Below are 55,791 nucleotides of genomic sequence, written 5' to 3'. Positions count from 1 at the left end.
ATGGCACAGTTCATCCGCGACCTGTCCTTTGAGAACGCCGTGGCCCAGAAGGGCGCACCCCAGGGCGAGGTCCAGCCCGAGATCACCGTCCAGGTCAGCCTGGACGCCCGCAAGCGCGGCAGCGACACCCAGTTCGAGGTGATCACCAAGTACCGCGTCACCTCGACCAACAAGGGCGACGGCGCGACGCTGTTCCTGGCAGAGCTGGACTATGGCGGGGTGTTCCAGATCGAGGGCGTGCCGCAGGATCAGCTGCACCCCTTCCTGATGATCGAATGCCCGCGGATGCTGTTCCCCTATGTGCGTCGCATCATCTCGGACATGACCCGCGACGGGGGATTCCCGGCGTTCAACATGGACCCGGTCGATTTCGTGGCGCTGTATCGCCAGGAACTGGCGCGCCGCGCCCAGACCGCGCAGGCGGCACCCGCCGATCAGCGCCTGTCCTGAAGGCCCGATGGCCAAGCCCGCATCGCGTGCCTGGCAGCGGATGCTGTCGGGCCGCAGGCTGGACCTGCTGGACCCGACGCCCTTCGACATTGAGATCGAGGACATCGCCCACGGTCTGGCCTTCGTCGCGCGCTGGAACGGCCAGACGCGCGGCGACTGGCCCTATTCGGTGGCCGAACATTCGCTGCTGGTGGAACAGATCTTCGACGGGCTGAACCCCGGCGGCGATCCCTGTTGGCGGCTGGCGGCCCTGCTGCATGATGCGCCGGAATACGTGATCGGGGACATGATCTCTCCGGTCAAGGCGGCATTGGGGCGGGAATACAGGGCGATGGATGAACGGCTGGCCTCGGCCATCCACCGTCGGTTCGGCCTGCCCGCGACGCTGCCCGTGGCGGTCAAGCGGCGCATCAAGGCCGCCGACCGCGTGTCCGCCCGCCTGGAGGCCGTGACCATCGCAGGCTTTGCCCTGCCCGAGGCGCGGCGTCTTTTCCCCGTCCCCGAGGCGCAGATGCTGCCAGACCTGCAGATCACCCTGCGCCCGCCCGCCCAGACACGGGCCGCGTATCTTGAACAGTTCGCACAGCTGATCGCCCTGATCGACAAGATACGCTGAAACGCAAAAGGGGGCCGCAAAGGCCCCCTGTCGATCACGTCGGCGATGCGTGGATCAGATCAGCAGATCGTCCAGCTCCTTACCGCTTTCCAGGCTTTCCTGCACCCAGCGCGGTTTGCGGCCGCGACCCGTCCAGGTCATCGTCGGGTCCTGCGGGTTGGCGTATTTCGGGGCGACGGTCCCGGACTTGCGCGTCTTGGCGCCGGTCAGCTCGGACAGGTTGAAGCCATGCTCGCGCGCGGCTTCCTCGATGGCCGTCAGGGCTTCGCGCCGCTTGCGGTCCTCATAGGAGTTGATCGCGCGATCCAGCTTAGTCCGCAGGTCGCGCATTTCCTTGAGGGACATGGTGTCGAAATCGATGCTCATTGGTTCCGGTTTCTATATAGGGAATGTTAATCCCCATCCAATATAGACCGTTTTTTTAAACGTTCAATATATTTAAATCGTCACCGTGGTCCGCGTTTTGCCAGAATACGCTGCAATGTCCGGCGATGCATATGCAATCGGCGCGCGGTTTCACTGACATTACGCTCGCATTGCTCATAGACGCGCTGAATATGTTCCCACCGCACGCGATCCGCGGACATCGGGTTTTCCGGTGGCGGCGGCAGCAATTCACCGCTGGAGAGCAATGCGGATGTCACGTCATTCGCGTCGGCAGGCTTTGCCAGATAATCTGTGGCACCCATCTTCACCGCGGCAACGGCCGTGGCGATGGCGCCGTATCCGGTCAGGACGATGATGCGGGCATCGGCGCGCCGTTCACGCAGCGCCTCGACCACGTCAAGGCCGTTCCCGTCCTCCAGACGCAGGTCCACGACCGCATAGGCGGGCGCACGACGTTCGATCAGGCGCATCGCACCGGCCACGGTCAGCGAGGTTTCCGGCTGAAACCCGCGCTTTTCCATCGCGCGCGCCAGGCGGGTCACGAAGATCTCGTCATCGTCGACCAGCAGCAGCGAGGCGTCGGGGCCGATTTGTGCGTTCAACTGATCCATCTGTTGGCCTTTTCACGGAATTTAACGGCAAATGGGAAGTCGCGCGGGCAATATCAAACCCCATGCGACAAACTGCCTTATGCAGAGGCATCGGCATAACAGGCGACGGTCTCGGCAATCTGTTCGGGGGTGGTTTCGCGGGAAAAGAATTCGACCGTCTTTCCGCCGGGCATCACCAGATAGGTATTTGTCATGTGATCGACCAGATAATATTCCTGATCCTCTTCGTCATTCAGCTTGAAGTAATTGCGCCAGCCCTTGTTTACGGCGGCAATCTCCTCGTCGCTGCCGGTCAGGCCGATCATGCGGTCGGAAAACAATTCGGTATAGTCCGCCAGAACCTTGGGGGTGTCGCGGCGGGGATCGACGGTGACAAAGACGGTCTGCACATCCTCTCCGGCCTCAGTCAGCAGGGCCTCGGCCTCGGCGTTGCGGGCGCTGTCCAGAGGGCAGACGTCGGGGCAGAAGGTATAGCCGAAATAGAGAAGCGTCGGCTTGTCGAAGACATCCTGGTCGGTGACACGCTGGCCGTCGTCGCGCGTCAGGGTGAAGGGTGTGCCAAAGGCGTCCATGCCCCCCGCGACGCTGCTGCTGCTGCATTGCGCGAACTGGTCGTCGCCCGGACGCATGGTCAGGAACAGCGCCCCGCCCGCCAGCACGCCGATGGCGGCCGCAGTGCCGATCAGCAGGATTTTCCGGTCCGTCATTGGCGGGCCTCCTTCGCGTGTCAAATGCCCGCATTGATCGTCCATCGGCGCGCGGGTATCAAGATCGGGCAATGTCGCAGCAAGGGTCGACGATGTCCACATCCACAGCCCCCGACGACATCGCCGATCCCGACCTGCACCAGGCCATGTCGCGGCCGATCGACACCCCCAAGGCCGAACCGATCCGCATGCGCACGCTGGTGCTGTTGCGCTGGTTCGCCATCGGCGGGCAGATGGCCGCGGTCATCGTCGCGTGGATGATGGGCATCGGCTTCGTCAAGACGCCGATCATCCTGCTGATCGCGGCATCGATCACCATGAACCTGTGGCTGTTTTTGCGCCCGCACAAACGGACCTCTCCGGGGCGCGCGGTGCGGCAGCTGTCCTTCGACCTGGTCCAGATCTCGACGCTGATGGCGCTGACCGGGGGGATGGCCAATCCCTTCGCGCTGCTGGTGCTGGCGCCGGTCACGATCGCGGCCGCCTCGCTGAACGCGCGGCAGGTGCTGGCCCTGGGGCTGGCCACGGTGGCGCTGATCTCGGTTGCGGCGGTCTTCGGGCTGCCGCTGCGCGATCCGGACGGCCAGATCCTGCGGATGGAGCCGATCCTGGCGGTCGGCCACTGGGTCGCGCTGGTCATCGGCGTGGTGTTCTTTGCGGGTTACGCGCATCGGGTGACGGCGGAACTGTCGGACACCTCGGGCGCGCTGTTCGCGACGCAAATGGCCCTGTCGCGCGAACAGCGTCTGCAGCATCTGGGCGGCGTCGTGGCGGCCGCCGCGCACGAGATGGGCACCCCCCTGGCCACCATAAAGCTGATTGCCGGCGAACTGGCGGACGAGTTGCGCGACCGCCCCGACCTGCATGCCGACGCCATCGCCCTGCGCGACAGCGCTGACCGCTGCGCGGCGATCCTGCGCAGCATGGGGCGCGCGGGCAAGGACGACCTGCACATGCGCGCGGCCCCGCTACGCGCCGTGCTGGAGGACGCCGCCCAGCCCCACATGGACCGCGGCCCCCTGATCGAGATCCATGCCGAAGGCCCGGTGATCCACCGCGATCCGGCCATCATCCACGCGCTGCGCAACCTGATCCAGAACGCCGTCGATTTTGCAGAAAGCCGCGTCGTGATCGAGACCCAGGTGACCCAGGGCGCGCTGGTCGTCACGGTGCGCGACGACGGACCGGGCTATCCGCCGCACCTGCTGTCGCGGATCGGCGACCCCTATCTGACCCGGCGCGCCGAGGCGCAGCGCGGCAGCTACGAAGGGATGGGCCTGGGCCTGTTCATTGCCAAGACCCTTCTGGAACGGTCGGGCGCGCGGCTGACCTTTGCCAATGGCGGGCCGGGTGCCATGGTGTCGGTGCGCTGGCCGCTGGACCGCATCCGCGCCCAGGACCGGATCGCGCTGGCCCACAATCCGACCTTCGACGCCTGAGTTTCTTAACGCCCTGTTAATCAAGCCCGGATTATGGTCCCATCGAACGGAAGGGGGCGTCGGCAGTGGACATTCAGGGTGCAGGTCTTGTGGCGATGGCGGTCCTGTGCGGGACGGCGTCGGTTCTTCTGGCGGTGGCGGTGATCCGGGTCTGGGACCGCCGACAACCGGGCCAAGGCCGCGCGGCACGGGCCGGGCACGCGCTGGACGGCAAGGTGCAGCCAATGGTGTTCCTGTTCCGCGCCGCGCGCCTGGTCGACGCGACCGCGCCGGCCCGCGCGCTGCTGGACCGGATGGGCGCGCCGGATGACGACTGGCTGCGCCTGATGCGCTGGATCGGACCGCGCTTTCCCGACGCGCCCGACCGCCTGCCCATGCTGCCCCGCCTTGGTCGGATCGAGCTGGTGGGCCAGCAGGGGCGGGGCAGCGCGACCCTGCGCCTTGTGGCCGAGGATCTGGGCGACCGGCTGTGGCGCGTCAGCGTCACCGATCCGGGTGCCGAACATGCGGGCATCGTGGTCGATTCGATGTCCCTGCAGGCGATGGAGGAGGAGCTGGACCTGCTGCGCGGCGCGCTGGACCAGACGCCGATGCTGGTCTGGCGCCTGGATGAGGAGGACCGCGTGACCTGGGCCAACGCCGCCTATCTGCGCCGTGCCGAGGCCCGGTCCGACGAGGCGCTTGGTTGGCCCCTGCCCCGCCTGCTGGACGCGCCGCGCCCCGTGCCGGGTGCAGGCACCGCCACCCGCCGCGCCGGACTGGAGGATCAGGGCGCGGTGTCCTGGTACGACTGCCACAGCCACCACATGGGCGACGAGGTGATGATGTTCGCCCTGCCCGCGGACGCCGCCGTGCGCGCTGAACGCAGCCTGCGCGATTTCGTCCAGACCCTGACCAAGACATTCGCCGACCTGCCGATCGGGCTGGCGATCTTTGACCAGGGCCGGAACCTGCAGCTGTTCAACCCGGCGCTGATCGACCTGACGAACCTGCCGACGGGCTTCCTGACCGCGCGGCCGTCGCTGTTCGATTTCCTGGACCAGCTGCGCGAACAGCGCATGGTGCCCGAACCCAAGGACTATCGCAGCTGGCGACAGCACATGGCCAATCTGGAAAGCGCCGCCGCCAACGGCCACCACGTCGAGACATGGTCCCTGCCGGGCGGGCAGACCTATCGCGTCACCGGCCGCCCCCATCCTGACGGCGCGGTGGCCTTCCTGTTCGAGAACATCACGTCTGAAATGTCGCTGACCCGCGAATTCCGGGCAGAGCTGCTGCTGGGCGCGCATGTCCTGGACGGGCTGGAGGACGGGCTGGTGGTCTTTTCGGACGCAGGCCAACTGGTCCTGTCGAACCAGGCCTATCGCAGCTTGTGGGGCGCGCCGCCCGAAAGCCTGGCGGATGCCATCGCCACCTGGGAGGCCGCGGCCCCCGCCGGGCGGGGCCTTGCGGCGCTGCGCGACGCGCTGAACCATGCCGATGCGCCGCGGGCCAGCGGCGCGATGGCCGGCCCCCAGGGCCAGCTGCTGGGCTGGACCGTCACCATCCTGTCGGGCGGGCGGCGGATGCTGCGTTTCGGCATCGCCTCGGGACAGGTGATGTCCCAGGGCCTGCCCCAAGACACGCGCCCCCTGTCCAGCGCGATCGGCGCCGACTGATCAGTAGTCGCGTTCGAAGAACACCCCAAGCGAGCTGCCCCCGTCGCTGCCCACCGATCCCCGCGCCCGCAGCGACTGCGTGATATCCAGGTTCAGGTTGATCGACGACCGCCCCCCCTCGCCCACCGAGACGTCGGTATAGACGTTCTCGGACAGATAGCGTCCGGCACGCAGTTCGATGTTGCCCTCGTCGTCGGTCGTCAGGTCCAGGTCGTCCAGGCCCGCGCTTTCGCGCAGGTTGCTGATGATCCCGTCACCGCCGCGCCCGGCCAGCACCGCGATGGCATTGGCCAGCTGTGCCGCCTGAAGCGGGCTGATGCTGTCCAGCCCCCGCCCGAACAGCAGCTGGGACAGCACCTCCTCCTGCGGCAGTTCCGGAGAGGATTCGAAGCTGATGTCGGGGTCGCGGACCTCTCCGTCGATGATGATGCGGGTGGTGATCTCGTCGCGCTCGGTCTCGGCGACCAGGCGGATGACGGGGATCAGGCTGCCCTGCAGCTCGACCAGACCCTCGGTCAGGTTGAAGCGGCTGCCCAGCAGGTCGACCCGACCGCGGATCAGCTGCAGGTTGCCGATGGGGATCGCGTTGCGGGCGGTGCCCTGGATGCGGAAGCCGCCGCCCAGTTCCGCGTCGATCCCGCGGCCGCGGATGAACACCCGGTTGGGCGCGTTGATGACCAGGTCCAGCGCCGGCGGCCGTCCCGGCGTGGCCGGCGGCCCCGACATGCCCGCGTCGCGCGAGGCCTGGCTGGGATAGGGCTCCAGCCCGGCCTTGGCGCGCGTGGCGCGGACCGGCGGGCGCTGGTTGCCGACATGGGTGATGTCGGGGATCGCCCGTGCACCGCCCAGGCCGGTCGAGGGGATTCGGATCTCGGTCTCACCCAGGTCGATGCGGCCGGACAGGGTCTGGCCGGTCGCGGCCGTTCCGCTGAAGCGGACCTGCCCGTCGATGATCGTCTGGTACAGGTTCGGGTCGCGCAGCACGACCTGCGCCAGCGCGACCGAGATGTCGGTCGCCCCGTTCGTCAGGTCCACCGGCCCGGACAGCGTCACCCGCCCCCCGGCCGAGACATTGGCCGCCCCGTCGATCTGCAGCCGCCCCGACTGGAACCCGGCGGTGACGTCGATCCCGTCCAGCCGCACGCCCAGGCCCGGATCGGCCAGCTGGCCGTTGGTCAGCCGCACCTGTCCCGACACCGCCTGCAGAGACGGGGCGCCCTGGACACGCAGGTTGATCGCCAGCGGGCCCGACACGCTGCGGGTCCGCAGGGTCGTGTTGGCCAGCGCGGAATCCGCGCTGCCATTGACGCCCAGATCGACGGTCGATCCGTCGCGGGCGGCGGTGCCCGCGATGCGCAGGTCGGTGCTGCCCGGCGCGGTGGCGCGCAGGTCGACCGCAAAGGACGGGCCCTCCTCGCGCACGGTTCCCGTCACCGCGACGGCGCCTGGAAACTCGGGGACGATCAGTCCCAGATCGGCCAGCCGCGCGTTCAGGTTGATGCCCGTCTCGGGCGCCCCGTCCGCGGTCACCTGCAGTTGCGGGTTGGTCACGTTCAGCCGCTGGACCGAGATGCCCTGCGCCCCCTGGCTGGCGGCCACATCGAACCGGGTCTGCCCCGCCAGGATCGGATCGATCCGCGGCTGGCCCAGGGACAGGCCGCTGGCGGTTCCGGTGGTCTCGATCCGGCGCGTGGTGCCGTCATCGGTCAGCCGCGCGTCGGCCTGGACCGCGCCGCTGATGCCGTTGCCCAGGAATCGCAGATCGCCCGCGTTCAGCGTGGCCGCGACATCGGTCGCCCCGGCGCCGACCTGGCCCGTGGCATTGGCCGACAGGCGCGGGTTCTCGACCTGCGCGGTGTCGATGGTGAAGATGCCGCCCTGTTCGGTGCCGGTCACGGACAGCCGCGTCTCGCCCGCAAGGGCGCCGTCCACCTGCGCCTGACCGAAGGACAGGTCGCGCCCGGTCCCGGTCACGGCCAGCCTGCGGATGCCGTCGCCGGCCTCGGCAAAGCTGCCCTGCGCCTGCAGGCTGCCGCGCCATCCCGGCCCGAAGGGCGCCAACGACGCGACGTTCACGTCGCCGGTCAGATCAGTGACGCCCGGACCATAGGTCCCCTGCACCACCGCGCGCATCTGGTCATTGGTCAGCCGGCCCTCGGTGATCGTCACGACCCCGTCGCGTTCCGACGCCTGCAGCGCCAGCTGGGTCGTCCCGGTCAGCGCGCCATCCGCCCCCGTCGCGCCCAGGGACAAGTCCTGTCCGCTGCCGGTGACGTCGATCAGCCGTGCGCCATCCTCCTCGCGCAGCGTGGCGCGGGCCTGAAATCCGCCCGCCCAATCGGCGCGGATCGAGGACAGGTCAACGACCGCCACCTGCGCGACGGCGTCCAGCGCGCCCTGGGCAAAGCTGCCCTGCGCATCCGCGCTCAGCTGCGGGTTGGCCAGCCGGAAATCCTCCAGCTGAAAGCCCTGCGCCGTCTGCAGCGCGCTGGCGGTCAGCTCGGTCTGCCCGCTCAGCGCATTGTCCAGCGCCTCGATGCCGATGCGCAGATCCTGGGCCTGCCCGTTCAGGGTCAGGCGGCGCTGGTTCTGCGGTCCGGTGACCTCGGCCGTGGCCTCCAGCGACCCGCCCAGTTCGGGGCCGGCATCCGCCAGCGACGGCATGGACACCTGCGCGCGCAGATTGCTGGAGGTCGAGTTGATCAGGCCCTGCGCGGTCGCGGTCAGGCGGCTGGCGTTGACGCGGAAATCCTCGACCTCAAGTCCCAGCTCGTCGCGGCGCGCCTGCAGCAGGATCGTGGATTCGCCGTCCAGCAGCCGGTCCAGTTGCGGCTGGTCCAGCGCGATGTCGCGACCCGACACGCGCGCGTCGATGTCGAAGCTGCGGTTCAGCAGGACATAATAGCCCTCGACCGTGGCATCCGCGCTGCCGGTCAGCGGCCGGCCCGCGACGCCCGACAGGCGCGTCAGGTCGGTATACCGGGCACCCGCATCCACCGACAGCGTGATGCCGCTGCCCAGGCCCGAGACTAGGAAGTTGCCATCCAGACCGTAATCCGCGCCGCGGACCCGCAGGTTGGTGATGTCGACCGCGTTGCCAGGGGTAAAGTTGAACCCGGTCCGCCCCTCGATCTGCGGGCCCACGGCCTCGGCCAGGGACGCGTCGTCGAAATCCAGATCACGGGCGGCAAAGTCGATGGCGCCGATGACCTCGGACAGGGCCCCCTCGTCCAGGAAGATCTGGCCGCGCCCGGCCAGGTCCAGCGCGCCAAGCGCCACCCCGTCCAGGTTCAGCGCGCCGATGCCACCGTCCAGGCGCCAGCCGTCGCTTTGCGCCGCGTCATAGTCAAAGGTCAGCCGCCCGGAATCCACCGTCGCCCCCTCGCCCGCGAAGGGCAGCGGGACGGGCACCTGCGGGGCGCCCGCGTCGCGGCCCAGCATCACCTGCAGATTGGCCTGCTGGGGCGCGGACTGGTCGTTCGTCGACAGCGACCCGGCAATGCGCAGCGCCTCGGTGCGGATGTCCAGACGCGGAATGTCCAGGCGGCCGGTCTCGGCCCGCCAGCCTTCGGCCAGCAGCTGGGTGTCCTGCCCAAAGAAGGCCCGGTCCTGCGGGCGCAGCAGCGACGCGACATCGCCGCCCAGCTGGAACCGGAATCCGGTGCCGGGGGTGCCGTCGGCGCCGGTCTGGCCGTTGGCGCTGACCTTTCCGGTGATGCGGGGCTGGCCGTTCGTGGCCAGACGGATGTCGGCGGCGAAATCGCGGATCTGGCCCTCGCCGCTGATCTGAGCGGTCAGGGCGGGCTTGTCATAGATGCCGACAAGGTTGGCCAGCAGGCCGTCGGCGGCCTCGTCCAGGCCCAGGTTCAGGCGTAGGATCTGCGTCTCGTTGGCATAGCCCGCGTCCAGCACGAACTGGCCGCGCGGGCCGTCCAGGCGGTCGACGGTCAGCTGGGCCGTGCCCTCGCCCCCCTCAAGGCTGATGCCGCCCGAGATGCTCAGCGCGGCCTCGACCCCGATCACCGGTTCGCCCAGCATCACGCGGTCGGCGCGGATCTGTTCGATGTTCAGCGACACGGGCAGTTCGGGCAGCGCAAAGACCGGCGCCTCGGCCTGCACGGCCGGTTCGTCCGACTGTGGCAGGCGGGGCAGCAGGATCTCGTCGGCGGACAGCTCCGCGATCTCGATCCGGCGGCGCAGCAGGGCGCTGCGGTTCCACTGGATCGCGCCGTTGCGCAGGGTCAGATAGGCGCCGTCCTCGTCCGAGATGCGCAGTTCGGTGAAGGTTGCGCGCGAGGACAGCGCGCCCTGGAACCCCTCGATCACCACCTGGCGCCCCTCTCCGGACAGGTTGCTTTCCAGCAGTCCGGTCAGAAATCCGCGGTCGCTGTCGGCCTCGGCGCTGATCTCGGCGGCGCTTTGGCCCAGCACGGCCATCGGGAACAGGACGACAAAGGCGGTGATCCAGAACTTGCGCATCAGAATGCCTGCCCCAATCCAAGGTAAAGTTGCACGCCGTTTCCGGTGTCGCCGCTGACCGGCCCGGCCACGTCGAACCGCAACGGCCCGATCGGCGTGTCATAGCGCACGCCCAGACCGGCGCCCGCGTGATCGTCGCCCTCGCCGCCGAAGGCGTCGCCCGTCCAGACCTGGCCGTAATCGGCAAAGGCCACGACGCCGATCTTCTCGCGCACCTGGACGCGGAATTCGGCCGTGGCGCTGGCGACCGACAGGCCGCCGGTCTTGATCGGGCCGTCCGGGCCCGCGATCTCCTCAACCCCCAGGGACTGATAGGGATGGCCGCGCACCGTGCCGCCCCCGCCCGAGAAGAACAGATAGTTGCGCGGCGTCGTGGCAAGCTCGCTGCCAAAGACCGATCCGGCCCGCGCCCGGCCCGCCAGGGTGAACCGGTCATCGGCGCCGAACGACCGGAAGGCCCGCCCCTCGGCCAGGGCGCGCATGCCGGAACTGGTATCCTCGAATCCGGCAAAGGGCGTCACCTCGGCGGACAGATAGAAGCCGCGCTTGGCGTTGTTCTGATCCTCGCGGCGGTCCCAGATCACGTCCATCGGCAGGGCCAGGACCTTGAAGTCGGTGCGCCCGTTGGCGTCGAAGACGCGCGAGTACTGGTATTCCAGCGCCGCGTCGGCGGTCAGGCGATCGCTGAAGATGTGGTTCAGACCAAAACCCAACGTCGCCAGGTCCTCGTCGTAATCCTCCTCGCGCATCTGGGCCACCTCGGCCTCGACATAGGCGGTGGTGTCGGGGGTGATCGTAGCGGGGCGTTCCAGACGGATCGTCAGCTCGTCGTCGCGGTCGCTGGTCTCGGATCCGATGTCCTTGATCCGCCCGTCGATGCGCAGACGCTCGCCCCCGCCCAGCAGGTTGCGGTGCATCCAATAGGCCGACACCAGCGCCCCGTCCGTGGTCGAGATCTCGGCGCCGGCCCCGATGCGCCGGGGGGGCTGTTCGACCACGGCCAGGTCCACGTCCAGCGTGTTGCCGGGGCTCAGCGTCTCTGCCTCCTGCAGGGTGATCGCCGAGAACACGCCGGTGCGGCGCAGGCGCTGGCGTACGGTGTCCAGTTCCTGGGGGTCGAAGCGCTCTCCCTCGGGGAAGCCGGCGATCTTGCGCAGGCGGCGTTCGTTCAGGCGCTGGTTGCCGCTGATGGACATGCGCCCGAAGGTGACGGCCGGGCCGGGTGACAGGGCGATGCGGCTGTCGACCTGATCGGCGTCGTGATCGGCCACGATCTGCTGGTCGGCCACATCGGCCTTGGCATGGCCATAGGCGCGCCAGCCGTCCACACCCGCCAGGGCCGTGCTGCGCATGACGCCGGTGCCCGCGATCTCGCCCGTGGCGTATTCGTCCGGGATCTCGGTGCCGGGGGCCATCGGGGCCATCTGGGCGCGCGAGAAGCGGAAGACAGGGCCGGGATCGACGGTCACGACGACACGGGACACCTGGGCGGGCGCGTCCAGGGGCGCCACCTCGGCGGCCTCGACCCCGTCCAGGGTGATGGTCACGGCGCCATCGTAGAACCCCTGATCGTACAGCAGGCCCAGGATGCGGGCGTAATCGCCGCGCGCGGCTGCCAGCACGTCCTGTCCGGTGGTGCGATCCTCGTTCAGCGCGCCGGTCAGCAGCAGCGACTGGCGGATCTGGCGGGTCAGCCCCTCGTCCCCGCCGGCGACCTGCACGTCCAGCGCGACGGGCCCCTCGGATTCGCTGCTGCCGCCGAACAGGCCCGAGAACGGAGAGCTGCTTTGCGCCATCGCGGCACCCGCCACGCCAAGCGCCGTCCCTGCCACCAGGATCGCCCTAAGATATGCCCGCATCGCCTGCCCCGTCTTTTTGCTTGCGGCAATTCAAACAGGATCGACGGGGCGAATCCAGCAATCTTTGGGGATTTTCCCGGATTGGCAGTTAACCTTTGCGGGACCGGCGAAGCCTAGCCCAGGGCCGCCAGGCAGCCGTGCAGCGCCGCCATATCGTCGCGGATCAGAAAGACCGGCGTGTTTTCAGGGATATGGCGCATGTGGCTTTCCGCCAGGAAGGCCGGTTCGAACAGCGCCATCCGGTCGGCGATGCTGCGGCCCACGCTGCCGGCCAGGAACAGCCCCTCCAGCGGCATGAAGCGCAGCGACAGTTCGCGGCACAACAGCCCGACCAGTTCGGCGAACAGGTCATAGGTCGCGACGGCCGCCGGATCCCCCGCCTCGGCGGCGCGGGCGACGTCCTCGCTGCGCATGGGGGCGGTGCCGGTCATCGCGGCGTGCAGGCGCGACAGGCCGCGGCCCGCGAACGTCTCCTCGGTCGAGAAGAAGCCGGCCGCGGCGGCGGTGCCGACGCGGTCCTGAAGGCGGGCCATGATGTTGGCGGGCAGATGGGTGTGCCCCTCCTCGGCCTCGAGGACGGTGATCGCGCCGCCGGGCAGCACGCGCACCGCGCAGACGTTGAAGCCGGTGCCCAGGCCCACGACCAGCGCCTGCCCGTTGCGGGCGCGGGTCACAGGGGCCGCGCGCAGCGTGCCCAGCTGTTCGCCCGCCAGCGACGGGGTGGAATAGCCAAGCGCCGACAGGTCGTTGATCAGCCGCACCTGGTCGGCATCGGTCAGCCGCGCCAGGTTGTCCTCGTCAAAGGACCAGTCGCGGTTGGTCAGCCGCGCGCGTCCGCCGCTGACCGGTCCCGCCACGGCGATGCACATGGACGAGATGTTGGGCTGGTGCTGTTCCGCCATGAACTGGCGCACCACGTCGTCGAAGCTGGCAAAGTCGTCGCCCTTGAAGCGGGTGACCGTGCCGGCGTCGATGGACCCGTTGCGCGCGATCGCCATCCGCGCATTGGTTCCGCCCACATCGCCCAGAAGCATCGCCATGCTGTCACCCCTTCTCAGTTCAGCCGTTCCCCGTCCTTAGGCGAGAAGTACGACACTTTCGAGAGGTCGAATGCCAGCGGAAACGGCTGGCGCGCCCGGACGGCGCTTTCCGCGCGCAGCCGCGCGGTGACCGCCTTGCCGCCCAGATGGGTGACGGCGAAGGTGTCGGCACCCGCCGGTTCGACGATCTCGATCATCACGTCGCCGCCCGCACCCTGCGCGGTTCCGGGCAGATGGGCATTGCCCGTCGCCTCGTGGATGTCCTCGGGGCGCACGCCCAGGACGATCTGGTCGGGCAGGTCGCGGGCCACCGGGTCGGTGATGACCAGCGGCGTGTCGCCGGGGCGGTCGATCTCGATCCGGGTCTGGCCCGCCTCGGACCGGACGCGGGCCGGGATCAGGTTCATCGCCGGGCTGCCCATGAAATCGGCCACGAACATGTTGGCGGGCTTGTTGTAGATCTCGGCCGGGGTGCCGATCTGCTGGATCACGCCGCCCTTCATGACGACGATCTTGGTGGCCAGCGTCATCGCCTCGATCTGGTCATGGGTGACATAGACGATGGATGCGTTCAGGTCCTGGTGCAGCTTCTTGATCTCGGTCCGCATGGACACGCGCAGCTTCGCGTCCAGGTTGGACAGCGGTTCGTCGAACAGGAACAGCGCGGGGTCGCGGACCAGGGCGCGACCCATGGCGACGCGCTGGCGCTGGCCGCCCGACAGCTGGCCCGGCTTGCGGTCCAGCAGCGGTTCGATCTGCAGCTGGCGCGACACCTCGGCCAGCTTGGTGGCCTGGGTCGCCTTGTCGACGCCGCGCACCTTCATGCCGAAGGTGATGTTCTTGGCGACCGACATCGTCGGGTAGAGCGCATAGGACTGGAACACCATCGCGATGTCGCGGTCCTTGGGGCTGACGCCCGTCACGTCGCGGTCGGCGATGCGGATGGCGCCGCCGGTGATCGGCTCCAGCCCCGCGATGCAGTTCAGCAACGTGGACTTGCCGCAGCCCGACGGGCCGACCAGCACCAGGAAGTCGCCCTCGTCGATGCTGATGTTGATGTCGTGCAGAATATGGGTGTCGCCATAGGCTTTCTGCAGGTGGTCGATTTCCAGAATGGGCATGGCTTATCCCTTGACGCTGCCGGCGGTCAGGCCGCGGATGAAGTATTTGCCGGCGACGACATAGACCAGCAGCGTGGGCAGGGCGGCGATGATCGCCGCGGCCATGTCCACGTTGTAGGCTTTGACGCCGGTGGTGGAGTTGACGATGTTGTTCAGGGCGACGGTCACGGGCTGCGACCCGGCCCCGCTGAAGCTGACGCCGAACAGGAAGTCGTTCCAGATCTGCGTGAACTGCCAGATGACCGACACGGTGATGATCGGCAGCGAGATGGGCAGGAAGATCGACCAGAAGATGCGGAAGAACCCTGCCCCGTCGACCTTGGCCGCGCGCACCAGTTCCTGCGGGATGGTGACATAGTAGTTGCGGAAGAACAGAGTGGTGAAGCCCAGGCCATAGATCACGTGGACGAAGATCAGCCCCGGGATGGTGCCCGCAAGACCCATCAGGCCCAGCATCTGCGCCATCGGCAGCAGCACCACCTGGAACGGGATGAAGCAGCCGAACAGGATCGCGGCAAAGAACAGGTTCGCGCCGCGGAACCGCCACTGGGCGAAGACATAGCCGTTCAGCGCGCCGATGATGGTCGAGATCATCACCGCGGGCACGGCCATCAGGACGCTGTTCCAGAAGAACGGGCGCAGGCCCTCGCACTGGGTGCCGGCGCAGGCGGACGACCAGGCCTCGGCCCAGGGGGCGAAGGTGATCTCGCGCGGCAGGGCCAGCAGGCTGCCGGTGCGGATCTCCTCCAAGGATTTCAGCGATGTCGTCAGCATGACGAACAGCGGCATCAGATAGAACAGGGCGAACAGGATCAGGATCCCGTACAGGCCCCACCGCAGCACGGTCTTACTTGTCATGGCGCGGCCTCAATTCGCTGTAGAGATAGGGAACCACGATGGCGAAGATGACCATCATCATGATCATGGCGCTGGACGCCGCCTGCCCCAGGTCGCCGCGCGAGAACGCCATGGCGTACATGTAGGTCGCGGGCAGGTCGGTGGCATAGCCCGGTCCGCCGCCGGTCAGCGCGATGACCAGGTCGAACGCCTTGATCGCCAGGTGCGCCAGCACGATGAAGGCCGACAGGAAGATCGGCGCCATCGTCGGGATGATGATCGCGGAATAGATGCGGTGCGTGGGAATGCCGTCGACCTGGGCCGCACGGATGATCTCGGTGTCGACCGAGCGCAGTCCGGCCAGGAATAGCGCCATCACGAACCCGGATGCCTGCCAGACGGCCGCCAGCACGACGGTATAGATCGCCATTTCGGGCTTGATCAGCCAGTCGAAGGTGAAATTCTCGAACCCCCAGCCGCGGATCGCCTGCTGGATGCCCAGGCCCGGGTTCAGGATCCATTTCCAGGCGGTGCCCGTCACGATCAGCGACAGCGCCATGGGATAGAGATAGATGGTGCGCAGGACGCCCTCGGCCCGGATTTTCTGGTCCAGGAAGATCGCCAGCATCAGCCCGATCGCCATCGAGATGACGATGAACAGGGCGCCGAAGATGAACAGGTTGTTCATCGCCACGTCCCAGCGGGGGGCGTCGAACAGCCGCTGATATTGCGTGATACCGTCCAGTTCATAGCGCGGCATCAGCCGCGAGCGGGTGAAGCTGATCCAGGCCGTCCAGGCGATGAAGCCATAGACAAAGACCAGGATCGCCACGAAGGACGGCGCCAAGACGACCTTGGGCACGTTGCGTTCAAGCCATTCCATTCCGGTAAACCCCCAAAGAAAAACCCCGCGCCCGCGATCCGGGGCGCGGGGTCGTCAGGCCGTGATCACATCGCGTTGGCGACGGCGTCGGCCAGTTGCGCCACGGCGTCGTCCGACGACATGTCGCTGTTGAAATGCGCGGTCACCACGTCGGTGATCGCACCGGCCGGCGCGCCGCGCAGCGCCATGCCATGCGCATAGCTGGGCAGCAGGGAGCCGTTTTCCGCATCCGCGGTCATATCGGCGTTCGACTGCTTGGCGCAGTCGTCGAAGTCGTCCAGCGCCACGTCGGTACGGGCCGGGATCGAGCCCTTGTTCAGGTTGAACGTCTTCTGGAAGTCCGGGCCCATGATCAGGCTGGCCAGAAGGGCCTGGCCCTGCTGCTTGTCCTCGCCGTCCAGCTCGAAGAAGGCGAAGCTGTCGACGTTGTAGAGGAAGCCCTCGCCCGGGGTGGGCGCGCAGACGAAGTCGACGCCCGGCTGCTTGCCGGCGGCCAGGAACTCTCCCTTGGCCCAGTCGCCCATGATCTGGAAGGCGGCCTCGTTGTTCATGACCATGGCCGTGGCCAGGTTCCAGTCACGACCCGAGAAGTTGTCGTCGACAAAGCCGCGGATGGTCCGCATCTGGTCGAAGACCTGCTTCATCGTGTCCGAGGTCAGCGCCTCGGGGTCCAGATCGACCAGCGCCTGCTGATAGAATTCCGGCCCGCCCAGCCCAAGAACGACCGTCTCGAAGATGGTCGCGTCCTGCCAGTTCTGACCGCCATGGGCCAGGGGCGTGATGCCCGCGGCCTGCAGCTTCTCGGCCGCGGCGTTGAACTCTTCCCAGGTCGTGGGCATCTCGATGCCGTTCTCGTCCAGGATCTGCTTGTTGCCCCAGATCCAGTTCACGCGGTGGACGTTCACCGGTGCGGCGCACCACTGGTCCTCGCACTTCATGTGGGCGGCGATCTGCGCGGGCAGCACGTCTGCCCAGCCGTTCTCCTCGGCAACGGTGCCGATGTCGGCCAGGCCGGTCTCCTCGTACCATTCCTGGATCGCGGGGCCCTTCAGCTGCACGGCGGTCGGCGCGTTGCCGGCCAGCACACGGGCGCGCAGCGCGGTCATCGCGGCGTCACCGCCGCCGCCGGCCACGGGCATGTCGGTCCAGGTGCCGCCCTCGGCCGCGAACTGCTCCTGCAGGACGGCGACCGATTTCGCCTCGCCGCCGGACGTCCACCAGTGCAGCACCTCTGCGGTGGGTTCGGCCATCGCCGGCGCAGCCAGCATCACGGCGGTCGAAGCCGCCAGAACGGATTTGATGTTCATGGATCCTCCCAGATCTATCCCGCGCGGATTCGGTGATCCGCGTGTGGGTCGATCATGCCGCAAGCCCAGTCATGTCCGCAACGCAGTGCAGCCATGCGCCCGGCAGTTTTCGCAGCGTTACGTTACAAACTGTTACGTAACCCCTCCCTGCGATGCTAGATCACGGATCGGAGGACCGTTGATGAGCCTGCACCGCCTTCTGTTGGTCGAGGATGACGCCGACATGGCCGCCATGCTGGCCGCCTATCTGCAGCGCCACGGCCTGCACGTGACGCGCGCCGACAGCCGCGCGACCGCGCTGGCCGCGCTGCGTGGCGGCCGGGTGGACCTGATCCTGCTGGACGTGTCCCTGGGCGATGACGACGGCGTGGCGATCTGCGCCGAGATCCGCGAGGCGCAGGACGTGCCCATCATCATGGTCAGCGCCCTGTCCGCCGACCACCAGCGCATGGCCGGCTACGAGGTCGGTGCGGACGACTATATCGCCAAGCCCTTCAACCCCGACCTGCTGCTGGCGCGCATCCGGGCGGTGCTGCGCCGCGCGGGCCGCGCGCCCAGCCTGTCGCACCGCAAGCGCGACAGCGTGCTGCGGTTCGCGGGCTGGCACTATGACGCGCGGCGCGACGAGGTGACCGCCCCCGGCGGCTGGCAGGTCAGCCTGTCGTCGCGCGAAACCGCGCTGCTGCGGGTGTTCCTGGCCAATCCGCTGATCCCCCTGACCCGCGACGAGATTGCCGCCGCGCTGGACGGCGACGAGGCGGCCGAGGGGCGCGCGATCGACATGCTGGTCGGCCGCCTGCGCCAGAAGACCGACCCGGCGCTGATCCGGACCGAACGCGGGCTGGGCTATGTGCTGTCGGCCGAGGTCGCGCGTGACGCTGACTGACCGCCTGTCTCTGCGGGTGGTGGCAAGCCTGTGGGTCGTGCTGGCGATGCTGGCGGGCGGCGGGTCGGTCTGGCTGTGGACCGCCAGCGACGCGGCCTGGGACGCGCATCTGAACCGCGCCTATATCGCCGGTCTGGCGCTGGCCGACAGCCTGGAGGCGGGCAGCGCCCTGCCCCAGGGCCTGTCCCAGGTCCAGCTGCGCGCCGCGCCCGACCTGCCGCCCGGCTGGCGGCAGACGGTGATCACCCTGACCGGCGGCGGCAGGCCCGACCTGTCGCAGGGCGCGCGGCTGTCGGTGCGCATCCAGTCGCCCGACCTGACCTATCCCGCGGCCGAGGTGCAATCCGTCGGCGGCGGCAGCCAGGCCGCGGGCCTGGCCTCGATCACCCGCACCCTGGCGCGGTTCTGCAGTGAGCCGCGCCTGTTCGTCCAGCAGGACACCGGCCCATGGATCCGCGTGGACGGTGCGCCCGTCTGGGGCTGCCAGGCCGCGCCGCCCGACCGCCGCCTTCTGGCCGGGGCGCTGGCCCTGGGGGCGCTGGCCCTGCTGCTGGGCTGGGTGGCGGGGGTCGCGGGGGCGTTCACCGCCTTTGCGGCCGCGCTGCGCGATCACCGCGCCCGCACCGCCGCCCTGCCCGTCGGCGGCGTGATCGAACTGCGCCAGACCGCCGAGGCCGTGAACGCCTATGTCGCCCAGGACCGCGCCGCGCTGGAGAACCGGGCCCTGGTCCTGTCGGGGGTCAGCCACGACCTGGGCACCCCCGCCACCCGTCTGCGCCTGCGCAGCGCGATGATCGAGGATGCCGCCCTGCGCGACCGCCTGGACCGCGACATCGACGAGATGACGACGATGATCGACGGCGTCCTGACCTATACCCGCGCCGAGATCGGGGCCGAACCGTTCCGCCAGCTGTCCCTGACATCCCTGGCCGAGGCGGTCGTGGCCGATTACCAGGACGTGGGCCTGCCCGTGACGCTGCGCCAGTCGTCGCTGCCCCCTGCCCGCGCCGGCACGCTGTTTTCACGAACCACCAGCCGTCCGACGGTGGACAGCCACGCCCTGCTGATGCGCGGCCAGCCCACCGCGCTGCGCCGCGCGTTGTCCAACCTGATCGACAACGCGTTGAAATACGGGCGCGAGGCGCAGGTGCTGACCGGCGGCGACGCGGACGAGGCCTGGATCTCGGTCACCGACCGCGGATCGGTCCTGACCGAGTACGACCTGGCGCGCCTGACCGGGGCCTTTCAGCGCGGAGAGAATGCCGGCACCGCCAGCGGCGTCGGGCTGGGCCTGGCCATCGTGTCGACCATCGCCGCGCAGCATGGCGGACGCCTGGAATTCCACCGCGCGCCGCAGGGGCTGGAGGCCCGCCTGGCACTGGCGCGCAGTTGGGCGTAAGACGGGCCGACGGAACTCTTGCGAACAAAACCGCGTTTTGTTGGGGAATTCGCAAGAAAGGCTATCATCATGACCCGTGCAGACCGCATCACCCGCCTTGGCTGCGCCGGCGTCGTGGCGCTGCTCAGCGTCACGCCGGCGTTGTCGGCCAGCCCCAACCAGCCGGTTCAGGGCTGGAGCGCGATGCAGGGCATCGAGCCTGCCGCCCTGCTGGAGGACATCCAGACCATGCCGGTGTCGGAAATTGCCGTCGACGACCAGCCCTATTGTGCCGATGATGCGGAAATCGCTGCGACGCTGGAACAGGATTTTGCGGAACATCCCGTCGACATGACCGGGGTGCAGGGCACGCAGCTGTGGGGGTCCGATCAGCTGGGGACATGGACACTGGTCGCGCCGCGTGATGATCAGACCAGTTGCATCATCGCCAGCGGCATCGGCTTCAGCGATGACCGCAGCACGCAGGCTTATTTCCAGGTCGCAGGGCTGTAGTCAGCCCACGCGACGCAGGAAGGCCCGTGTGCGGTCGTCCTGCGGATTGCCGAAGATCTGCGCAGGCGGCCCCTGTTCCACGATGCGCCCACCTTCCATGAAGACCACCCTGTCCGCGATTTCGCGGGCAAACTGCATTTCATGGGTGACGATCAGCATGGTCTGGCGTCCGTCGGCGATGCGGCGGATCAGGTCCAGAACCTCGCCCACCCATTCGGGGTCCAACGCGCTGGTCGGTTCGTCGAACAGCATCAGGTCCGCATCCAGCGCCATCGCGCGACCGATGCCGACGCGCTGCTGCTGACCGCCGGACATGGCCGCGGGATAGCTGTCGCCCCGATCCGCCAAGCCGATCTGGGTCAGGATGTCATCCGCCCGCGCCCGCGCCTTGTCGGCGGGCCAGCCGCGCACGGTGGTCAGCCCTTCGGTGATGTTGCCGCGGGCGGTCTTGTTGGCGAACAGCGCATAGTTCTGGAACACGAACCCCGTCCGCCGCCGCAGGCCCAGGATCTGCCCCCTGGTCGCGCGTGCGGCATCGACCGTCACGTCGCCCATGCGGATCGTGCCCTGATCGGGCGTGTCCAGCCAGTTCAGGCAGCGCAGCAGGGTCGATTTCCCTGTCCCGGACGGCCCGATGATCGCCACGCGTTCCCCCGGCTCCAGGCACAGGTCGATGCCGTCCAGGACCGTGTTGTCGCCAAAGCGCTTGACCAGTCCGGTGATCTCGATCTGACAGCTCATCGTGCGACGGCCTTTCCAAGGCTGGATTCCAGCCGGCGCTGGCCGACCGACAGGGTTTCGACGATCACCCAATAGAACAGCGCGACCACCAGGAACGCCTCCAGGTACAGAAAGCTGCCTGCGGCCTCCTTCTGGGCGGCGCCCATCATCTCGGTCACCCCCAGGGTGAAGGCCAGCGAGGTGCTTTTGATCATGTCGATGAAATAGTTCATCAGCGTCGGCGCCGCGGTCCGCGCAGCCTGGGGCAGGATGATCCGGCGCAGAAGCTGTCCCTGGGTCATGCCGATGGAGGCTGCCGCCTCCCACTGGCTGCGGTCGACGCCCAGGATGGCGCCGCGGATGCTCTCGGCCATATAGGCCGAGAAATGCAGCGTCAGGCCGATGATCGCGGCGGTGACGCCGTCGATGCCGGTCATCGCCGGCACGATCTGGGGCAGGCCGAAATAGAACAGGAACAGCTGCACCAGCAGCGGCGTGCCGCGGAAGAAGCTGATGAACACCGCCACGACGCGGTCCAGGACCGGCACGCGCAGCACGCGCACGATGGCCAGCGCCGACCCCAGGGTCAGCGCCGCCACCATCGCGACGATCGCCATGAACAGCGTCAGCGGCACATAGCCGGCGATGACCGGGACCAGGTCCCACATGTAGGCGGTGTCCAGAGGCCGCATGTTACTGCGACACGGGCTGCGTCACGTCGGCATCCAGCCATTTCTGAGAGATCTCGGCCAGGGTGCCGTTCTCCTTCAGGGTGGTGATGGCCGCGTCAACGCGGTCGCGCAGCGCCTGACCGGCTTCGTCGTTGCGGAAGGGCAGGGCGTTCCTGATCTCCGAGAAGGGCTCTCCGGCCAGTTCCAGCGGCAGCGGGCTCTGCGCGATCACCTGGGCCGAGGACACGCGGTCCATGACGAAGGCATCGACCCGGCCCAGCGCCGTGTCCTGTTCGATGTTGCTTTCATAGGTGCGGATGTCGATCTGGTCGGCATTGGGCAGTTCGCGCAGCAACTGTTCGAAGTTCGACCCCAGGTTCACCGCAACGGTCTTGCCGTCCAGGCTGTCCGGCCCCTCGATCGCGGCCGGGTTGCCCTCGCGCGTGACGATCTGGGCGCCGTCATAGACATAGGGCTGGGTGAAGGCGAATGCCGCCTCGCGTTCGGGGGTGATGGTGATCTGGTTGGCGATGGTGTCGATGCGGTTCGATTCCAGCGCGCCGATCAGGCCTGAAAAGGACATCGTGACGAATTCGACCTCGTCGCCGGTCTCTTCGGCAATGGCGTTCAGGAAATCCACCTCGAAGCCCTGCAGTTCATCCGCACGGGTGAAGGTGAAGGGGAAGTAGCCGCCGGACATGCCGACGCGGATCGTGTCGGCCGCGGCGGGCAGGGCGGTGGTCAGGGCAAGGGCGGCGGTCAGGACAAGCGTGCGCACGGGAAATCTCCATAGGTTCTTGGACGTTACCTGCGATCTGGCAATGCGATCCGCAAGCGGGGCGGTGGCAGAAAAGGACAAAGATGCGGCAGGCCGCAGCACCGCGGAACAAGCCCTGCTGGCGCAACGGCGGGCGGGGAACTTCGTTCCATGACGGGTCCGGGGACCGCGATCAAGCGCGCGAAGGCCGCGTCATCGCCTTGATCGTGGCGACATGGGCGGGGTCGGCGGCCAAGGCATCGGTGGCCAGGGCGCGCGCGGCCTCCATCAGGTCGGGCGCGGGCAGGATGCGGTCGACCAGGCCCCAGGCCAGCGCCTCGGGCGCGTCGATCCGGGCGCCGGCCATCAGGATCATCCGCGCCCGCGCAGGCCCCACCAGCGCCACCAGGCGCGCCGGGTCGCTTGGCTGCGGCAGAAAGCCCAGCCGCATCACCGGATAGAAGAACCTTGCATCGGGCACCGCCAGGCGGATGTCGCAGGCCAGCGCCATGCCGAAGGCGCCCCCGGCCAGCGACCCGTTCAGCGCGGCGACGGTCAGGCAGGGCAGGGCGGCCAGCGCGGCGGACAGGTCCTCCCATTCGGGGGCCGTGGCCAGACCCGCGCGGGCCTGGTCCAGGTCCGCGCCGGCCGAAAAGACCCGGCCCGCCCCGGTCAGGATCAGCGCCCGCGCGCCGCTGTCCAGGGCCTGCGCCACACCCGCGCGCAGGTCGCGCAGCATGTCGGCGGTCAGGGCGTTCGCCTTGTCGGGGCGGTCGATCGTCAGCAGGGACAGGCCGTCCCGGTGATGGCTGCGGATCACGACTTGTTCCCTTTCCCTTTCGGCGGCACTGTGTCAGGAATCCCCCCGATTTCAGGTTTGCGAAAGGTATCCGCCATGAACCGTCCCCTTGCAACCTCGGCGCTTGCGCTGATCCTGGGCGCGGGCCCGGCCCTTGCAGACGTCACCCCCGCCGAAGTCTGGCAGAGCCTGCAGGACAGCTATGAACAGATGGGCTATGCGGTCCAGGTCGGGTCCGAGGATGCCTCGGACGAGGCGATCACCCTGACCGACGTGGTCCTGACCGTCGACGGAGAGGCCGATGCCCCGGACATGATCCTGACCCTGCCCGAAATCGTGCTGACCGCGGTCGGCGACGGCACCGTGCGGTCGGTCGTGGGCGGCCAGATGACGCTGGAGAGCAGCGCCGTGCCCGAGGGCGACGACGAGGCCGTGGGCTTTTCCATGACCATGGACGCCCCCGGCAACGAGACGATCAGCTCGGGCACGCCCGAGGCGCTGACCCATGACGTGACCATGCCCACGCTGACCATGTCGGGCCGCGCGCTGGACGACCGGAACGAGGTTCCGCTGACCGCCACGCTGACCGGCGTCACCGGCAGCCAGACCGTCACCACCGCCGCCGACGGCGCCAGCACCCAGACCTTCGAGGGTCGCGCCGATGCGCTGGAGGCGCAGATCACCGCCTCGGGGCCGTCGCTTGCCGCCACAGATGCGCCTGAAACCGCGCCCGACGCCACCGACGCGCCGGAGGCATCCGAGGCGCCCGACGCCCCGGCGGCCACCGCAGAGACCGATGATTTCCAGGCCACGATCACCATCGCCGACTTGAGCATGCAGGGCGACGGCACCAGTCCTGCGGGCGAGGTCAACTTTGGCAGCCAGCCCACGCAGGCGCTGCAGGCGGGCTTTGGCGGCAAGGGCAGCTTTGCGATGGGCGCGACCAGCGGCAGCTTCACCGCCAGCACCCTGACCGCGGATGGCAGCCGCAACGATTCCGAAGGCAGCTTTCAGGCGGCAAGCGGCACGCTGGCCGTCGGCATCTCCAAGGACGGCCTGTCCTACGAGGGGGGGCTGACGGACATGACGACCAACCTGACCGCCACGGGCATGCCCTTCCCGATCGCCTATGGCGCGGCGGAGAACCGGTTCCGGCTGGCCATGCCGATCGTGGCATCCGACCAGGAACAGCCCTTTGCGTTGACCTATGTGCTGGACGGGCTGACTCTGGACGACGCGATCTGGCAGGCGCTGGACCCCGAGGCGGCGCTGCCGCGCGATCCGGCCAGCCTGACCATCGACCTGGAAGGGACGGCCATGCTGACGCAGAACTTCATGGATCCCGACTTTCCGCAGCCGGTGGAGCCCGGTCCGGACGGCGCCGCGCCCATGCCCCTGCAGCCGCGCAGCCTGACCATCAAGGAACTGGCCCTGGACGCCGTGGGCGCCACCGCCGACCTGTCCGGTGCGCTGACCTTCGGCGAGGATCCCAGCCAGCCCCTGGGCAAGATCGAGGGCACGTTCGGCGGCATCAACGGCCTGCTGGACACGCTGGTCGCGATGGGCGTCGTGCCGCAGGAGCAGCTGATGGGTCCGCGCATGATGATGGCGATGTTCGCCCGCCCGGTCGAGGGCAACCCCGACCAGCTGCAGACCGAGATCGAGTTCCGCGAGAATGGCGCGATCTTTGCCAACGGCCAGCAGATCCAGTGATCCGCATCCCTTGACAGCGGGCCGGGGCATCCGTTCCGGCCTGATCCTTTCGCCTGTGAGGCCTGCATGACCGACGCCGCCGATCCCCTTCGCCTTCAGCGCCTGTCCGAGGCGCTGATCGATGCCGCGCGCCGTGCCGGGGCCGACCAGGCCGACGCGCTGGCCGTCGACGGGCGGTCCGTCAGCATCGACATGCGGGCCCGCGCGCTGGAACAGGCCGAACGCGCCGAAGGGCTGGAGATCGGGCTGCGCGTGCTGGTGGGCGGGCGCCAGGCGGCGGTGTCGTCGTCCGACCACCGCGACGCCGCCATCGTCGAGATGGCCGCCCGCGCCGTCGCCATGGCGCGCGAGGCGCCGGTGGACGATCATCTGGGCCTGGCCGATCCCGGCCAGCTGGCGCGCCATCGCGACGCCGCCGGCCTGGAACTGGCCGAGGACGCGCCGGAACCCGAACCCCAGCACCTGCAGGACCTGGCGCAGCGCGCCGAGGCCGCGGCGCTGGACGTGGCGGGGATATCTCAGGTCGAGGCGGCCAATGCCAGCTACAGCCAGCGGCGCATGTGGCTGGCCGCGTCGAACGGGTTTTCGGGCGGCTATGCCCGGACCGGGCATTCGCTGTCGGTCGTCGCGATCACCGGCGAGGGGCTGCGGATGGAGCGCGATTATGCGGGCGAATCCCGCACCTTCGCCGCCGACCTGCCCACCCCCGAGGAGATCGGCGCCCTGGCCGCGGAACGCACGCTGGCCCGCGCAGGCGGGCGCAAGCCGCCGACGGGCGCCTATCCCATCCTTTATGACCGCCGCGTGTCGGCCTCGCTGATCGGCCATCTGCTGTCGGCGGTGAACGGGTCGTCCATCGCGCGCGGGGCCAGCTGGCTGCGGCGCGACCTGGGCCAGCCCGTCCTGCCCGCCGGCATGGACCTGGCCGAGGATCCGCTGCGCCCGCGCTATCCCTCGTCGCGCCCCTTCGATGCCGAGGGACTGCCCACGCGGGCGCGGATGATCGTGGCCGACGGCGTGCTGCAGGGCTGGACGCTGGACCTGGCCACGGCGCGCAAGCTGGGCATGGACAGCACCGCATCGGCGGCGCGGGGGCTGGCCTCCAGCCCGTCCCCCAGCCACAGCAACGTCATCCTGACGCCGGGGCGCGTCAGCCGCCAGGACCTGATCGAACGGATGGGCACCGGCCTGATCGTGACGTCGATGCTGGGGGCGTCGGTGAATGGCACCACGGGCGATTATTCCCGCGGCGCGGCCGGGTTCTGGGTTCAGGACGGCCGCATCGCCTGGCCGGTGAACGAATGCACCATCGCGGGTAACCTGCGCGACATGCTGATGACGCTGGAGGCCGCCGACGACGCCCTGCCGTGGCGCGGAACCGAGGTGCCCAGCCTGCTGGTCCAGGGCATGACCGTTGCCGGGGGCTGAGGCCGACCTGGACCTGCTGACCGCCGCCGCGCGGGACGCGGGGCGGATCGCCCTGCGGTTCTGGCGGCGCGATCCGCAGGCCTGGGACAAGGGCGGTGGCGCGGGCCCGGTGACCGAGGCCGATCTGGCGGTCAACGACGCCCTGCACGCGACCCTGACCGCCGCGCGCCCCGATTACGGCTGGCTGTCCGAGGAATCCGAGGCCGACCCCGCCCGCCTTGACGCCGAACATTGCTTCATCATCGACCCGATCGACGGCACCCGCGCCTTCATCGACGGGCAGGATGGGTTTTCCCATTCGCTGGCCGTGGCACGGGGCGACCGGATCGTGGCCGCGGTTGTCCACCTGCCGGTGCTTGAGCTGACCTATGCCGCCCATGTCGACGGTCCCGCCACGCTGAACGGCGCCCCCATCGCCCCGACCGATGCAGCGATCGAGGGCGCACGGGTGCTGACCTATCGCGCGGTGGCCGATGCGCCGAACTGGCACAGCGGCATGCCCGGATTCCGGCGCGAGTTCCGGTCTTCGCTGGCGTGGCGGCTGTGCCTTGCGGCCGAGGGACGGTTCGACGCGGCGCTGTCGCTGCGCGCGGCGTGGGAATGGGACATCGCCGCCGGGGCGCTGATCGCGGAACGCGCGGGCGCGCGCGTGACCGACCGGCGGGGCCAGCCGATGCGGTTCAACGGCGAGGCCGCGCAGGTGGACGGGCTGATCGTGGCGGGCTCGCGCCTGCACGGCGCGCTGCTGGCCGCGCTGCGCTAGATCAGCCGTGATCCTGCGACCTGCAGCAGGCCCAGCCTGCGCAGGCTGTCCACCGGGTATCCGTCGCTGCCCATCAGGTCCAGGCTGAAATCCGGCTCCAGCCTGCGCAGGGCCAGCAGGGCGCGGACGGTGCCTTCCTCGTCGCGCTGCGCGTACCGCAGGGCGGCCAGGAAGCGCAGGGCAGGGCGGTTGTCGGGGGCAAAGCGGTGCACGGCCTCCAGATGGCGTGTGGCGGCGGACAGATCGCCCGCGCGCATCATCGCCACCCCGATTCCCAAGTGCCAATTGGCGGGATTCAGGCTGGACAGCGCCTGGTCCAGCCCGCCCCGCGCCTGCGCCGCGGAATCGGCAAAGCGGTCGACACCGGCCAGCGCGCGGGAATGGGCCAGCCGCGCCAGGGGGTTGCCCGGATCGGACAGCACGGCCTGGCGCGACAGGTCGAAGGCGATCTGGTCACGGTCCAGATAGGCCTCGACCACCGATTGCACGGCCAGGGCGGTGGCGTGGAAGGGCGCGGCCCGACGGGCGCGGGCGACAAGCTCTACCGCCTCGGTGATGGCCTGGCGGGGATCGGGGGTCAGGCGTTCAAAGGCGTGGGTTGTGCGGATCCAGGCGCGCAGCGACAGGGTCACCGCCGGGGTGATGCTGTCGCCCAGCTGCGCCAGGACCTGATCGGCGCGCGCCAGACGGGACGCGGAAAAGCTGAACACGTCCGCGAACGAGATTCCCATCGCCGCCCCAAGCGCCCGCCCCTGGTCCAGCACCTGCAGCATCCCCAGGCAACAGCGCGCGGCCAGGTCGTCCAGCCGTCCGTCCAGGCCGGCCAGCGGCGCCGTCAGCCGCTGTGACCACATCACCCGGCCCGACGGCTGGTGGATCAGCCGCACCAGCAGGCTGAAGACGCCGCCCTGCACGTTCGCCATCGACGATACCCGCACATAGGCCCCCCGCGGCGCAGCCCCCGGCGAAAGGACCGCGATGGGCAGCAGGTCTGCGGCCCTGCCCGCGGCCTCGGACAGGATCATCGTGGCAAGCACCATCGCATCCTGCCCGATGGACACCGGATCGGACAGCAGCAGGTCGGGCAGCGCATCCGCCGTGGCGACCTGGGGCATGCGGGCGGCCGCGGTCTGGCGCGCATCGCGCAGCCAGTCCTCGAACTCAGGGTCGGGGATGTCCAGGTCGGCCGCGAATTCGGGCACCTGGCCGTCGGGACCGGGGCGGGCGGCCAGATCCACCTGCACCCGGTCGGGGTCCAGCCCGACCCAGCCCGGCCCCGTGACCAGCGCGTCGCGGGCGGGGCCAAGGCCCTGGCGGATCTCTCTCAGCAGCTGGCGCAGGCTGGCATTGCCGTGATCGGGGTCGCGGTCGCTGAACAGCAGGTCCTGCAGCCGCGCCCGCGTGACGCGCAGGCCCCGGGCCGTGCCCAGTACCGCCAGCGCCCCCCGGGCCCGCATGCCCCGCGGCGTCAGACGGCGGTCGCCCGGGCCGGTCATCTCTACCGGACCGATCAGGTGCAGGGTCAGACGATCCATGGCGTTGTCCCAAAGGGCGATTTGCAAAAGGTTATGCAATCACGGCTTCGTGTGATAGATTAATCGGGTCACCCGTTCCCGTTTTCCCTGGTGCATCATGTCCCTGTTCCACGCCAAACATGCCAAGCATGCCAAGTCCGACAACATGCCGGACGGCCAGGGGGCGCTTTTGTCCCTTGCCCTGATGCGCACGCGCGATGCGATCGCGGGGACCGAGGATCCGCAGGGCCGGGGCGGCTCCCCCGCCATGCTGGCGCCGGGTGCGCGGCTGGCGCGGCTGGACCCGGACCACCGCGCCGCAATCCTGTTGGCGGAACTGTCCGAGGATCTGCCCCTGTCGGCCGATGACGGGATCGCCGGTGCATCATCCGCCAGCCTGCTGTGCCGCCAGGCGGACGGAACCTGCGCCTCACTGGTGCGGATCGACCGGCCGGATCTGGCGCAGTTCCGCGAGGCTGCGGCGATGGTCGGGCATTACGCCGAACTGCGCCCCGACCGCGCCCCCGAGATCGAGGTCCAGACCCACGGCCTGATGCCGTTCTTTGCCGCGATCCGCCCCTTGGAGCCGTCGCGGAACCCCGCCACGCTGGAGATGCTGGCCTGTGCGATGGACCTGACCACCGCCGCGGTGATGCGCCTCAAGCTGGCGCTGGCCTGTCCGCGCCCAACGCAGTTCAGCGATCTGATCCAGCCGATGATCGCCTGTCCCAGCCATCCCACCCTGCCCAGCGGCCATGCGACCCAAGCCTTTTGCTTGGCCACGCTGCTGACGCGGCTGGACGACCCACGGGCGCCGCTACGGGCCGACGACCCGCTGTTCCGACTGGCCTGTCGCATCGCGGTGAACCGGACGGTGGCCGGCGTGCATTTCCCCGCCGACAGCGCCGCGGGGGCGGTGCTGGGGATGCAGCTGGCGCATTACATGCTGGCCCGCGCCGATCCGGCCGCGACCGCCCACGGGGCGCAGTTCGACGGGCGGCTCTATCACGACGGCGGGGCCGTGCGCGATTTCCACTATGGCATCCTGGCCGAGATGCTGGACGACGCCGATCCCGCCACAAGGCTGCGGGGACCTGCACTGACCCCGCGCCCCGCGCCGTTATGGGCCACGCTGGTCGCGCGCGCCCGGGACGAACGGGCGGACCGGTGGAGCTGACAGCCGCATGGACCACCCCGGGTCCCGCCCCGGCGGGGCTGTCGCCCGCGCTGGTTGAATGGTGCCGGCGACACCGGGGGACACCGCCCACATCCGCGCCCGACCTTCCCACGCTGATGGCGCAGGCGTTCGGGCGGATGGATCGGTCCTGGTTCCTGCCATCCGCGGTCCTGCACCCGGACGCGGTGAACCGTGACCCGGCCCCTGCAGGCGCCGGTCCGCTGATGGCTGCGAGCGCGCTGCCGGACCCGGACCGGGGCTGCATCATCGCCGTCATCGACGATGCCATTCCGTTCGCACATCAGCACCTGCGCCTGCCCGGGGCGCTGTCGCGGGTGGCGTCGCTGTGGGTCCAGGATGCCCGCGTCGATCCCGACGGTCCGGGCCGCGACCTACCATGGGGAATCGAGCTGCGGGGCGACAGGATCGGCGGCTGGCTGGCGGGACTGGAATCGGGTGCGATCGCGGCCGAGGATGCGGTCTATCGCAGGGCCGGGGTCGTGGCGATGGACCGCCGCACGACGCACAGCGCGGCCTTTGCCGCGGGTCACGGCGCGGCGGTGGCGCTGTTGGCCGCGGGCTTTGCGCCGGACGATCCGCGTGCCCGCAATCATCCGGTGATCGGGGTGACGCTGGCCCCCGGGGTGATCGCGGACACCTCGGCCACGCTGGCCCAGGACCCGCTGCTGGCCGCCATCGTCTTCGTCATCACCCGCGCCCGGATGCTGTGCCGCCAGGTCGAGGCCGCGCATGGCCTGCCCGTGGACAGCGTGCGCCTGCCCGTGGTGCTGAACCTCAGCCTGGGGCTGACGGCGGGGCCGCGCGACGGCACGGGCCTGCTGGAACGCTTTCTGGATGCGCTGGCGACCCATGCGTCCACCGGGCTGGGGCCGGTGCATGCGGTGCTGCCGACCGGCAATCATCGCATGGCGCGCCTGCGCGCGACCCTGCGTCCCCAGGGCAGGATCGGATGGCAACTGCCGCCCGACGACGCGACCCAGACCCCGCTGGAGATCTGGGGGCCGGTCCGTCCCACGCGACCGGACTGGCCCATGCGGATCGGGCTGACGCCACCCGGCGGGACCGAGGCCCGGACCCGCTTTTGCGCCCCGAACCAGTCCAGCATGCTGCGCGACGGGCGGGGGCGCGATCTGGGCCGGGCGTTCTATCGGGTGATGCCGCATCCCGACGGCTGGCGCGAATGCATGACGCTGATCATGGCGCCGACCTGCCCCGCCGCCGCGGGCGACAGCTGGGCGCCGCCCGGCCGGTGGGGGCTGGCGCTGGTGCAGGGGGACGGCGATCACGCGGTGTCGGTCCAGCGCGACGACGTCCTGCGCGGTTTCCCGCGAGAGGCGCGGCAAAGCTGGCTGTCCCAGCCCGCCTATGCCGACATGGACGCCCGGGGGTTTCCCGTCCTGCTGGACCCGCAGACCGCCGGCCCCGCGCGGGTGCAGCGGGCGGACACGGTGAACGCCTATGCGACGGGGCGGCACGGCCTGCGGGTTGGCGCGGTGGACCGGTGCGGGCGGGGGCTGGCCTATGCCTCGTTGATCGGGGCGGCGCAGGGCGGTGATCTCTTGGCCTGCGTGGACCGGTCGCAGGCCCGGCCCGGCATGATCGTGCGTGGCCGCACCAGCGGCAGCTTTGCCGTGATGAGCGGCAGCTCGATGGCGGCCCCTCAGGCGACACGCTGGTTGGCCGGACACTTGGCCGACGGGGCGCGGCCCGACAGCCGCGCGGCGATCATCCGGCTGGCGCAGGGGGCGACAGACGTCCCCGTGCCGGTCCTGCCGACCGAACCGCGACGGGACTGATCCTTTCACGCCGCTTTCACGGCAGCATGCGAATCACGATGCACAGGACGAACGGATCGTCCGCACGGGGGACAGGCGATGAAGGACAAGGACACCGCGGAATTCCAGGACATGCTGGCCGCCCTGCGGATGCTGGGCGCGGACCCGGCGCCCGGCGCGTCGGTCGGGCGGGCGATGGCGCGGATGCAGACCACCGGCACCGCCGACCGGCCCAGCTGGGCCGCGCTGCAGCGGCTGGAGCGCGAGAACGAGCTGTTGATCGATCACGCGGAGATGCTGGCCTGCGCGCTTGGCGCCTGTCCGAACTGTTGGGGCACGCTTGAGGATTGCGAGGAATGCGGCGGCGTCGGGCGGCCCGGCGCCTTCAACCCGGACCGCACCTGCTTTGACCATTTCGTGCTGCCGGTCATCATCCGGGTGCTGGGCCACGGGCCCACCGAGACATCCGGCGCCTGATCCGCGCCGGAAGGGATACCTGCAGGGCCGTCTGTCGTGAGCGGTGTGGTGGTATTGGTGCCCGTCCTGCGGGTGGATCGGCGGAAGGCCGTCTGGGGCGGCCTTCCGCCGATCTTTTTCAGAACAGCGGCGGCAGATCGAACGGATCGGACGCGGCCGGACGCGTGGTGGCGATGGTCGCCCCCGGCCCCGACAGCGTCGCGATCTGCTGTGCCAGGATCGAGATCGCCTGGCTGGCCGCGGCCGCCGTCGCGGCCGGCCCCTGCGCGGTCATCGGAACGCGGATGTCAAAGCTGCGCGCGTGGTTCGTGCCGCCCCCTGAAAGGCCGTCGTCGGACACGAAATACCGCCCCGACAGGCGATAGGTGGTGTCAGCCTGCGCCAAGGCGCGTTCGACGCGCACCTCCAGGATGCGGGCGGGGGGCTGGGCCAGGGGCCAGGGCTCGCTGATGACGGTGGCGCCCGACACGTCGCTGATCGCGCGGGCCAGCGTCGTGGTGAAGGACCGGGCCGGGTCGTCCGCCCACAGGTTGTCCGAGTTGGACCGCACCGCCCCGTCGCCGGTCTGGAACGCGACCTCCTGGTCGGCGGCGTATTCGGGCAGGGACACGTCCTTGAGTTCCGCGGTGCCAAGGCGGTTGGGCACCTGGACCCCGGCCACCGGGGGGTCGATCAGGAAACGCCCGGTCTTTTCCGAGTTGGAACAGGCGCCCAGCAGGGACGCCCCGATCAGGACGGCGATGGGCAGGGCAGGCAGGCGCAGGGCGCGGTGGGGCAGCATCATGTCTATCGTCCCAGAATGAAGGCGCGGGGGTTGCGTTCGATCAGCCGGGCAACCGAGCCGATGGAGGAGGTGGCACGCCGCAGCTCGCGCAGCGCCCCGATCAGTTCGTTGTTGAAGGCCGACCGGTCGCCATAGCTGGCAAACAGCGTGTCGGCCCGCGCCGCGGTGACCTGCAGGCGCTGCAGCAGGTCGGGCAGCTGCTGGACCGAGGCCGCGATCTGGTCGGCGGCCTGGCTGGCGCTGTCCAGCGCGCTGTTCAGGCTGCCCACGGCGTTGCCGTCGCGCAGGTCGTCCAGCAGGCCCGTGGCCGATTCCAGCACGTTGGACAGGTTGCGCGGCAGCTGTTCGGCATCCTCGCTGCCCAGCATGGCGCGCAGGTCGGCCAGGATTCCCTCGGCCTGCAGGCTGATCTCGGCAAAGCCGAACTCCTCGACCGAAGCTGCGGCGCTGTCGATCTGTTCGACCATCTCGGGGACGCCCACGGCGGCCTCGGACACGGCGGTGAAGGCGGCGGAGGCCTCGTCCAGCATCCGGGCCAGGGTCTGTCCGCTTTCGGCCTGCCGCAGATCGCCCGTGATGGCGCTGATGTCGGCCAAGGCAACGCTGCCCCCCTCGATCGCCTCGCGCAGCGCACCGGGGATCGCACGGGTGTCCTGCGAGGTCGCCAGCGCGGTGATCCCGTCCAGCGTGTCGCGGGCCGAGGTCAGCAGCTCCTCGATGGGCAGGTTGCCGATGCGGTTGACCAGCCCCTGGGCGCTGGCGGTGAAATCGTCCAGATCGCCGGGCACCGACGGGATCAGCGGGTTCGGTCCCGTTTCCAGGTCGATCGTCGCCGGGCCCGCATCGGGCATGTCCACCAGTTCGACCATCAGGGTGGTGCCCAGGAATCCGGCGCTGGCCACGCGCGCGCGCAGGCCGTCGCCGACCTCCTCGGTCAGCAGGGCCAGCGCGTCGTCGGCGGTCGATCCGTCCGGCAGGCCCATCCGCCGCGGAGAGATCACCATGCTGACCAGCTGGCGCGGCACGGTGTTGCCCTGCTCATCCTCGGTCAGGCTGACGGCCAGGTCGGTCACGCGACCGACGCGCAGGCCCTGGAACTGGACATCGGCGCCGGTGGACAGGCCCTCGACGCTATCGTCGATCAGGATCCCCACGCGCAGCAGGCGGGTGTCGTCATCCTCGAACCGGGCGGTGCGGGCCGTGCCCTCGTCCGCCTGAACGGCGAATTCCTGTCCGGGTTCGATGGGCGCGCCGCCGCTGACGAAGGTCTCGAAGGCCACGCCGCCCTGCAGGAGCGACGACAGCGAATTGACGTTCAGCGCCACCCCCTGCGTCCCAAGCGAGACCGAGAAGCCGGACGTGTCCCAGAAGACGGTCGCGCTGGTCAGCCGCGCGTCATGGGGCGCCTCGACAAAGGCGTCTACGATGACGCGGTCGGTGCCGGAATCCACGCGGATGTTCTCCAGCCGCCCGACCTGAACGCCGCGGAACAGGACCGGGGCCCCTTCGGACAGGCCGTCGGCGGTCTCCATCGACAGGGTGACCCAGGTGCCGGGCTGATCGTTGCGGATCAGCGGCGGGCGGTCCAATCCGGTGAAGCGTGCAGCCGGCTCGGACACCTCGGCGTCCCAGTAACCCTCGATGAAGGCGCCGCTGAGGACCGTGTCCAGACGGGTAACCCCCTGGGCGCTGACCTGCGGGCGGACGATCCAGAAGGACGCGTCGGCATCGATGAACTGCGCCACGTCGGTGTCCACGCGGACCGACACCACGACCCGCGACAGATCGTCGGTGAACTTGACCCCCTCGACCCCGCCCACGGTGATCTCGCGAAAGCGCAGCGTGGTCTCTCCGGGCGTGATGCCGGTGGCGTCCGCGAATTCGATCTCGATCACGCTGCCCCGGTCGCGGAACGCGTTCCAGGCGATGCCAAGCGTCACGATCAGCGCCACGATGGGCACGATCCAGATGACGTTGATACCGGCCTGGGCCGCGCGGGCGGCCGTCTTGCGCACCGGGCTGGCCGGCGTCAGGGGCGGGGGTGTGTCCGTCATGAGGTCGTGATCCTTGGGCGTTCGTACTGGAAATGCAGGTGGTCAGGGTTCGCGGCGGGTGCGCAAGGGCAGGCCGCGCCAGATCAATCGTGCGTCAAAGCTTTGCGCAGAAAGCATCGTGAAGGCAACCGACAGGGCAAAGGACACCGCGGCCGGTCCCGGCCGGATCGAAGCGACGAAGCCCAGCTGCACCAGCGCCGACAGGATGGCCACGACAAAGACGTCGATCATCGACCAGCGACCGATGAATTCGACGACCTCATAGACCTTCAGCCGCGAATGGGCCTGGTCCACGCTGGCCGGGCGGCCCGCGACGACGGCCAGCCAGGCGATGGCCAGGAACTTGCCCACCGGCACGATGACCGAGGCGACGAAGACGATCAGCGCGATGTCGTAATTGCCGTAATGCATCAGCTCGACCACGCCGCCCAGGATCGTCGCCTCGGAGTTGCCGGCAAGGCCCGCGAAGGTCTGGGTGCTCATCATCGGGAAGACGTTGGCGGGGATATAGGCGATCAGCCCAGCCAGCCACCATGCCCAGACCTTCTGCAGGCCGCGCCGGTCGGGCGCGACCAGATGCGCGCCGCAGCGGTGACAGCGGGCCTGATCCTGGGGCCAGACCCGGCCGCAACGGTGGCACCCCGACAGACCGGCGCGATGCGCGGTCAGGACGGGGGCATCGGACTGTCCGGCAGGCGCGCTCATGCGTCGCCGGGGGCGGTCAGGGGGGCGGGGGTCTTGGCCTGATACTCGGTCTTCATGCCGGCATCCTCGATCGCGTCCCAGATCGAGGTCTGGCACATGAAGGCACGGCTGGCGAGGTTCACGAAGATCAGCGCGCAGAATGCCCAGAAGGCCGGGCCCAGATGGACGGTGGCAAGACCTGCGACCTTGATCAGCGCGACCGCGGTGCCGATGACAAAGATCTCGGCCATGGACCAGGGGCGCAGCAGTTCGGACCAGCGGAAGGCGATGGCCGCGTGGCGATGCGGAGGACGCCCCTGCGCCAGCGGGACCAACGTATACAGCAGCAAGAACGCCCGCAGGATCGGCAGGCCGATGATCATCGCCAGCACCGCCAAGACCAGCGGCAGCAGAACCCCGTCGGCAAAGGCCAACGCCACGTCGAACAGCGAGCTGGCATTGCCGAAGCCCATCGCCGACACCTCCAGGAAGGGAAAGAACACCGCCCCCACCAGCAGCACCATCGAGGTGAAGGCCAGCGCGATCAGCTGCGCGAACGCGCCGTCGCGCGGCTTGGCCAGGACCGTGCCGCAACGGATGCAGCGCGCGGTCTCTCCGACGTCCAGATCCTCCTGGACATGCAGGGCGTCGCAGAGCGGGCAGGCAATCAGCCCTTCGCCGGTCGACAGATCATATGTTTGTTCGCGTTCCATGCGCCGAAGATAAGCCTGACGGCCTGCGGTGCAAGCATGGCGCGAGCGGGCCACGCAGAATTGCACGCAGGCGCGGCGCTAATGCCGCGATCCGGCCCGCGCCGCCGATGTCAGGACGACCTGTCGCGGGCTGTTACCGCCCGCGGAACCGGCCTGGCCAAGCCGGAAGGTCAGCGCCAAGCGATAGGCGCCGGGCTGGGAATCGGTGGTGACATCGCCCTCCAGCTGCATAGAGAACGCCTCGATCAGCTGGCTGCCCAGACCGGTGCCGCCCGCGGCCTCGTCCGGGCCGGTAGAGTTCACCACCTCCAGAAGCCCCTGCCCCGGCGTGGGAGACGTCAGCGACACGCGCACCCACGGATCGCCGCCATCCGCCGGATTGCCCGCGTATTTCATGGCGTTGGTGAAGGCTTCGGTCGTCAGCAGGGTCAGCGGCACCGCCTGGTCGGGCAGCATCGTCAGCGGCTGGATGTCGGTCTGAACCTGCAGGTGACGGCCTGCGCTGGCCGATGCGGTGGTCAGCTGGGCGATGATGTCGGTGATCAACCGGTCGGCATAGACCTGATCCAGCTGTTCGGCCTGATACAGGTTGCGATAAATCGTGGCCAACGCCGCCACCCGGTCCTGGACCGAGCGCAGCACGCGTTTGGCGTCGCGGTCGTCGATCAGGCGGCTTTGCATGTTGATGATCGAGGCGATCAACTGAAGGTTGTTCTTGACCCGGTGATGGACCTCCTTGAGGAGGACGGTCTTTTCGGCGACGGCCTGCTCCATCGCCTCTTCGTCGCGGATCAGGATGCGGGCCATGTTGTGAAAGGTCTGGCTGACATCGGCGATCTCGGTCGGCGCATCGGCTAGGACCGGGGGCGGGCTGTCGCGATTGCCGATGGCGAAACGACGCATCTGTCCGCGCAGGACGGTGATGTGGCGCAGGACCAGCCGGAACACCGCGAAATAGGCGACCGCCAGCGACACCACCCACAGCGCCACCGGCAGCATGACCGCGCCGAAGCGCGACAGCTGGAACAGGCCGACGCCGGCGATGCTGGGGCTCCAGCTGCCAAGGGCATAGACCAGGCCGGGGACCACCGGCACGACGGTGAAGACGCGCATCTCTCCGCTGTTGGCGCGGGTGCGGAAGGTCGCCTCTCCCTGTCCAGGCAAACTGACCAGGGGTACGTCGCGGGGCAGCAGCTGGGCCGGGTCGTCACCTTGGCTGGTGTCCGCGATCAGCACGCGGCCGGAATTGTTGAAGGTCAGGATACGCGCACCTTCGGTCCCGAAATCCATCGCGTGGGTCGAACGCAGCAGCTCCTGCGTCAGGGACAGGGCGGTCAGGCCCAGGAATTCGCGGTCGCGATACAGGGGCTGCAGCACGACAACGACGGGTTCCCGGCTGACCGGCCCCTGGGCCATGGCGGTCACCGCGGTCATCGGGTTCTGCATGAACTCGCGGACCATGTCGCTGTTCGACAGGTCCAGCTGCGGGTCGTCCGGCCCGGCGGAACTGCATTCGACGCGCCCGTCCACCGGCACGAAGGCCGCATGGCGATAGGTGCCGCTGCGCTGCACGAAATTGCGCAGCAGATCCGAACACATGCCGGGCTGGCCGGCGCTTTCCAGGATCGCGGGGCCCAAGGCGTCGGCGGCCCCCAATGCGCTTTGCAGCAGAGCCCGCTCTCCGGCGGCGGCCGATGCTGTCCGGCCCAGCAGCGCGATTTCGGCACTGCGTTCCGCCTCGCGCGACAGGTGCAGGTTCTGGACAAGAGAGATCAGGCCGATCGGAAGGATCGCGATGGACAACAGCGCCCCGAGCCGAAACCCGAGACGCCGCGTGAATTCCATCCGTTGGGTGATCCGCCTCAGCACACCGCCCGCCTCAGCGAGAACTGTAGTTGTTCTGCGCCATGACAGCCAGGGTCGCCTGGTCGGTCATGCTCAACTCCTCACCCTGTTCCAGGTGCAGCAGTTCAGCCAGCTTGCGGCGCCCGCGATTGGCGCGCGACTTGACCGTGCCGACGGCGACCTTGGTCATCTCGGCCGCCTCCTCATAGGAAAAGCCCGATGCGCCGACCAGGATCAGTGCCTCGCGCTGTTCGTCGGGCAGTTTGTCAAAAGCCGCGCGGAAGTCGCGAAGGGCAAGGCGCCCGTCATGGTCGGGCCGCGTCGCCTGGCGGGCGGCATGGATGCCGTCGATGTCGCTGACCTCACGCTTGGTCTTTCGGCGCGACGAATAGAACGTGTTGCGCAGGATGGTGAACAGCCAGGCGCGCAGGTTCGTTCCGGCCTGGAACTTGTCCATGTTCGTCCACGCCTTGACGATGGTGTCCTGCACCAGATCGTCGGCCGACGCCCCCTCGCGGGTCAGCGACAGCGCAAAGGCCCGCAATGCGGGCAGATGGTCGACCAGCTGGTCGCGCGGATGAACCGAAGGGGAATTGGTCATGGAAATGAAACACCGGAAAGCTTGGGGATCGAGGAACGCCGGGCCGGGAAACGGATCATTCCTGTTCCTTCAACTTCTTCAGCAGTTCCAGAAACCGATCGGGGATCTGGTCAGTTGCATCCTGCTCATAGACGCGTTTCAGGTTCTCATCGATCTGTTTTTCCACAGCCGCTCTCCTGCGGTCGTCTCGCTTTGGTGTCATATTCGTGTCAGTCCCGACAAACTTGTGCGCACAGCATGCAACCGATAGGGGGTTCAGTTGGTTCCCTGCAATACGCGATTTAAGAGGACTGTGTAATGACTGTTGCCGATCTGGCCCAATCCATCGGGCGCGAGCTTCCGTTTCTGCGTCGCTATGCGCGCGCCCTGACCGGCAGCCAGCGCGCCGGCGACAATTATGCAGCCGCCACGCTGGAGGCGATCCTGACCGATCGCAGCGTCCTGGACGGCGAAGACGACCTGCGCATCGCGCTGTTCAAGACGTTCCACGTGATCTGGCAAAGCTCGGGCCAGCCGGTGGACGATGCCGAGATGTCCGAACGTGAACGCCGGGCCCAGGGCCATCTGCGCGGCCTGACGCCAAACTCGCGCGAGGCCCTGTTGCTGCGCACGATCGAGGAGCTGCGCGCCGACCAGATCGCCCGCGTGATGCAGATCGAGGCCGCCGAGGCGGAGGAACTGGTCCAGATCGCCCTGAACGAGATGGGCCAGGCGCTGCGCGGCAAGGTCATGGTCATCGAGGACGAGATGATCATCGCGATGGACCTGAAGGGCATCGTTCAGGCAATGGGCCATGACGTCACCGGCGTCGCCCGCACCCACACCGCCGCGATCGAGCTGGCGGGCAAGCACCGTCCCGACCTGATCCTGGCCGACATCCAGCTGGCCGACGGATCGTCGGGCGTCGACGCCGTCAACGAGCTGCTGGGCAGCATGGGCGACATCCCGGTGATCTTCATCACCGCATTCCCGGAACGCCTGCTGACGGGCGACCGCCCTGAGCCGGCCTTCCTGATCTCCAAGCCCTACAGCGAGGAGCAGGTGCGTTCGGCGGTCAGCCAGGCAATGTTCTTTGCCTCGACCGAGGGCCTGAACGCCTGAGGACAAGGACAGGGGCGCCCCGACCGGGCGCCCCTTTCACTTTGCCTTCTCGGCCAGCAGTTCGTCAAAGCCGCGCCGTGCCTCGCGTGCCGCACGCATCCGGCGACGCCGCGCCAGTTCGACATTGATCAGCGCACCCAACAGCACCGAGAACCCCGCCAGATAGAACCACATCAGCAGCGCCACCACGGTCCCGATCGAGCCGTAGATACGGTTGTAGCTGTTAAAGCTGCCCAGATAGGCGGAAAACGCGATCGACCCTGCCGACCACAGCACGGCCGCGAACAGCGCGCCCCAAGTGAAGATCGGGGTCCGCGGCGTCTTGACGTTGGGACCATAGCGATACAGCACCCCGATGGTCACGATCACCAGCAGGAACATCCCCGCCCAAGGCAGCACCGTCAGCAGCGATGCCCGCACCGGCGCAAAGACCAGGAAGTTCAGCAGCACCGGCACCACGACGATCGTCGCAAGCCCCGCAAGGGAGATCCCGACGATCACCAATGTCAGCGCATAGGCCAGCACGAAGCCGAAGATCGTCGAATGCGCCCGCACCCCATAGGCGGCGTTCAAACCGCGGATCAGGGCGTCCACCCCCGCCCGCGCCGCGACGGTGGCGATCATGAACGACACGAATGACGTCCACCCGACCGAGGTCTGGCCATTTTGCGTCAGCGTGGTCACCTGGTCGTCGACGATGTCGGACGCGCCGTCCGGCAGGAATTCATGCGCGACGTCCAGATAGGTCAGGACGACCATCGGGTCGAACCACAGGCTCCACAGCGCGATGATCGCGGCCAGTCCGGGAAACACCGCGAACATCGCATAGAACGCGACGCCCGCCGCGATCAGCGTCATGTGGGTCTTGTCCATCCGTTCGAAGATGGCGCCCCAGAATGATCCCAGATCCCGCAGCCAGTCCAGCATCCCGCCCCGCATCCCTTTTCGTCAGCATGGTCCGCGAAACCGGCCCGCGCAAGACCGCCGTCAGGTCGTGGCGAAGCGCGCCCAGACCGAATCCTCGCCCAGCTTGGCCACGAACTGGGCATGGGCCTGCGCCTCGTCCGGGGTCAGTCGGGGCGGCAGGGGGCGGGGACGCGCGGCGCGCGGGCGCATCTGGCCATCGGGGCTGCGGGCAGCGTCGTCCTGTGCACCGGGCTTGTCCAGAACCAGGTCGGGCTGCCGGCCACCGATCAGTTCCAGATAGACCTCGGCCAGCAGTTCGCTGTCCAGCAAGGCGCCGTGCAGCTCGCGACCCGAATTGTCCACGCCGAAGCGGCGGCACAGCGCATCCAGCGTCGCGGGCGATCCCGGAAACTTCTCGCGTGCCAGCATCAGCGTGTCCAGCGCCCGCGACCATGGCAGCGGCTTGTGCCCCGCGCGTTTCAGTTCGGCGTTCAGGAATTTCATGTCGAAGCTGGCATTGTGGATCACCAGCTTGGCGTCGTCGGCGATGAAGTCCATGAAATCACTGACGATCGCTGCGAATTTCGGCTTGTCGCGCAGAAAGTCGTCGCCCAGGCCGTGGACGTCGAACGCCTCCTTGGGCATCGACCGTTCGGGGTTGATGTAGACGTGGAAGGTGCGCCCGGTGGGCAGGTGGTTCATCAGTTCCAGCGCGCCGATCTCGACGATGCGGTCGGCACCCTCGGCATCGAAGCCGGTGGTTTCGGTGTCCAGGACGATCTCACGCATGGGGGGCAACCTCGTTCACGATGCGGGCGACGGCGGCACGGGCGCCATCCAGGCTGTCGGTCGGAATGATCCAGTCGGCGCGCGCACGCTTGTCCGCGTCGGGCATCTGGCGCGCCAGGATCATGGCCAGCGTATCGCGCGTCATGCCCGGACGCGCAAGCACGCGGGCCGCCTGAGTGGCAGGATCGGTGGACACCACCGCGACCCCGTCCAGATCAGGGGGATGCGCGCTTTCGAACAGCAGGGGGATGTCCAGGACGACCAGGGGTGCGCCCACATGTCGCGCCAGGAAATCCTGCCTGTCCCGTGCGACCAGGGGGTGGACGATCCCCTCCAGCCGCGTCAGTGCGGCAGGGTCGGCGGCAAGCGCGGTCCTCAGCGCGCCCCGGTCGACTCCGCCCTGGACCAAGGCCGTTGGAAAGGCGGCGGCGACCGGCGCCACGGCCGATCCGCCCGGGGCATACAGACGATGGACGGCCTGATCCGCGTCCCAGACCGGGTGACCAAGATCGCGGAACATCTGTGCCGTGGTCGATTTGCCCATGCCGATGCTGCCGGTCAGGCCAAGACGAAAGGTCATTCCAGCGCGACCCGCCGCGCCTCGTCGTCGACATCGGGGCGCTGGCCGAACCAGCGTTCAAAGCCTGGGGCCGCCTGGTGCAGCAGCATTCCCAGACCATCGACCACGCGGCATCCGCGGGCCTGCGCCTCGGTCAGGAAGGGGGTCATCAGCGGGGTATAGACCAGGTCGGTGACCAAGGCGCCGGGCGACAGCGCGTCCAGTGGCACCCGCAGCGGCTGTTTTCCATCCATCCCAAGCGAGGTGGCGTTGACGACGGTGGATGCGCCTTCCAGCATGTTGCCGACCTGGGCCCAGTCATAGACGACCAGCCGCGCCCCGAACTCTGCCTTGATCTGTTCCGCCCGCAGCCGCGTCCGGTTGGCGATGCGCAACTCCTTGACGCCGCTGTCCAGCAGGGATGCGACCACCGCGCGTGCCGCACCCCCCGCACCGATCACCGCGGCGGGGCCCAGATCGGGCTGCCAGTCGGGTTCGTTCTGCCGCAGGTTCGCGATGAAGCCATAGCCGTCGGTATTGTCGGCATGGATCTTGCCGTCGGGGCGAAAGATCAGCGTGTTGGCGGCACCGATCAGGGCCGCGCGGTCCGTGACCGTGTCGGCCAGCGTCAGGACCGCCTCCTTGTGGGGAATGGTGACATTGGCGCCGACGAAACCGGCACGCGGCAGGATGCGCAGAACTTCGGCCAGATGTTCGGGCATTACCGGGATCGGCACGTAATGGCCGGGCAGGCCATAGCGAGCCAACCAATGTCCGTGCAGGCGCGGAGAGCGCGAATGCGCGATGGGCATGCCGATCACGCCGGCCAGGGGCGCGTGGGTGATCTGGCTGGCGGGCAGGTCGTCTTGCATCGGCTTGATCATCACATGGCGTCTTTCGGTGCAGACTAGGCACACGGACGGCGTGACGAAAGCCCCTGTCGGTATGTGGCGGCATATCCGTGGCGGATCGGGCAGGCACGCTGTGGACAAATCCTCGGAGGAATCGGCGCCGGGGTTGGTGGCAACCCTCGTCAATCCCCTGCCTGTCCTGATTTGCCCTTGGAACAAAGCAAAAACAGCAGGGCGTTTTCCACAGGGGGACGAATCGGGCATCCCGATCGGGCGGCCTGTGGAGGAATCGGCGGCCAAATCATTATCCGCAAAGTTATCCACATATGATCGCTTTGTTTACAAACGGTTTTCAGGTCGGCTTGCCGCTTTCGCACATGCTTGTCCACAACGCCCGATTCTGAGGAAATCCTGGTGAACAGAGTCCAATTCCTGCTGTCCACAGGCCCTACTTCAACAACATTCCTTTCTTTATCTTTCTTATTTAAGAGAAGACCGAAGAGAGGTTTCGCGATGATCGACGGACTGGCCCTGATTTATCCCTATGTGAAGGCGTTCCACGTCATGGCCGTCATTTCGTGGATGGCGGGCCTGTTCTACCTGCCCAGGCTGTTCGTCTATCACGCCGAACGCCAAGGAGAATCGGCCGAACCGGTCGCAAGTTTTTTGATCATGGAACAGAAGCTGCTGCGGCTGATCATGAACCCGGCGATGATCGCCACGTGGGTCAGCGGATTGGCCCTGGTGATGACGCCGGGCATCGTCAGCTGGGACATGACCTGGCCGTGGGTCAAGGCGGCCTGCGTGATCGCGATGAGCGTGTTTCACATGTGGTGCGCGCGCGAACGGCGGCATCTGTCGGCCGGAATGGCCCTTGCCGGGCGGTCCTATCGGATGATGAACGAGGTGCCGACCCTGCTGATGGTAGGGATCGTGACCGCCGTGATCGTCAAGTTCTGATCGAAAAGATTGACTCGTGACCGGCGCGGCCTTATCTGCGCCCCAACCCCGGCCGTCCGGTACGGGATTCCCTTGAACACCTGTCTGCTCCGTCCGATACGTCGCGCGGCCGAAAGTTTGCATCAGAATGACCGAAGAACGCCTGAATCTGTCCGACCTCAAGGCAAAGAGCCCCGCCGACCTGCTGTCGATGGCCGAGGAGTGGGAGATCGAGAACGCCTCGACCATGCGCAAGGGCGAGATGATGTTCTCGATCCTCAAGGAGCATGCCGAGGAGGGCTGGGAAATCGGCGGCGAAGGCGTTCTAGAGGTCGTCCAGGACGGCTTTGGCTTCCTGCGGTCGACCGAGGCGAACTATCTGCCCGGACCGGACGACATCTATGTCAGCCCCGACATGATCCGTCAGCACTCGCTGCGCACGGGTGACACGGTGGACGGCGTCATCCGTGCGCCTGGCGACAACGAACGGTATTTTGCGCTGACGAAGGTCGAGAAGATCAACTTTGAGGAGCCGGAAAAGGCCCGTCACAAGGTCGCATTCGACAACCTGACGCCGCTTTACCCGGACGAACGCCTGAACATGGAGATCGAGGATCCCACGGTGAAGGATCGCAGTGCCCGGATCATTGATCTGGTGGCGCCGATCGGCAAGGGTCAGCGGTCGCTGATCGTGGCACCGCCGCGGACGGGTAAGACGGTTCTGCTGCAGAACATCGCGCATTCGATCGAGAAGAACCATCCGGAATGCTATCTGATCGTCCTACTGATCGACGAGCGCCCCGAGGAAGTGACCGACATGCAGCGCAGCGTGCGCGGCGAGGTCGTGTCCTCGACCTTCGATGAACCGGCCAGCCGCCACGTTGCGGTGTCCGAGATGGTCATTGAAAAGGCAAAGCGTCTGGTCGAGCATAAACGAGATGTTGTGATTCTTTTGGACTCTATCACAAGACTTGGTAGAGCATTCAATACTGTTGTCCCAAGCTCGGGCAAGGTGCTGACCGGTGGTGTCGATGCGAATGCATTGCAGCGGCCAAAGCGGTTCTTCGGTGCGGCACGCAATATCGAGGAAGGTGGCAGCCTGACAATCATCGCCACGGCGCTGATCGACACCGGATCGCGCATGGACGAGGTGATCTTTGAAGAATTCAAGGGTACGGGCAATAGCGAGATCGTCCTGGACCGCAAGGTTGCAGACAAACGCGTCTTCCCAGCCATGGACATCCTGAAATCCGGTACGCGGAAAGAGGAACTGCTGGTCGACAGCAAGGACCTGCAAAAGACCTATCTGCTGCGTCGCATCCTGAACCCGATGGGCACCACCGACGCTGTAGAGTTCCTGATTTCCAAGATGAAACAGACCAAGAGCAACGCCGAGTTCTTCGACTCGATGAACGCCTGACGAGGCAGCCATGGACCTGATCTTTGCAGAAGCCACCCCGCCCGGGCGGGGGGGGGTTTCTGTCATCCGTCTGAGCGGCACGAATGCTCGGCTGACTGCCGAGCGTCTTGTCGGCCAAATGCCTGACGCGCGTCATGCGTATTTTCGGACCTTGAGGCACGATGACGAGCCAATCGACCAGGTTCTGGCAATGTGGTTCCCAGAGGGTCAGAGTTTTACCGGCGACGAAGTGGCAGAACTGCATCTGCATGGTGCACCTGTGATTTCACGACGGGTGGGGTCCGCGCTGCTGTCCATGGGTGCCAGACCAGCGGAAGCCGGTGAGTTCACACGGCGAGCCTTTCTGAACGGCCGGATGGATCTCGCCGAAATCGAGGGGCTGGGTGATCTGCTTGCCGCAGAGACAGAGGCTCAGCGTAAGCTGGCCTTGCGCACTGCGAGCGGCGAACTGGCCCAAAAGGCGTTGGAATGGCGCCAGCTTCTGATCGAAGCTGGCGCCTTGGTCGAGGTCAGTGTTGATTTCGCGGACGAAGACGTTCCTGATGAGGTCCCCAATCGGGTTTTCGAAGCAATTGCAGAACTACGCGAAGCGCTGCAGCGCGAGTTGGCAGGATTTTCATCGGCCGAACGGATCAGGATGGGGTTCGAAGTCGCTATCATCGGACCGCCAAATGCCGGAAAATCGAGTCTTCTGAACAGGTTGGCCCAGAGAGATGTGGCGATCGTATCCGATCGGGAGGGAACGACAAGAGATGTAATTGAACTCAAGTTCGATCTGAACGGGTTGCCCGTGACGTTTCTTGATACGGCAGGTTTGCGGGAATCTGACGATGCTGTTGAGAGGATTGGGATCGACCGTGCATTGAATCGCGCTAAAAGTGCTGATCTGCGTATCCATCTTTCACGTGACGGGGATATCGTCCAAGAACTTTGGCACCCTGATGACGTCATTGCGGTCAGCCATGCGGACATCTATGAAAGTGACGCCGATCTGACACTATCCGCAGTGACCGGGCATGGTATTGACAAAATGCTTGGTATAATCGGGGAAATACTGAGAAACCGTGTTTCTTCGGCAGGTCTGATCAGTCATGAGCGGCAGCGTCTAGAAATCATCACCGCACTTGATGCAGTTGAAGGCTTAGGGGGATTGCCCGCAGAACTTATTGCGGAGAAGATTCGTGTATCTGCAGCATCGTTAGATCGTTTGCTTGGAAGAATCGGTGCGGACGACTATCTTGATGTTATCTTTTCCTCGTTTTGCATCGGCAAGTAGGAGTTGTTTCACGTGAAACATTACGACGTCGCAGTCATTGGTGGGGGGCATGCAGGCTTGGAAGCAGCTAGCGCTGCGGCGCGCCTTGGTGCAACTGTAGCCCTGGTCACCATGCGCCGCGAGGACATCGGTACGTTATCCTGCAATCCTGCTATCGGTGGACTTGGCAAAGGTCATTTAGTCCGTGAAGTCGACGCGATGGATGGCGTGATGGGACGCCTGGCTGACCAAGCCGGTATCCAGTTTAGGCTTCTGAACCGTCGAAAAGGGCCTGCAGTTCAAGGGCCTAGGGCTCAGATGGATAGAGATCTTTACCGCGCCGCCGCTTGGGAGCTTATTTCCAGCTACGTTGGCGTTGATGTCGTGTTCGGCGAGGCTGTTGAATTTCTTGGCGATGCAAATGTTGTCGAAGGAGTGAGCTTATCCGACGGAAGAGACGTACGTGCTAAATCAGTTGTCCTGACAACAGGCACGTTTCTCAATGGCATGATACATATTGGCGACGTCAGCCGTCCTGCCGGTCGTTGGGGGGATAGGGCGGCAAGCAGGCTTGGTGAGAGCCTTGCCAAGTTTGCCCTGCCACTGGGTCGCCTGAAAACTGGAACGCCGCCGCGGATCAGAAAATCGTCAATCGATTGGGATAGTCTGGAATCTCAACCAGGTGACGAAACGCCGGTCACCTTCTCTTATCTTCTTGCCGTGTCGTTAGTTCAGCAGATCGATTGCAAGATCACACATACAAATGCGACGACACATCGAATCATCAAAGAAAATATTCAGAAATCTGCGATGTATGGTGGTCACATCAGTGGTCGCGGACCCAGATATTGTCCCTCGATAGAGGATAAAATAATTCGCTTTGCCGACAAAGATTCCCATCAGGTATTTCTGGAGCCGGAAGGATTGGATAGCGATATCGTATACCCGAACGGCATTTCAACTTCTCTGCCTGAGGATGTGCAGCTGGCTTATGTTCGGTCCATCCGGGGGATGGAGAATGCGGAGATCACTCAGCCAGGGTATGCGGTCGAGTATGATTATATCGACCCTACGTCCCTAGATACGACGCTCGCAGTCAGATCAGTTCGAGGCCTGTTCTTGGCAGGTCAGATTAACGGAACGACAGGATACGAGGAAGCAGCTGCCCAAGGACTCGTTGCTGGCTTGAATGCCGCACTTAAGGCGGCAGACAAGGCACCTGTGACCTTTAGTCGGACAAACAGCTATATTGGTGTGATGATCGACGATCTGGTCACAAGAGGCGTGACAGAACCCTACCGTATGTTTACATCCCGCGCCGAGTTCAGATTGACGTTACGGGCGGACAATGCAGATCAACGTCTTACCCCGATGGCAATCGAGATAGGATGCATTTCGAATGAACGGTCTGTGTCGTTTCAGGAGCGTCAATCGAAATACACTTATGCACGCGATCGTCTTAGTTCTGTTTTCTTATCACCGAATGATCTGAGCAGTGCCGGAATCCACGTCTCGAGGGACGGGCAAAGAAGGACTGTCTTTAGCTTGCTCGGTCATAGCGATATCAATCCGGACAAACTCGCAGATATTGTTCCTGAACTGGCTGCTGTCTCCAGTGAAACATTGGTGCAATTGCGGAACGATGCTTTGTACGAGCAGTATACTGATCGGCAAAATAAAGATGCTGAATTAATCAGAGCTAATGAGACTACGTCTCTCGACCCTGATATTGACTACAGCGGCTTGGGCGGTCTCTCGTCTGAATTGCGTGGAAAGCTTTCGGATCGTCGACCTAAAACTGTGTTCGAGGCTTCAAAGATTGAGGGAATGACACCAGCCGCTTTGACGCTATTAATCGTCGCTTCGAAGACAAGCGTGCGTCGTACTGCATGATTGTTTCACGTGAAACACATGAGAGGCTTATCGCATACGAAGCTCTCGTACGGAAATGGAATGCGAGAATAAACTTGGTTGCGCCTTCTACACTTCCGGAGTTCAACTCAAGACATATTCAGGACAGCATTCAGATCTTCGATCATGTAAAACTTTCGGAAGGGAATTGGGTAGACCTTGGAAGCGGCGGCGGACTTCCTGGAATAGTTGTCTCAATATATGCTCAGAAGGCCCCGCTGACGGTGTCCTTAGTTGAAAGCGATCAGCGGAAGTCAGCGTTTTTGCGCACCGTCATTCGAGAGCTATCGTTGCAAAATGTATCGATCCTGACAGATCGTATAGAAAATGTTCCCCCACTCACCGCAAACTTTATTTCTGCTCGGGCGCTTGCACCATTGTCGGTCCTTCTTCCGATGGTCCGAAGGCACATGCACCAGGATGGCACCGCAATGTTCCTGAAAGGCCGTTCGTGGAAAGCGGAGTGCGACGAAGCAAGGAAGGAATGGCGATTTGACGTTACCAGCTTTCCAAGTAAAACAGATCCAGACGCAGCCATCCTAAAAATTACCGGAGTCTCGCATGCCTGAACAGCATATTGTGGCAATCGCGAACCAGAAGGGCGGCGTTGGCAAGACGACGACCGCTGTTAACTTGGGTGCTGCCTTGGCGCAAGCAGGCTATCCGACGATACTTGTCGACCTGGACCCTCAAGGAAATGCGTCAACGGGACTGGGAATTGGGACCGAAGACCGTGATTTCACGGTCTATGACCTTTTGACCGGCGATGCGGATCTCATGACTGCAGCTGTCGACACCGCGGTTCCGAACCTGCGGGTTGTCCCATCGACATCCGATCTTGCGTCTGCCGACGTACAACTGTCCCAAGTTGCTGATCGCACGCGTCTTTTGGAACGCCAGTTATCTGATGCACCACATGGAACGATCGTGCTGATCGACTGTCCGCCGGCCTTGGGTCTGTTGACGGTTAATGCGATGGTCGCGGCGTCCAGTGTTCTTGTTCCGCTTCAGGCGGAATTCTATGCCTTGGAGGGTTTGTCGCAATTGCTGGGTACGGTGAAGCAGGTCCGCCAAGGCGCCAATCCCAAGCTTCGCATCAATGGCATTCTTCTTACGATGTCCGATTATCGGAACAACTTGTCGCAGCAGGTGGAGGCAGACGCGCGCGAGACGCTTGGCGATCTTGTCTATCCCACGGTCATTCCCAGAAACGTCCGCGTGTCCGAGGCCCCGTCACATGCGCAGCCGGTGTTGATCTATGATCCGTCGTCAAAGGGCAGCCACGCCTATCGTCAATTCGCGACCGAATTCACGGCGCGCCTGAAACTGATCCCGGAGATTGCGTGATGTCGGACAGCAAGATTGCGAAACGTGGCCTTGGCCGGGGTCTGTCCGCATTGATGGCCGACATGGACCTGGGGGACAGCGCAGGTCCTGCGCAATCGCGAGATCGCATGATGCTCCCGATCGAGCAGATCACCGCTAATCCTGACCAGCCGCGTCGTACCTTCGATCCGGACGCGTTACAGGAGCTTGCCGCCTCCCTGCGACAGCGCGGTGTGCTTCAGCCCCTTATCGTGCGTCCCCACCCACAGGACAAGGATCTCTATCAGATCGTCGCGGGCGAACGGCGCTGGCGTGCAGGCCAGATGGCGCAACTGCATGAGATGCCGGTCATCATCCGAGACATGTCGGATACAGAGGTTTTGGAAGTCGCCATTATCGAGAATATTCAGCGTGCCGACCTGAATGCGATCGAAGAAGCGGCATCGTTCCGGCAACTGATGGACCGTTTCGGTCATACGCAGGAAAAACTGGCCGAAGCGCTGAACAAGAGCCGCAGTCACATCGCAAACCTTCTTAGGCTGTTGTCATTACCCGATTCCGTCCAGGATATGGTCAAGGACGGCAAGCTCAGTGCGGGGCACGCCCGCGCCTTGATTACCGCTCCCAACGCTGCGCAGTTGGCCCGTAGGGTCAGTGAAAAAGGCCTGTCAGTCCGTGATACCGAAGAGATGGTGCGAAAGCTGTCGCAGGACGGTGGCGAAAAGCCGCGCAAGGCCTCGCGAAGCGCTGCAAAGGATGCCGATACCAAGGCGCTGGAGGCAGATCTGGGTGCTCATCTGAAGATGCGCGTGCAGATTTCACATGGAGGTGCGGATGGTGGGCAGTTGACGATCACCTATCGGGATCTGGACCAGCTGGATCAGCTGTGCCAGCTTCTTGGAGGCAATCGCTGACCATATATAGTATATAGTAAGAAATTTACTGCTAAATCCTGATTATTGGCTGGGTCGCGTTACCAGAAACAGCGCGACCAGCCCACAGATCGCCGCCTGAGTCGCGACGACCCAAGGCGGCATCCCCACCCACCACGAAATGCCGACCCCGGAGCTCATCGCGGTGATGGCCCAGATCTTGGCCAACCGCCCAACGACACCACGTTCCTGCCACGCACGCACGGGTGGTCCGTAGGTGGGGTGATCCAGGATCCGACGCTCCAATGTCGGAGAGGATCGTGCAAAGGCCCACGCGGCGACCAGAAGGAAGGGGACCGTCGGCACCACCGGCAAGGCGACACCGACGATCCCGCACAAGGCAAACAGCCATCCCAAGACCAACCACATCCGGCGCCGCATCGGTCAGGCCGCCAGTTCGCGCAGAATCGCGTTCAGCACCGGCCGGCCCTGCGCGGTTGCCCGGATGCGCCCATCACGGCGGTCGATCATCCCCATGTCGATCAGTGACGTCACCGCATGCTCCTCCAGCGGCTTACCGGACAGGGCCGCATAGCGCGCTTCGTTCAGGCCTTCGGTCAGGCGCAGGGACATCAACAGGTACTCGGTCGCCTGCTCATGCGCGGGAATGGCGTCGCGCGGCACCTCTCCGGTTCCGGTGGTTTCCACCGCCTGCAGCCAGGCTCCGGGCATGCGATGCGCCTCGGTCGCCATGCGTCCGTGTGGCAGGGTCAGCCGTCCATGCGCACCGGGACCGACGGCCGCCCAGTCCCCCTGGCGCCAGTAGACCAGATTGTGACGGCTCTGCGCGCCGGGGCGGGCGTGGTTCGAAATCTCATAGCATCCCATGCCGGCAGCCTCGCACAGGTCCTGGGTGTCGAAATACATGTCGGCTGACAGGTCGTCATCCGGCAGGTCGCGCAGCTTTCCCGCCGCGGCCCGCGCGCCAAAGGCCGTGCCGGGCTCAATCGTCAGCTGATACAGCGACAGATGATCCACGGCCATGGACAGCGCTTCGCGCAGTTCCGCCCGCCAGGCGGTGCGATCCTGGCCCTGTCTGGCATAGATCAGGTCGAAACTGACCCTGTCGAAGACGCTGCGCGCGACGTCGAATGCCGTGCGCGCCTCGGTCACGGAATGCATGCGACCAAGCCGGTGCAGGTCGGTGTCGTTCAGTGCCTGTATGCCCATCGACAGGCGGTTCACACCCGCATCGGCAAATCCGCGAAAGCGGCCCTTTTCGACGCTGGTCGGATTGGCTTCCAGCGATATCTCGATGTCGTTGGCAAAGCCCCATCCGGCCTGGGCGGCGCGGATCACCGCATCGACCGTCTCGGGCAGCATCAGCGATGGGGTACCGCCTCCAAAGAAGATGCTGCCCAGATGCCGGTCCGGCGTTTCGGCGGCAAGGCGCGCGATCTCGGCGGACAGGGCGTCGGCCCATCGGCGCTGATCGACATGGGCCACGACATGGCTGTTGAAATCGCAATAGGGACACTTGGCCGCGCAGAAGGGCCAATGCACATAAAGGCCGAACCCCCCGGTACGCCAATCCTCGCCCGGGACCGTCATCCGCGGAACGCCGTGACTTCGATCTCGACGCGCATCTCGGGGCGGATCAGGCCCGCGACCACCATCGTGGCCGCAGGCCGGATATCGCCAAGCGCATCGGACAGGGGGGGGGCGATGACGTCGACCAGAGCCGCATCGGTGATCGTGTACTGCACCCGGACGATGTCGGCGGGCGCAAAGCCCGCCTGCTCCAGCACCGAAAAGATCGTCGTGAAACAGTTGCGCGCTTGCCGACAGGCATCCTCCGGCATGGTCATGTCGGCATAGTCGTAGCCGGTGACACCCGACACGAAGCACCAGTCGCCCTTGACCACGGCGCGGCTGTAGGCCAACCGCGCCTCGAAGGGCGATCCGGTGGTCAGCCTATGCAAAGCAGGCCTCGATCATGCGCGACACGGCGCGGGCGCGATGGCTGAGGCTGTTCTTGGTCTTGGCGGGCATCTCTCCCAAGGTGACAGGGTGTCCGTCGGGCTGGAAGATCGGGTCATACCCGTGACCCTCGGCCCCGCGCGGCGGCCAGACGACCTGGCCCGGCAGAACGCCCTCGAACACCTCCTCGTGGCCGTCGGGCCACATCAGCACCAGTGTGCAGCGGAACTGCGCGCGACGCGGGGCAGGGGCATCCACTGCCTCCAATTCGCGCCAGGTGCGCTCCATGGCCATGGCGAAATCGCGGCCCTGGGGCGTTTCGGCCCAGTCCGCGGTCTGGACACCCGGCGCGCCGCCCAAGGCATCGACGCAGATGCCGCTGTCGTCCGACAGGACGGGCAGGCCGGTCGCCTGCATCGCGGCGCGTGCCTTGATGCGGGCATTGCCGACGAAGCTGTCCTCGGTTTCGGCGGGTTCGGCCAGACCCAGCTGGGCCGCACCGACCACCTCGACGCCATAGGGCGCCAGCAGGGCGCGCATCTCGTCCAGCTTGCCGGCGTTGTGCGTCGCGACCAGCAGCCGCTTGTCGGTGAATTGCCTCATGCCACGGCCGCCTTCTGCGCGGCGACCAGATCGGCCATCCCGGCCTCGGCCAGGTCCAGCAGACGTCCCATCTCGTCGCGCGAGAAGGTCGCGCCTTCGGCCGACATCTGCACCTCGATCAGGCGGCCCGCACCGGTCAGCACGAAGTTGCCGTCGGTCCCGGCCTCGCTGTCCTCGGCATAGTCCAGGTCCAGAAGCGGCTGACCCGCATAGATGCCGCAGCTGACGGCCGCCACGTGGTCCAGGATCGGATCGCTGGAGATCGCGCCGGCCTTCAGCAGCTTGTTCACCGCCAAACGCAGCGCCACCCAGCCCCCGGTGATGGACGCACAGCGCGTGCCGCCGTCCGCTTGGATCACGTCGCAGTCGATGCTGATCTGGCGTTCGCCCAGGGCGCTGCGGTCGATGCCCGCGCGCAGGCTGCGGCCGATCAGGCGCTGGATCTCCTGCGTGCGGCCCGACTGCTTGCCCTGGGCTGCCTCGCGGCGGTTGCGCGTGTTCGTGGCGCGTGGCAGCATGCCGTATTCGGCCGTGACCCAGCCCAGGCCGGTGCCTTTCAGGAAACGCGGCGGGTTGTCCTCGATGGTGGCGGTGCACAGGACATGCGTGTCGCCGCACCGGATCAGACAGGACCCCTCGGCGTGGCGCATCACCCCGGTTTCAATTGAAATCGGACGCATTTGGGCTAGATTCCGGCCGGACGGGCGCATGACTGTTCCTTTTCGTGAGGTTAGGATGCCCATACCGTCCGGGGGCACCATCACGCAACCCCACCGGGGGTCACAAGACGGGGCGCATGAACCAGGAATCGCTGCTGCACGAGATGAACGACCGGTCCCGCGAGGTGTTTCGCCGGGTCGTCGAATCCTATCTGGAGACCGGAGAGCCTGTGGGCTCTCGCACCCTGACCCGCGCGCTGTCCGAAAAGGTCAGCGCCGCGACCATCCGAAACGTGATGCAGGACCTGGAATTCATGGGACTGCTGGACAGCCCGCATGCATCCGCAGGGCGCCTGCCGTCGCAGATGGGCCTGCGCCTGTTCGTCGACGGCATGATGGAAATCGACGCCGTCAATTCGACCGACCGTGCCGCCATCGACCAGACGCTTGGCAATGACGACCCCGAGACCGGGGTGCTGCTGGACCGCGTCAGCACGGCGCTGTCCTCGATCACGCGCGGCGCGTCGCTGGTCCTGATGCCCAAGCACGAAGCGCCAATCCGTCACATCGAATTCGTCAGCCTGGGGCCGGATCGGGCGCTGGTGGTTCTGGTCTTTGCCGACGGCCATGTCGAGAACCGCATCTTTACCCCGCCGCCCGGCCAGACCCCGTCATCGATGCGCGAGGCCGGCAATTTCCTGAACGCCATGGCCGAGGGCAAGACATTGGCCGAACTGCGCGGCCATCTGTCCCAGCAGATCAACGTCCGCAGACGCGAATTGGACGTGCTGGCCGCAGAGTTGGTGGAATCGGGCATCGCGCTGTGGGGCGCCGAGGCCACCGACCCGCGCCTGATCGTGCGGGGACGCGCGAACCTGCTGGACCGCGAGGCCGCCGATCTGGACCGCATCCGCGTGCTGTTCGACGACCTGGAACGCAAGCGCGACATCGTCGAGTTCCTGGAACTGACCGAACGGGGCGAGGGCGTGCGCATTTTCATCGGCTCCGAGAACAAGCTTTTTTCACTTTCGGGTTCCGCTCTGGTGGTTTCACCCTATATGAATGCCGACCGGAAAATTGTGGGTGCGGTGGGTGTCATCGGGCCGACCCGGCTGAATTACGGCCGGATCGTGCCGATCGTCGATTATACCGCGCAGCTGGTCGGGCGGGTGCTGTCCGGCCGGAAAGGATGAAGTGAAATGACCGAGCAGAACGAACAGCCCATGGACGAATTCATGGATGACCCCCTGGCAGAGCCCGATGACGCGCTGGCCCAGCTGACCGCCGAGCGCGACGAGCTGCGCGACAAGTGGATGCGCGCGCTGGCCGATGCCGAAAACTCGCGCAAGCGGGCCGACAAGGACCGCCGCGACGCCGAGAATTACGGCGGATCGCGCCTGGCACGCGACCTGCTGCCCGTGCATGACGCCCTGACCCGCGCGCTGGACGCCGCGGGAGAGGAGCAGCGCACCGCCGCCGCCGCTCTGATCGAGGGGGTCGAACTGACCCTGCGCGAGCTGTCCAACGTGTTCACCAAGCACGGCGTGACCATCATCCGCCCCGAGGCCGGCGACAAGTTCGACCCCACCCACCACGAGGCGATGTTCGAGGCCGCGGTCCCCGGCACCGTCGCGGGCCACATCATCCAGGTGATGGATAACGGCTTCATGCTGCACGACCGCCTGCTGCGCCCGGCCAAGGTCGGCGTGTCCTCGACCCCCGCCAGCTGACCGATTCGCAGCCCGGTCCGCGGGCCGGGCTGCTACCTTCCGCTGACTTGCCGAATGTTCCCGATGGCGCGACGCTTGGTCACACCGGTCAGCCAGAGGAGGGGATGATGACCAGCACTCAGGGGGTGCATATCCACCCTGCCGTCGATCACGGCATCGCGAAAGGCAGCCCGGGCTTCTCGGGCGGGGTCCTGACGTGTCACTGCGCGACGAACCCGGTCAA

General features: G+C 66.7%; 55 protein-coding genes (2 of these 55 running past the window's edge). 24 read left to right on the top strand and 31 right to left on the bottom strand.

The window, feature by feature from the left end; genetic code table 11:
* Both secB and FHD67_RS07080 read left to right on the top strand, forming a co-directional pair.
* Window positions 1-450, top strand: partial view of a protein-export chaperone SecB gene (gene secB, locus FHD67_RS07085; protein ID WP_045981936.1) — the 3' portion only. It extends 66 nt beyond the left edge of the window; only the last 450 of its 516 coding nucleotides appear in the window; its start codon lies off the left edge, out of view; the stop codon is at window positions 448-450.
* Between the two features lie 7 nt (window positions 451-457).
* Window positions 458-1,066: an HD domain-containing protein gene (locus tag FHD67_RS07080; RefSeq protein WP_139598294.1), complete on the top strand. Its 609-nt coding sequence runs from the start codon at window positions 458-460 to the stop codon at window positions 1,064-1,066.
* 54 nt (window positions 1,067-1,120) lie between these two features.
* On the opposite strand, the gene FHD67_RS07075 is transcribed toward FHD67_RS07080, so the two are convergent.
* The 3 genes from FHD67_RS07075 to FHD67_RS07065 form a co-directional block, all read right to left on the bottom strand.
* A complete protein-coding gene (locus tag FHD67_RS07075) occupies window positions 1,121-1,432 on the bottom strand; it encodes an H-NS histone family protein (RefSeq protein ID WP_046000505.1) in 312 nt (103 codons plus the stop codon).
* Window positions 1,433-1,512: 80 nt separating this feature from the next.
* Window positions 1,513-2,064, bottom strand: a complete 552-nt coding sequence (locus FHD67_RS07070) for an ActR/PrrA/RegA family redox response regulator transcription factor (RefSeq protein WP_042252328.1) — start codon at window positions 2,062-2,064, stop codon at window positions 1,513-1,515.
* A gap of 77 nt (window positions 2,065-2,141) precedes the next feature.
* Entirely contained in the window at window positions 2,142-2,771 is a 630-nt protein-coding gene (locus FHD67_RS07065; protein ID WP_139598293.1) for an SCO family protein, read from the bottom strand.
* 92 nt (window positions 2,772-2,863) lie between these two features.
* Between FHD67_RS07065 and FHD67_RS07060 the strand changes: the two genes are divergently transcribed.
* The gene (locus FHD67_RS07060) at window positions 2,864-4,210 is read left to right on the top strand and encodes an ActS/PrrB/RegB family redox-sensitive histidine kinase (protein WP_232303323.1); all 1,347 of its coding nucleotides are present in this window, start codon (window positions 2,864-2,866) and stop codon (window positions 4,208-4,210) included.
* A 65-nt stretch (window positions 4,211-4,275) separates the two neighbouring features.
* Window positions 4,276-5,868 (top strand): PAS-domain containing protein, encoded by a 1,593-nt coding sequence (locus FHD67_RS07055; RefSeq protein ID WP_246071254.1) that lies wholly within the window; start codon window positions 4,276-4,278, stop codon window positions 5,866-5,868.
* Here the strand turns inward: FHD67_RS07055 and FHD67_RS07050 are convergent, their stop codons facing one another.
* From FHD67_RS07050 to FHD67_RS07020, 7 genes are all read right to left on the bottom strand, one after another.
* Window positions 5,869-10,347, bottom strand: a complete 4,479-nt coding sequence (locus tag FHD67_RS07050; protein ID WP_139598292.1) for a translocation/assembly module TamB domain-containing protein — start codon at window positions 10,345-10,347, stop codon at window positions 5,869-5,871.
* Window positions 10,347-12,206 (bottom strand): autotransporter assembly complex protein TamA, encoded by a 1,860-nt coding sequence (locus FHD67_RS07045; RefSeq protein ID WP_139598291.1) that lies wholly within the window; start codon window positions 12,204-12,206, stop codon window positions 10,347-10,349. Before FHD67_RS07045 ends, FHD67_RS07050 begins: the two co-directional genes overlap by 1 nt.
* A gap of 113 nt (window positions 12,207-12,319) precedes the next feature.
* On the bottom strand, window positions 12,320-13,246 hold the full coding sequence (locus tag FHD67_RS07040) for a glucokinase (RefSeq protein ID WP_139598290.1): 927 nt from the start codon (window positions 13,244-13,246) through the stop codon (window positions 12,320-12,322).
* Between the two features lie 14 nt (window positions 13,247-13,260).
* Complete coding sequence (locus tag FHD67_RS07035; protein WP_045981928.1) at window positions 13,261-14,367, bottom strand: ABC transporter ATP-binding protein; 1,107 nt, start codon at window positions 14,365-14,367, stop codon at window positions 13,261-13,263.
* Window positions 14,368-14,370: 3 nt separating this feature from the next.
* A complete protein-coding gene (locus FHD67_RS07030) occupies window positions 14,371-15,225 on the bottom strand; it encodes a carbohydrate ABC transporter permease (protein WP_045981927.1) in 855 nt (284 codons plus the stop codon).
* A complete protein-coding gene (locus FHD67_RS07025) occupies window positions 15,215-16,087 on the bottom strand; it encodes a carbohydrate ABC transporter permease (protein ID WP_045981926.1) in 873 nt (290 codons plus the stop codon). The genes FHD67_RS07030 and FHD67_RS07025 overlap by 11 nt, the downstream gene beginning before the upstream one ends.
* A 65-nt stretch (window positions 16,088-16,152) precedes the next feature.
* Window positions 16,153-17,394, bottom strand: coding sequence for an ABC transporter substrate-binding protein (locus tag FHD67_RS07020; RefSeq protein ID WP_045981925.1), 1,242 nt, complete (start codon window positions 17,392-17,394; stop codon window positions 16,153-16,155).
* 181 nt (window positions 17,395-17,575) lie between these two features.
* On the opposite strand from FHD67_RS07020, the gene FHD67_RS07015 reads away from it, so the two are divergent.
* The 3 genes from FHD67_RS07015 to FHD67_RS07005 all read left to right on the top strand — a co-directional run bounded on the left by FHD67_RS07015 (window position 17,576) and on the right by FHD67_RS07005 (window position 20,171).
* Complete coding sequence (locus FHD67_RS07015) at window positions 17,576-18,280, top strand: response regulator transcription factor (RefSeq protein ID WP_139598289.1); 705 nt, start codon at window positions 17,576-17,578, stop codon at window positions 18,278-18,280.
* Window positions 18,267-19,679, top strand: coding sequence for an ATP-binding protein (locus tag FHD67_RS07010; protein ID WP_139598288.1), 1,413 nt, complete (start codon window positions 18,267-18,269; stop codon window positions 19,677-19,679). Before FHD67_RS07015 ends, FHD67_RS07010 begins: the two co-directional genes overlap by 14 nt.
* A 69-nt stretch (window positions 19,680-19,748) precedes the next feature.
* Window positions 19,749-20,171, top strand: coding sequence for a hypothetical protein (locus tag FHD67_RS07005; RefSeq protein ID WP_139598287.1), 423 nt, complete (start codon window positions 19,749-19,751; stop codon window positions 20,169-20,171).
* On the opposite strand, the gene FHD67_RS07000 is transcribed toward FHD67_RS07005, so the two are convergent.
* The 4 genes from FHD67_RS07000 to FHD67_RS06985 all read right to left on the bottom strand — a co-directional run bounded on the left by FHD67_RS07000 (window position 20,172) and on the right by FHD67_RS06985 (window position 23,139).
* Window positions 20,172-20,912, bottom strand: a complete 741-nt coding sequence (locus tag FHD67_RS07000; protein ID WP_139598286.1) for an amino acid ABC transporter ATP-binding protein — start codon at window positions 20,910-20,912, stop codon at window positions 20,172-20,174.
* Window positions 20,909-21,583 (bottom strand): amino acid ABC transporter permease, encoded by a 675-nt coding sequence (locus FHD67_RS06995; RefSeq protein WP_139598285.1) that lies wholly within the window; start codon window positions 21,581-21,583, stop codon window positions 20,909-20,911. Before FHD67_RS06995 ends, FHD67_RS07000 begins: the two co-directional genes overlap by 4 nt.
* A gap of 1 nt (window position 21,584) precedes the next feature.
* Window positions 21,585-22,340 carry an amino acid ABC transporter substrate-binding protein gene (locus tag FHD67_RS06990; protein ID WP_045981919.1) on the bottom strand — a complete coding sequence of 252 codons (756 nt, stop codon included), beginning with the start codon at window positions 22,338-22,340 and terminating at the stop codon, window positions 21,585-21,587.
* 172 nt (window positions 22,341-22,512) lie between these two features.
* On the bottom strand, window positions 22,513-23,139 hold the full coding sequence (locus FHD67_RS06985; protein WP_139598284.1) for an enoyl-CoA hydratase/isomerase family protein: 627 nt from the start codon (window positions 23,137-23,139) through the stop codon (window positions 22,513-22,515).
* Between the two features lie 75 nt (window positions 23,140-23,214).
* Between FHD67_RS06985 and FHD67_RS06980 the strand changes: the two genes are divergently transcribed.
* The 3 genes from FHD67_RS06980 to FHD67_RS06970 all read left to right on the top strand — a co-directional run bounded on the left by FHD67_RS06980 (window position 23,215) and on the right by FHD67_RS06970 (window position 27,022).
* Window positions 23,215-24,831 carry a DUF2125 domain-containing protein gene (locus tag FHD67_RS06980; protein ID WP_139598283.1) on the top strand — a complete coding sequence of 539 codons (1,617 nt, stop codon included), beginning with the start codon at window positions 23,215-23,217 and terminating at the stop codon, window positions 24,829-24,831.
* Between the two features lie 66 nt (window positions 24,832-24,897).
* Window positions 24,898-26,259, top strand: a complete 1,362-nt coding sequence (locus FHD67_RS06975; protein WP_045981916.1) for a TldD/PmbA family protein — start codon at window positions 24,898-24,900, stop codon at window positions 26,257-26,259.
* Entirely contained in the window at window positions 26,246-27,022 is a 777-nt protein-coding gene (locus tag FHD67_RS06970) for a 3'(2'),5'-bisphosphate nucleotidase CysQ (RefSeq protein ID WP_139598282.1), read from the top strand. Before FHD67_RS06975 ends, FHD67_RS06970 begins: the two co-directional genes overlap by 14 nt.
* On the opposite strand, the gene FHD67_RS06965 is transcribed toward FHD67_RS06970, so the two are convergent.
* Window positions 27,019-28,557, bottom strand: a complete 1,539-nt coding sequence (locus FHD67_RS06965) for an AfsR/SARP family transcriptional regulator (protein ID WP_139598281.1) — start codon at window positions 28,555-28,557, stop codon at window positions 27,019-27,021. The two genes, FHD67_RS06970 and FHD67_RS06965, sit on opposite strands and share 4 nt — an antisense overlap.
* Window positions 28,558-28,654: 97 nt before the next feature.
* Between FHD67_RS06965 and FHD67_RS06960 the strand changes: the two genes are divergently transcribed.
* The 3 genes from FHD67_RS06960 to FHD67_RS06950 all read left to right on the top strand — a co-directional run bounded on the left by FHD67_RS06960 (window position 28,655) and on the right by FHD67_RS06950 (window position 31,986).
* Window positions 28,655-29,713 carry a phosphatase PAP2 family protein gene (locus tag FHD67_RS06960; RefSeq protein ID WP_139598280.1) on the top strand — a complete coding sequence of 353 codons (1,059 nt, stop codon included), beginning with the start codon at window positions 28,655-28,657 and terminating at the stop codon, window positions 29,711-29,713.
* Window positions 29,704-31,530 carry a S8/S53 family peptidase gene (locus FHD67_RS06955; protein WP_139598279.1) on the top strand — a complete coding sequence of 609 codons (1,827 nt, stop codon included), beginning with the start codon at window positions 29,704-29,706 and terminating at the stop codon, window positions 31,528-31,530. The genes FHD67_RS06960 and FHD67_RS06955 overlap by 10 nt, the downstream gene beginning before the upstream one ends.
* 78 nt (window positions 31,531-31,608) lie before the next feature.
* On the top strand, window positions 31,609-31,986 hold the full coding sequence (locus FHD67_RS06950) for a hypothetical protein (RefSeq protein WP_045981913.1): 378 nt from the start codon (window positions 31,609-31,611) through the stop codon (window positions 31,984-31,986).
* Window positions 31,987-32,104: 118 nt separating this feature from the next.
* Here the strand turns inward: FHD67_RS06950 and FHD67_RS06945 are convergent, their stop codons facing one another.
* The 7 genes from FHD67_RS06945 to FHD67_RS06915 all read right to left on the bottom strand — a co-directional run bounded on the left by FHD67_RS06945 (window position 32,105) and on the right by FHD67_RS06915 (window position 38,833).
* Window positions 32,105-32,770: a PqiC family protein gene (locus FHD67_RS06945; RefSeq protein ID WP_052715237.1), complete on the bottom strand. Its 666-nt coding sequence runs from the start codon at window positions 32,768-32,770 to the stop codon at window positions 32,105-32,107.
* Between the two features lie 2 nt (window positions 32,771-32,772).
* Window positions 32,773-34,824: a PqiB family protein gene (locus FHD67_RS06940; RefSeq protein ID WP_139598278.1), complete on the bottom strand. Its 2,052-nt coding sequence runs from the start codon at window positions 34,822-34,824 to the stop codon at window positions 32,773-32,775.
* Window positions 34,825-34,866: 42 nt separating this feature from the next.
* Complete coding sequence (locus FHD67_RS06935) at window positions 34,867-35,529, bottom strand: paraquat-inducible protein A (protein WP_045981912.1); 663 nt, start codon at window positions 35,527-35,529, stop codon at window positions 34,867-34,869.
* Window positions 35,526-36,221, bottom strand: coding sequence for a paraquat-inducible protein A (locus FHD67_RS06930; protein WP_046000521.1), 696 nt, complete (start codon window positions 36,219-36,221; stop codon window positions 35,526-35,528). The genes FHD67_RS06935 and FHD67_RS06930 overlap by 4 nt, the downstream gene beginning before the upstream one ends.
* Before the next feature lie 78 nt (window positions 36,222-36,299).
* Window positions 36,300-38,024, bottom strand: a complete 1,725-nt coding sequence (locus FHD67_RS06925) for a sensor histidine kinase (protein WP_246071253.1) — start codon at window positions 38,022-38,024, stop codon at window positions 36,300-36,302.
* A gap of 76 nt (window positions 38,025-38,100) precedes the next feature.
* Window positions 38,101-38,667: an RNA polymerase sigma factor gene (locus tag FHD67_RS06920; RefSeq protein WP_139598276.1), complete on the bottom strand. Its 567-nt coding sequence runs from the start codon at window positions 38,665-38,667 to the stop codon at window positions 38,101-38,103.
* 55 nt (window positions 38,668-38,722) lie between these two features.
* Window positions 38,723-38,833 carry a NepR family anti-sigma factor gene (locus FHD67_RS06915; RefSeq protein WP_231558891.1) on the bottom strand — a complete coding sequence of 37 codons (111 nt, stop codon included), beginning with the start codon at window positions 38,831-38,833 and terminating at the stop codon, window positions 38,723-38,725.
* 131 nt (window positions 38,834-38,964) lie between these two features.
* On the opposite strand from FHD67_RS06915, the gene FHD67_RS06910 reads away from it, so the two are divergent.
* Window positions 38,965-39,768: a response regulator gene (locus FHD67_RS06910; protein WP_045981908.1), complete on the top strand. Its 804-nt coding sequence runs from the start codon at window positions 38,965-38,967 to the stop codon at window positions 39,766-39,768.
* A 36-nt stretch (window positions 39,769-39,804) separates the two neighbouring features.
* On the opposite strand, the gene FHD67_RS06905 is transcribed toward FHD67_RS06910, so the two are convergent.
* Genes FHD67_RS06905 through FHD67_RS06890 form a run of 4 tightly spaced genes read right to left on the bottom strand, consistent with a single transcriptional unit; the run spans window position 39,805 to window position 42,894 of the window.
* The gene (locus FHD67_RS06905; RefSeq protein ID WP_232303326.1) at window positions 39,805-40,695 is read right to left on the bottom strand and encodes a YihY/virulence factor BrkB family protein; all 891 of its coding nucleotides are present in this window, start codon (window positions 40,693-40,695) and stop codon (window positions 39,805-39,807) included.
* A 60-nt stretch (window positions 40,696-40,755) separates the two neighbouring features.
* A complete protein-coding gene (dnaQ, locus tag FHD67_RS06900) occupies window positions 40,756-41,463 on the bottom strand; it encodes a DNA polymerase III subunit epsilon (protein WP_127897531.1) in 708 nt (235 codons plus the stop codon).
* Window positions 41,456-42,043 carry a dephospho-CoA kinase gene (coaE, locus tag FHD67_RS06895; RefSeq protein ID WP_139598275.1) on the bottom strand — a complete coding sequence of 196 codons (588 nt, stop codon included), beginning with the start codon at window positions 42,041-42,043 and terminating at the stop codon, window positions 41,456-41,458. Before coaE ends, dnaQ begins: the two co-directional genes overlap by 8 nt.
* Complete coding sequence (locus tag FHD67_RS06890; protein WP_045981968.1) at window positions 42,040-42,894, bottom strand: shikimate dehydrogenase; 855 nt, start codon at window positions 42,892-42,894, stop codon at window positions 42,040-42,042. Before FHD67_RS06890 ends, coaE begins: the two co-directional genes overlap by 4 nt.
* Before the next feature lie 492 nt (window positions 42,895-43,386).
* On the opposite strand from FHD67_RS06890, the gene FHD67_RS06885 reads away from it, so the two are divergent.
* The 7 genes from FHD67_RS06885 to FHD67_RS06855 all read left to right on the top strand — a co-directional run bounded on the left by FHD67_RS06885 (window position 43,387) and on the right by FHD67_RS06855 (window position 50,638).
* Window positions 43,387-43,833, top strand: coding sequence for a CopD family protein (locus FHD67_RS06885; RefSeq protein WP_139598274.1), 447 nt, complete (start codon window positions 43,387-43,389; stop codon window positions 43,831-43,833).
* A gap of 127 nt (window positions 43,834-43,960) precedes the next feature.
* Window positions 43,961-45,232, top strand: a complete 1,272-nt coding sequence (gene rho, locus FHD67_RS06880) for a transcription termination factor Rho (protein WP_045981904.1) — start codon at window positions 43,961-43,963, stop codon at window positions 45,230-45,232.
* A gap of 10 nt (window positions 45,233-45,242) precedes the next feature.
* On the top strand, window positions 45,243-46,508 hold the full coding sequence (gene mnmE / locus FHD67_RS06875) for a tRNA uridine-5-carboxymethylaminomethyl(34) synthesis GTPase MnmE (protein ID WP_046000526.1): 1,266 nt from the start codon (window positions 45,243-45,245) through the stop codon (window positions 46,506-46,508).
* A gap of 12 nt (window positions 46,509-46,520) precedes the next feature.
* Window positions 46,521-48,380, top strand: a complete 1,860-nt coding sequence (gene mnmG, locus FHD67_RS06870) for a tRNA uridine-5-carboxymethylaminomethyl(34) synthesis enzyme MnmG (RefSeq protein WP_139598273.1) — start codon at window positions 46,521-46,523, stop codon at window positions 48,378-48,380.
* Window positions 48,377-48,967 (top strand): 16S rRNA (guanine(527)-N(7))-methyltransferase RsmG, encoded by a 591-nt coding sequence (gene rsmG / locus FHD67_RS06865; protein WP_139598272.1) that lies wholly within the window; start codon window positions 48,377-48,379, stop codon window positions 48,965-48,967. The genes mnmG and rsmG overlap by 4 nt, the downstream gene beginning before the upstream one ends.
* A complete protein-coding gene (locus tag FHD67_RS06860; RefSeq protein WP_045981902.1) occupies window positions 48,960-49,745 on the top strand; it encodes a ParA family protein in 786 nt (261 codons plus the stop codon). Before rsmG ends, FHD67_RS06860 begins: the two co-directional genes overlap by 8 nt.
* Window positions 49,745-50,638 (top strand): ParB/RepB/Spo0J family partition protein, encoded by an 894-nt coding sequence (locus FHD67_RS06855; RefSeq protein WP_045981901.1) that lies wholly within the window; start codon window positions 49,745-49,747, stop codon window positions 50,636-50,638. The genes FHD67_RS06860 and FHD67_RS06855 overlap by 1 nt, the downstream gene beginning before the upstream one ends.
* Before the next feature lie 42 nt (window positions 50,639-50,680).
* Here FHD67_RS06855 and FHD67_RS06850 read toward each other — a convergent pair whose 3' ends face one another.
* The 5 genes from FHD67_RS06850 to rph are packed head-to-tail and all read right to left on the bottom strand — an operon-like array spanning window position 50,681 to window position 53,889.
* The gene (locus tag FHD67_RS06850; protein WP_232303340.1) at window positions 50,681-51,025 is read right to left on the bottom strand and encodes a YbaN family protein; all 345 of its coding nucleotides are present in this window, start codon (window positions 51,023-51,025) and stop codon (window positions 50,681-50,683) included.
* 15 nt (window positions 51,026-51,040) lie between these two features.
* Window positions 51,041-52,207, bottom strand: a complete 1,167-nt coding sequence (gene hemW, locus FHD67_RS06845) for a radical SAM family heme chaperone HemW (RefSeq protein ID WP_046000528.1) — start codon at window positions 52,205-52,207, stop codon at window positions 51,041-51,043.
* Window positions 52,204-52,578 (bottom strand): RidA family protein, encoded by a 375-nt coding sequence (locus FHD67_RS06840; RefSeq protein WP_139598271.1) that lies wholly within the window; start codon window positions 52,576-52,578, stop codon window positions 52,204-52,206. Before FHD67_RS06840 ends, hemW begins: the two co-directional genes overlap by 4 nt.
* Window positions 52,571-53,179, bottom strand: coding sequence for a non-canonical purine NTP pyrophosphatase (locus FHD67_RS06835; RefSeq protein ID WP_139598270.1), 609 nt, complete (start codon window positions 53,177-53,179; stop codon window positions 52,571-52,573). Before FHD67_RS06835 ends, FHD67_RS06840 begins: the two co-directional genes overlap by 8 nt.
* Window positions 53,176-53,889, bottom strand: a complete 714-nt coding sequence (gene rph, locus FHD67_RS06830; protein ID WP_046000531.1) for a ribonuclease PH — start codon at window positions 53,887-53,889, stop codon at window positions 53,176-53,178. Before rph ends, FHD67_RS06835 begins: the two co-directional genes overlap by 4 nt.
* Window positions 53,890-53,975: 86 nt before the next feature.
* On the opposite strand from rph, the gene hrcA reads away from it, so the two are divergent.
* From hrcA to gfa, 3 genes are all read left to right on the top strand, one after another.
* Window positions 53,976-55,031 (top strand): heat-inducible transcriptional repressor HrcA, encoded by a 1,056-nt coding sequence (gene hrcA / locus FHD67_RS06825; RefSeq protein WP_139598269.1) that lies wholly within the window; start codon window positions 53,976-53,978, stop codon window positions 55,029-55,031.
* Between the two features lie 6 nt (window positions 55,032-55,037).
* Window positions 55,038-55,568, top strand: coding sequence for a nucleotide exchange factor GrpE (locus FHD67_RS06820; RefSeq protein ID WP_045981894.1), 531 nt, complete (start codon window positions 55,038-55,040; stop codon window positions 55,566-55,568).
* Window positions 55,569-55,675: 107 nt separating this feature from the next.
* Window positions 55,676-55,791, top strand: the beginning of a protein-coding gene (gene gfa, locus FHD67_RS06815; protein WP_139598320.1) for an S-(hydroxymethyl)glutathione synthase. 469 nt of this gene lie beyond the right edge of the window; only the first 116 of its 585 coding nucleotides appear in the window; it begins with the start codon at window positions 55,676-55,678; its stop codon lies beyond the right edge, outside the window.

Origin of the sequence: Paracoccus haeundaensis (assembly GCF_006239215.1) — a bacterium.
GTDB lineage: Bacteria > Pseudomonadota > Alphaproteobacteria > Rhodobacterales > Rhodobacteraceae > Paracoccus > Paracoccus marcusii.
The sequence above is the reverse complement of the archived record's forward strand: the minus strand, read 5'-3'. Positions and strand labels throughout refer to the sequence as shown.

Coding starts and splice junctions, on each gene's coding strand:
- FHD67_RS07000 (WP_139598286.1), bottom strand. CDS start 20,912: ATGAGCTGTCAGATCGAGATCACCGGACTGGTCAAGCGCTTTGGCGAC.
- FHD67_RS07005 (WP_139598287.1), top strand. CDS start 19,749: ATGACCCGTGCAGACCGCATCACCCGCCTTGGCTGCGCCGGCGTCGTG.
- FHD67_RS06945 (WP_052715237.1), bottom strand. CDS start 32,770: ATGATGCTGCCCCACCGCGCCCTGCGCCTGCCTGCCCTGCCCATCGCC.
- FHD67_RS06965 (WP_139598281.1), bottom strand. CDS start 28,557: ATGGATCGTCTGACCCTGCACCTGATCGGTCCGGTAGAGATGACCGGC.
- FHD67_RS07040 (WP_139598290.1), bottom strand. CDS start 13,246: ATGGCGATGCTTCTGGGCGATGTGGGCGGAACCAATGCGCGGATGGCG.
- FHD67_RS06905 (WP_232303326.1), bottom strand. CDS start 40,695: ATGCTGGACTGGCTGCGGGATCTGGGATCATTCTGGGGCGCCATCTTC.
- dnaQ (WP_127897531.1), bottom strand. CDS start 41,463: ATGCGTGAGATCGTCCTGGACACCGAAACCACCGGCTTCGATGCCGAG.
- FHD67_RS06855 (WP_045981901.1), top strand. CDS start 49,745: ATGTCGGACAGCAAGATTGCGAAACGTGGCCTTGGCCGGGGTCTGTCC.
- FHD67_RS07015 (WP_139598289.1), top strand. CDS start 17,576: ATGAGCCTGCACCGCCTTCTGTTGGTCGAGGATGACGCCGACATGGCC.
- FHD67_RS06930 (WP_046000521.1), bottom strand. CDS start 36,221: ATGGAACGCGAACAAACATATGATCTGTCGACCGGCGAAGGGCTGATT.
- FHD67_RS07065 (WP_139598293.1), bottom strand. CDS start 2,771: ATGACGGACCGGAAAATCCTGCTGATCGGCACTGCGGCCGCCATCGGC.
- rph (WP_046000531.1), bottom strand. CDS start 53,889: ATGCGCCCGTCCGGCCGGAATCTAGCCCAAATGCGTCCGATTTCAATT.
- FHD67_RS07050 (WP_139598292.1), bottom strand. CDS start 10,347: ATGCGCAAGTTCTGGATCACCGCCTTTGTCGTCCTGTTCCCGATGGCC.
- FHD67_RS07060 (WP_232303323.1), top strand. CDS start 2,864: ATGTCCACATCCACAGCCCCCGACGACATCGCCGATCCCGACCTGCAC.
- FHD67_RS06850 (WP_232303340.1), bottom strand. CDS start 51,025: ATGTGGTTGGTCTTGGGATGGCTGTTTGCCTTGTGCGGGATCGTCGGT.
- FHD67_RS06920 (WP_139598276.1), bottom strand. CDS start 38,667: ATGACCAATTCCCCTTCGGTTCATCCGCGCGACCAGCTGGTCGACCAT.
- FHD67_RS06890 (WP_045981968.1), bottom strand. CDS start 42,894: ATGCAAGACGACCTGCCCGCCAGCCAGATCACCCACGCGCCCCTGGCC.
- FHD67_RS06980 (WP_139598283.1), top strand. CDS start 23,215: ATGAACCGTCCCCTTGCAACCTCGGCGCTTGCGCTGATCCTGGGCGCG.
- FHD67_RS06950 (WP_045981913.1), top strand. CDS start 31,609: ATGAAGGACAAGGACACCGCGGAATTCCAGGACATGCTGGCCGCCCTG.
- FHD67_RS06820 (WP_045981894.1), top strand. CDS start 55,038: ATGACCGAGCAGAACGAACAGCCCATGGACGAATTCATGGATGACCCC.
- FHD67_RS06910 (WP_045981908.1), top strand. CDS start 38,965: ATGACTGTTGCCGATCTGGCCCAATCCATCGGGCGCGAGCTTCCGTTT.
- FHD67_RS07020 (WP_045981925.1), bottom strand. CDS start 17,394: ATGAACATCAAATCCGTTCTGGCGGCTTCGACCGCCGTGATGCTGGCT.
- FHD67_RS06885 (WP_139598274.1), top strand. CDS start 43,387: ATGATCGACGGACTGGCCCTGATTTATCCCTATGTGAAGGCGTTCCAC.
- mnmE (WP_046000526.1), top strand. CDS start 45,243: ATGGACCTGATCTTTGCAGAAGCCACCCCGCCCGGGCGGGGGGGGGTT.
- FHD67_RS07070 (WP_042252328.1), bottom strand. CDS start 2,064: ATGGATCAGTTGAACGCACAAATCGGCCCCGACGCCTCGCTGCTGCTG.
- rho (WP_045981904.1), top strand. CDS start 43,961: ATGACCGAAGAACGCCTGAATCTGTCCGACCTCAAGGCAAAGAGCCCC.
- FHD67_RS06995 (WP_139598285.1), bottom strand. CDS start 21,583: ATGCGGCCTCTGGACACCGCCTACATGTGGGACCTGGTCCCGGTCATC.
- FHD67_RS07035 (WP_045981928.1), bottom strand. CDS start 14,367: ATGCCCATTCTGGAAATCGACCACCTGCAGAAAGCCTATGGCGACACC.
- FHD67_RS06860 (WP_045981902.1), top strand. CDS start 48,960: ATGCCTGAACAGCATATTGTGGCAATCGCGAACCAGAAGGGCGGCGTT.
- FHD67_RS06835 (WP_139598270.1), bottom strand. CDS start 53,179: ATGAGGCAATTCACCGACAAGCGGCTGCTGGTCGCGACGCACAACGCC.
- hrcA (WP_139598269.1), top strand. CDS start 53,976: ATGAACCAGGAATCGCTGCTGCACGAGATGAACGACCGGTCCCGCGAG.
- FHD67_RS07080 (WP_139598294.1), top strand. CDS start 458: ATGGCCAAGCCCGCATCGCGTGCCTGGCAGCGGATGCTGTCGGGCCGC.
- FHD67_RS06940 (WP_139598278.1), bottom strand. CDS start 34,824: ATGACGGACACACCCCCGCCCCTGACGCCGGCCAGCCCGGTGCGCAAG.
- FHD67_RS06975 (WP_045981916.1), top strand. CDS start 24,898: ATGACCGACGCCGCCGATCCCCTTCGCCTTCAGCGCCTGTCCGAGGCG.
- rsmG (WP_139598272.1), top strand. CDS start 48,377: ATGATTGTTTCACGTGAAACACATGAGAGGCTTATCGCATACGAAGCT.
- FHD67_RS07030 (WP_045981927.1), bottom strand. CDS start 15,225: ATGACAAGTAAGACCGTGCTGCGGTGGGGCCTGTACGGGATCCTGATC.
- coaE (WP_139598275.1), bottom strand. CDS start 42,043: ATGACCTTTCGTCTTGGCCTGACCGGCAGCATCGGCATGGGCAAATCG.
- hemW (WP_046000528.1), bottom strand. CDS start 52,207: ATGACGGTCCCGGGCGAGGATTGGCGTACCGGGGGGTTCGGCCTTTAT.
- FHD67_RS07045 (WP_139598291.1), bottom strand. CDS start 12,206: ATGCGGGCATATCTTAGGGCGATCCTGGTGGCAGGGACGGCGCTTGGC.
- FHD67_RS06935 (WP_045981912.1), bottom strand. CDS start 35,529: ATGAGCGCGCCTGCCGGACAGTCCGATGCCCCCGTCCTGACCGCGCAT.
- FHD67_RS07075 (WP_046000505.1), bottom strand. CDS start 1,432: ATGAGCATCGATTTCGACACCATGTCCCTCAAGGAAATGCGCGACCTG.
- FHD67_RS07025 (WP_045981926.1), bottom strand. CDS start 16,087: ATGGAATGGCTTGAACGCAACGTGCCCAAGGTCGTCTTGGCGCCGTCC.
- FHD67_RS06960 (WP_139598280.1), top strand. CDS start 28,655: ATGTCCCTGTTCCACGCCAAACATGCCAAGCATGCCAAGTCCGACAAC.